We start from the raw sequence: 57,671 nt of genomic DNA, 5'->3' as shown, positions 1-57,671 counted from the left end.
ATCAGTCACATCAAGCGCCAGTGGAATGAAGTTGTCGCCAAGTTCTTGCTCCAGCGCCTGCAGCTTTTCCATACGGCGGGCGCCCCCGATCACGCGGTAGCCCTTGGCAACCAGGGTGGCGCATATGGCCCGGCCAAAGCCTGAGGAGGCGCCGGTTACGAATGCAGTTTTCATCAGGTTTGTCTCCCAGAAGGTAATGTCAGACCAGGTACTTCACGCCAAGGCTGGTGAACAGGCACAACATCGAAAACACCAGCGCCTTGCGCACCACGTCGTTGCCTTTGCGCAGCGCCAGAGCACTGCCCATGTGATTGCCGAGGATGTTGCAAGCCACCAGGGGCAGCGCCAGCAGGTAGACCACCTTGCCGGCCATGATGAATGCGACCAGCGCACCGATGTTGGAGGCGAAGTTGAACGTCTTGGAGTTGGCCGAACTGGAAACCAGGTCCATACGCAGCAGGTAGTGGAAGGCGATGATGAACATGCTGCCAGTGCCTGGGCCGAAGAAGCCGTCGTAGAAGCCGATGGCCAGGCAGGTCAATGGCACGACGGTGTAGAGTATCCGCGTCGACAGCTCCCGCTCCTCTATCGGGCGGTCCTTGGGGGTGAGGAAGATCAGGATGCCGAAAGGGATCAACGCCAGAATGATCTTGCCCACGGTTTCCTGAGAGATCGACACGATCAGGTGCGCCCCCAGGTAGGCGCCGAGCAGTGAGAAAGGCACGCCGACCAGTGCCACCTGCCAGACCATCTTGCTGTTGGCCAGGAAGTTGCGGATCGCAGCCAGCGTGCCCAGCGTACTGACCAGTTTCTCCTGCCCCAGCGCTACCTGAGGCGGCATGCCCACCAGCAGAAACCCTGGTACCAGAAACAACCCGCCGCCCCCGGCAATGCTGTCCACGAAGCCCGCGACAAAGGCAATGGCGCCCAGCAGCAGGATCGCCAGCAGCCAGTGTTCCGCCCAGTAAGCGCCTAACAGTTCCATAGCAGTAATTCCGTCGATGAATGAAGAGAAATCAGGAGAGCACTTCGTACAGGTGGTCGGCCCGGGCGAAGCGCACCCGGTTCAGGTCGTTGACCGCGAACACCCGCAGCAGCCAACGGTCAGCGCCGTCGTTCTGGGGTTCGAAACCATCGCGGGCATGCAGCACACGCTGGTTTTTGAAGATCATGAAATCGCCTGGCAGCAGCAGGTGTGGCTCATCGAAACGCCGGGTCTCCAACAACCCGCGCAGGGTGGCCAGGGCCTGCTCGGCGCGCAGGTTCAGGCCGTGGGTGTTCTCGCTGTCGAAGCGGCTCAACCACTCGCCTGAATGGCCACGCACCAGCACCGGCAGCTCGGCAGTGCAGCGGCGGTTACCGGTGAACGAGTCAGGGCGGCGGATTTCGAATTGCGCGTCGCAAAGTTCGCGCACGGTCGCCAAGGGTAGCGCTGCGATCACGGCATCAAGGTTGACCAAGGTGGTGCTGATACGTGGGTCGCAGCGCATGCCGAAGAACGACAGGTATTCCGGGCAGCAGGACACGGTCCTCAGCGGCTCGGAAGACAATGGCAGGTCGGGATTGTCGACATGGTAGGAAAACCGCAGCCGCGAGCCATGCGAGCTCTTGTGACTGGAGGAGGTACGGGCCGGGATTACATGGCGAAACAGCCGACCGTCATTTTCACCCTCGTAGACAACCGGGTGAATACCCATCAGGTGCTGCATGGTCAGGCTGACCAGGCAGGCAATTGGCGTGCTGCGTGGGCTGAGCACACCGGAGTAAGGGGTAGGCGGTACATCGCGATCGCGTGGGCAGTTGCGCACGATCATGCTGGTCAGTTGCGGATCTTCAACGAAACCCCGTATCTGCTGGCACAGCGCTTTGCCCAATACCTCTTGCGCCTGCTCCTTGAGTTGCGGGTAAAGCTCTTTGCTGGTTTCGAAGTCGAGCGGGGTGTTGTTGAGCAAGGTTTGCCAGGCGCTGGAGACAACCCCGGGCAGGCGGATTTCCAGTGACGTCTGAGGCTCGGCTGCTTGTTGCAGGTGTGCGCTTTCCATTTCGGGTGCTATTCCATTGACCATTCGGTGTCGTGCCAAGCCGGGCAGAGGCGGCAGTCTTTGTTTTTTTTGAATCCGTTCACAGCTGAGCGATGTGAAAGGGCGATACCGCTCCAGGCATCGCCGCATTGCATCGACTCAATCATTGTAATTACAAAAATAGAATCGATTCAATTTAATTCATTGGCCGATTGCCACCATGATTGATTCCATCCAATCAACTCATTGATTTCAAAAGATTTCTTCGTAGCACCCATTGATCACACTCACGCCAGTGCTCAAGCGGGGCCTGGTGGACCGACCGAGACGACCCTCGAAGTCATATCAATAGAGGCAATTTACAGCGTAAAAACCCGATTACTCCGATCCTGACTTTCGTGCTAGGCTTCCGCGCTCTTGCAGATTCTGGTGCCATTTCCATGTGGGTTCCTCACTACAGCGACCTGGCGCAGCCGGTCTACCTGATGATTGCCGATGCGCTTGAGCAGGACATAGGCAACGGCCGGCTGACGCCGGGCGACCGCCTGCCAACACTCAAGGACCTCGCCGAGGCACTGCACGTGACCCCTGGCACCATTGGCCGAGCCTATGACGAAGCGGCCAAGCGGGGCCTGGTGGTGGGTGAGGTTGGTCGCGGGACTTTCGTCCTGCAGCAACGGCCGGCGCCTGCCCCCACCGCCACCTCGCGGCCCGCACCGTTCAAGCAGGAAAACGGCCAGATCGACCTGTCGATCATCAAGCCCAACGATGCGCACATGGCCGACTGGCTGCGCGGAGCAATCACCGAGCTGGCGGCATCCCCCGACCTGGACCAGGTGCTCGACTACGTTACCGACGGTGGCCATGCAACGCACAAGCAGGCTGGCGCCACATGGATCCAGCGCTGGTTGCCCGAAGCTCGCCCGCAACAGGTGGTGCTGACCTCCGGCGCCCAGCACGGCCTGTTGGTGGCCATCAGCAGCCTGTCAAAAAGCGATGATGTGATCCTGTGCGAGTCGCTTTGCTACCCCGGCATCATTTCCCTGGCCCACAGCATGGGCCGCCGCTTGCGCGGGGTAGCCATGGACGAGCACGGCCTGATTCCCGAGGCTTTGCGGGCTGCCTGCCTGGAGCACCGCCCTTCGCTGCTGGTATGTGTGACCACCCACCAGAACCCTACCAACTCGGTGATGCCGCACGCGCGTCGCGAGGCTATCGCCCAGATTGCCCGCGAATTCGACCTGTTCATCGTGGATGACGATATCTACGGTTTCCTCGAACCGGCACCTGACTACAAACCCTTGGCCGCCTATGCACCTGAGCGCTCGGTGTACCTGACCAGCCTGTCCAAGAGCGTGCTGCCGGCCCTGCGTATCGGCTACCTCTACGCGCCGCCACAAACGCTTTCACGGTTGTCGTCGATGGTGCGCAGCAGCGTCTGGATGCCGTCCCCGCTGATGGCCCAGTTGGCCAGCAACCTGATCAACAGCGGTATGGCTGAACAACTGGTGCGAGTGCAGCAGGAAGAAGCCGCCGCACGCCAGTTGATGGCGCTGGAAATCCTCGGCAGGTACAAGGTGCGCAGCCAGCCGAACAGCTTCCATATCTGGCTGGAGCTGCCTGAGCCATGGACCAGCGATGAGTTCGCCAACCTGGCGCGCAACAATGGGGTAACCGTGGTCAGCGGCAGCCAGTTCCAGCCTGAGCGCAGCCCAGCCAGCAGTGGCGTGCGCATCGCCCTGATGACGCCAAGCCGTGCCGAGTTGAGTTTCGCCTTGACCAAACTCGCAAGCTTACTGGACTCCTCCGAACCGCGGCTTTTCTACTAGAGAAACACCAGGCGCGGTTCAGCGGATCAACCGCCCCAGCCCCTCCAGCAAGCGCTGCAAGGCGCCCTGATTGGCCTGCATCACCGCCCTGCCCGCCTCACCCATGCGCTGGGCCTCCTGCGGCAGCTCGATCAACTGCCGCACGACCACCGCCAACCCTTGGGCATCGTCCACCTGCTGCAGCGCCCCGGCATCGCGCAACATCGCGCTGATTTCGAGGAAGTTGAACACATGCGGCCCCATGATCACTGGCAGCGCCAGCGCTGCCGGCTCCAGTGGGTTGTGGCCGCCAGTGGCGACCAGGCTGCCGCCGACGAAAGCGATGTCGGCCAATGCGTAGAGGAACAGCAGCTCACCCATGGTATCGCCAAGCAACACGCGGGTCTGGGCATCGACCGCAGTCGCGGCAGAACGGCGAACGGTAGCGAACTGCGCGCTGCACAAGGCGTGCACTGCATCGAAACGCTCGGGGTGGCGCGGCACCAGGACCAGCAGCGCGTCGCCATGCACCTGCAGCAACTGTTGATGAGCCTGCAGGATCAGTGCGTCCTCACCCTCATGGGTACTGGCCGCAATCCACACCGGCCGCTCCCCCGCGCCCCACTGCTCACGCAGTGCCCTGGCACGCGGCAAAAGCTGATCATCGACCTTCAGGTCGAACTTGATCGAACCTGTGACCTGCACGCACTCAGGGCGGGCACCCAAGTCGCGAAAGCGTTGCGCCTCGGTTTCGGTCTGCACCGCAATCAGGCTCATCTCGGCGAGCATCGGCCGGGTAAGCCTGGCAAACCGCGCATAGCCACGGGCGGAACGCTCGGACAACCGTGCATTGGCCAACGCGACCGGAATGCCTCGCTTGGCACACTGGTGAATATGGTTGGGCCATAGCTCGGTTTCCATGATGATACCCAGCTGCGGGCGCACATGGTCGAGAAAACGCCCCGCCGCCCACGGCAGGTCATAAGGCAGGTAGCAATGCTGGATGCGTGGCTCATCGGCGAAGAGCGCGCGAATGCGCTCGGAGCCGGTGGGGGTCATGCAGGTGAGGGTGACCGGCAGGTCCGGGTAGGCCTTGAGCAACGCGCGCACCATAGGCGCGGCGGCAATGCTTTCACCGACCGAAACGGCATGAACCCAGATGCCACCCTGGCGCATCGCCGGCAGGTTGCGGGCGAAGCGTTCGCCGATACGCTGGCGGTAGGCCGGAGCCTTGCGTGCACGCAGGTAAAGGCGCAGCGCTACCAGCGGCAGGCCCAGGTGGAACAACAGGGTATAGAGAGTTCTGTTCATGGCGGCGAAGTTTACCCGATCGCGCGCAAGTGCACCGCAAAGCGCTCGGCCAGCCACTGCGCGGCGGGCCCCAGGGGTTCGTCACGGCGCCAGGCCAGTTCGACGACCAAGGCCGGTGGCCGCCATTCGCTGGCGAGCTCGACCATATGCGCCTGGTAGGTCGGGTATTGCACCACATGGCGCGGCAGCCACGCCCAGCCCAGCCCGCGCATCAGCAGCTCGGCCATGGCGTAGAAGCTGTCGGCGCGCCATACCTGCGGGCTGATCGCTTCGCCGCCTGGGTAGCCACTTTGCTGTGGGGTGATCAGCAACTGGCGGTAACGTGCCAACTGCTGGCGTGTCACGCGGCTTTCCCGCGCCAATGGATGGTCCACCGCGCACACCGTGACCATCTCCACGCTGCCCAGTGCACGCCGTTCCAATGAGGCGGGCATGCTTTCATGGTGGAAAAACAAACCCAGGTCTGCACGCCGCTCTACCAGCTTGCGCGCCACATCACCTTGGGCACCGCTGGCCAGTTGAACTTCCAGAAAAGGGTAATGGCTGGCCAGTTCGTCGAGGCTGTCGATCACCGGTTGATACGGCATGGCTTCATCCTGCGCCACCCGCAGCAACGCTTCCTGGCCACGCATCAGGGCCAGCGCGCGGCCATCGAGCCGTTCGCACTGGCGCAGCAGTTCGCGAGCATCCTCCAGCAGCGCAGTGCCGTTTTCGGTCAGCCTGGGCTGGCGGCCGCTGCTGCGCTCGAACAACGTGACGCCCAGGTCCGCTTCGAGCATGGCAATGGCAGTGCTGACGGCGGATTGCACTTTGCCCTGCTCGCGGGCAACGGCAGAGAACGAGCGCAGTTCGACGACACGCGCAAAGGTCCGCAGTTGCTCAAGATTCCACTGCTCGGCCATCAACCTATCTCCTGGGGTGATAGGTAATGACTTTACCGCATCCTGGGACACTCTAGAATGCCGGACCAGAACCGGAGGATCGAACCATGAACGCCTACACCTACCTCGCCATCGCTATCGTTGCCGAAGTCATCGCCACAGCCTCCATGAAGGCTGTGAAAGGCCTGAGCACGCCATTGCCACTGCTGCTGATGGTGGTCGGCTACGCAATCGCCTTCTGGATGCTGACCCTGGTGGTGCGCAGCATTCCGGTAGGCATCGCCTATGCGGTCTGGTCGGGGCTGGGGATCGTGCTGATCAGCGTGGCGGCGCTGGTGATCTATGGCCAGAAACTCGATGTGCCGGCGATGCTGGGGATGGCAATGATCGTCGGCGGCGTGGTGGTGATCCAGTTGTTTTCCAAAACGACGGGGCACTGAACATGCGTCAGCCTGATGCCGATAGTGCACTAACGCCTACCGGCAACAGGCCGAAGCCAGTGAGCAGGGTGGGTTGTTACCTGCTTGCTGAGCCGTCGATGCCCTTTTCATTGACCGAAATATTCAACTGCGAAATATAAAGATCGTTACCCGCGCTTTCGGCCACTGCGTTTTCAATAGCAAGAATTACCCCGTCCTCCTCAACGACAAACTCCCCAACGTGGTCGACAAAATCGGCTGTCAACTGACGTTCGGGCACAACAATCTCCGTCCCGTAACGTACGGACAAACGAGGGGGATTGTTATTACTGCTGTAACTTGCCGTCATCAGGAACTTCACTTTGGTGCCAGGCGCATAACCCGAAATGACTTTATACATGATGATGCCCGGGCGCAGGTCCGCCCCCGAGTTGCTGTTATTGTAGAGTACAAATTTATTGTCATCCTGCGGATGCTTCCGAAAGCTCACGCCCGCGTGCTGATTATAAAGACGCCAGCCATTCAAGCGTTCACGCTCTTTCTGTGCACCCGGCAGAAGCGCGAAATCCGTAAAGTGTACAATTTTGCTCATGGTCATACCCCTTCCGTCGTTGACAGTCTCTTCTGTAGCACCGTGGTGACACCTACAACAGCGACCAGCGTATCGACAGAACAGCCACGTCGAAACTGGCAAAAATAACAGTTGCCCTCTCAAATAAAATCCAACAGGCCGGCAAACTTCAGGCAACCCGAATCAACACTAACGCGCTATTCACGCCTGCATGAAATACGTCCAATACTTTAGGGCGATAGCGACTGCTGCTGGGCTGCACAGGGAATGCGCGTGGCTTGTTGTATAATGCCCAGCTGTCCAACCTCGGAGGTAATCCATGCCATCTGCCATTTCCACTGACGTGCTCATCGTCGGCGCCGGGGTCGCAGGCCTGTGGCTCAACGCCCGCCTGCGCAGCCTGGGCTATTCGACAGTGCTGGTGGAGCGCGCCAGCCTTGGCGGCGAACAGACCATCAAATCCCAGGGCATCATCCATGGTGGCACCAAGTACGCCCTGCACGGTGCGTTGACGGGCGCCTCGGAGGCCATCGCCGACATGCCACGGCGCTGGCGCGAGGCCCTGGCCGGCAGCGGCGAACTGGACTTGAGCCGCACCCGCCTGCTTTCCGATGCCCACTACCTGTGGTCGCCGGGTACCCTGGCCGGCAACCTCACCAGCTTCTTCGCCAGCAAGGCCGTGCGCGGCCGGGTTGACCAGGTCAAGGGCGACCAGTTGCCCCCCGCACTGCAGGACCGCGCCTTCAAAGGCAAGGTGTATCGCCTGGCCGAACTGGTGGTCGACGTTCCCAGCCTGCTGGCCAACCTGGCTGAACTGGCAGGCGACTCCTTGCTCGCCGGTGAGCACATCGAACCCCTGCATGAAGGTGAAACACTGGCCGGCTTGCGCGTGGACGGCCGTGAAATCCGCGCCCAGCGCATCGTGCTCAGCGCTGGTGCAGGCACCGAAGGGCTGCTGCACGCCTTGGGCCTTGAGCAACCGGCCATGCAGACACGGCCGCTGCATATGGTCATGGCCAAAGGCCCCAACCTCAAACCACTGTATGCCCACTGCCTGGGCGGCGGGCCCAAGCCGCGCGTCACCATCACCACCCACCCCGCGGCCGATGGCCAGTGGGTCTGGTACCTCGGCGGCGACCTGGCTGAAGCCGATGGCGTAGCACGCGACACGGCGGCACAGATTGCTGCAGCCCAGAAGGAGGTCAGCCAGCTCTTGCCATGGGTAGATCAAAGCCAGGTGCGCTGGGCCACCCTGCGCGTGGACCGCGCAGAACCTGCGCAATCGGGCCTGGTACGGCCTGACAACGCGTTCCTCGCCGACCAGCAACGGCTGATGGTCGGCTGGCCGACCAAGCTCGCCCTGGCCCCCGACTTCAGTGACCGCGTGCTGGCCAGCCTGCAGCGCGACGGCATCCGCCCCAGCGCCCAGGCCGAGCTCGCCGGGCTGCCACGCCCACCACTGGGCATCCCCGCCTGGGAGCGACTGCTGCCATGACCCTGCCAACCCTGCACGACTTCCACCGGCCGCTGGGCAGCACAGGCTTCAAGGTTTCCCCCCTGGGCCTGGGTACGGTCAAGCTTGGCCGCGACCAAAGCGTGAAGTACCCCACCGGGTTCACGATCCCCGGGGATGACGAAGCGCGCCTGTTGCTGGCCCAGGCCCGCGAGCTGGGTATCAACCTGATCGACACGGCTCCGGCCTATGGCCGCAGCGAAGAGCGCCTGGGGCCGCTGCTGCGCGGCCAGCGCGATGAATGGGTGATCGTCAGCAAGGTGGGCGAAGAGTTCGAAGGCGGCCAATCGCGTTTCGACTTCAGCGCAGCCCACACCCGTATGTCAGTAGAGCGCAGCCTGCGCCGGCTGGAGACCGACCGCATCGAACTGGTACTGGTGCACTCCGATGGCAACGACCTGGAGATTCTCGAGCAGCAAGAGGTCTACCAGACCCTCGCAGCCCTCAAGCAGGAAGGCAAGATCCTCGGCTACGGCCTGTCGGGCAAGACCGTCGCCGGCGGGCTGAAGGCCCTCGAACAAGGCGACTGCGCCATGGTCACCTTCAACCTCAACGAGCAGGCAGAACGACCGGTACTGGACTACGCTGCCGAACACGGCAAAGCCATTCTGGTGAAGAAGGCCTTGGCCAGTGGGCATGTCTGCCTTGCACCCGGTGTCGACCCGGTACACGCCAGCTTCGAACTGTTGTTCGCCCACCCTGGCGTCAGCAGTGCTATCGTCGGCACTATCAACCCGTTGCACCTGGCCCACAACGTGGCCACCGTCGCCCGCATCCTGGGCCAGCATTGAGTTGTCCCCACCCCCGGGCCTGGACACTGACCCGACGCAAGGAGGAGCCTCGTGCCGCGTACGCTGATCCGCAAGAACCCGAGCAACTTCAAAACACTGCCACTGCATGTCGAAGCCACCCCCGAGAGCCTGGTTTACCAGAGCATCGGCATGCCGCTGAACTTCGCCCAGACGCAACAACGGCGTCGGGCCATCGAGCTGCCCGATAACCAGCGCTTCGTCGCAGAGCTTGCCAACCTCGGCGTTTCGGTACGCCTGACCCTGCACTGGCAGCACCGTGACTACTGGGTACTGGTGCGCCAGCGCCGCCAGGACCGGGGTGATGTGGTGCTTAAATTGATTTCAGGGTATGTCCCGGCTCAGGAGCTCAATCTGCCGCTGCACACTGCGGTCCAGGAAGTGGCGGAAGAGTGCCTGCTGGAAACCCCGGAAGGCTGGCTGGGTGGTCGCTTCAACGACACCTGGCTACCTGCACCTTACGCTGCCGCGCTGCACTACCGGGAAGCGCTGCCGTTCGTGCTGACGCCCGAATCAGGTGCCGCCCGGTCGGTGTATTGCGGCAACCTGATGCTGCTGGAGCGCCCTCGGGCGTACGTGCACCTGCCTACGGCATCGCTGCAACTGATCTACGACATGCGCCTGCAAGTGCCCAAGGACGCGAAAAAGCTGAGCCTGTTCCATGTCGATGAACGCTTGGAGGGCGATCAGCTGGTCGCGCGACTCAACCGTAAGCGGCCGGACTTGTACCTGATGCCCGTCCAGGATGGTCAGCCACTGGCCGAGCTGTATACCTTGAAGAACGATGAACTGGTACCGGCCAGTACCCGCGGGCTTTACTTGGCGGAGAGCTTTGCCCGGCAGGACGGGTGGGTGGTCGCGGACGAGCGGATACGCTGGAAGGATTGGGTGAAGCAGCAGGGGCTGGTGGAGCGCAAAGCCGCGAAGGCTTCACACCTGCGCCGCTTTGGCGACAAGGCGCGGGCACTGCTGGAGCGCGCGCGCACCTCGCTGAACAAATGAGCATCCGGGGCCGCCGCGCGGCCCCGGGCACGTCAGTTCTTGCGGATTTTTTCGACGATTGCAGTGGTCGAGCTGTTCTCGACCAACCCCAGCACCTTCACTGTGCCGCCGTAGGCCTTGACGATATCGGCACCCACCACCTGGTCGATACCGTAGTCACCGCCCTTGACCAGCACATCCGGTTTCACCTGGCTCAGCAGATTCTCCGGCGTGCCTTCAGGGAAGCTGATGACCCAGTCCACCGCGCCCAGCCCAGCCAGCACGGCCATACGCCGATCGACACTGTTGATCGGGCGGCCAGGGCCCTTCAGACGGCTTACCGAGGCATCGTCGTTGACCGCGACGATAAGACGATCACCCTGGGCACGCGCCTGCTCAAGGTACGTCACATGCCCTGCATGCAGGATGTCGAAGCAACCATTGGTGAACACGATCTTCTCTTTGTGCGCACGCGCGTCGTCGATGGCCAGCAGCAGTTGCTCCAGGCCCAGCACGCCACGCTCGGAACCTTCCTCGCGCTGGATCGCGCGACGCAGCTCAGGTGCACTGATCGCTGCAGTACCCAGTTTGCCGACCACGATGCCGGCCGCCAGGTTGGCCAGGGCGACCGCGTGGGGCAGGTCCTCACCGGCTGCGATGGCTGCAGCCAGGGTGGAAATCACGGTATCGCCAGCGCCGGTCACATCGAACACTTCGCGGGCACGGGCCGGCAGGTGCAGCGCCGGGTGGCCGGTGCGCAGCAGGGTCATGCCGTGCTCGCCACGGGTAACCAGCAACGCCCCCAGGTCGAGGTCCAGCAGCAGCTGCAGGCCTTTGGCGACCAGCTCGGCCTCATCGGCGCAGCGGCCCACGATGGTCTCGAACTCGCTGAGGTTCGGCGTGATCAGACTGGCACCGCGGTAGATCGAGAAGTCCTTGCCCTTGGGGTCGGCCAGTACCGGTATACCCTTGGCACGGGCGGCCTCGATCAGGCTCTGATGATTTTTCAGCGCGCCTTTGCCGTAGTCGGACAACACCAGCACTTTGACACCGTCGAGCAGGCTTTCGACTTCGGCGCCCAGCGACAGCGGGTCAGTGGCGAACGGCTCTTCGAAATCGATGCGCAGCAACTGCTGGTGCCGGCTCATGACCCGCAGCTTGACGATGGTCGGCTGGTGCGCAATGCGCTGGAAAACCGAACGCACACCCGCCGCCTGCAGGCTGTTGGCCAGGCTGTCGGCGGCCTCATCCTGGCCGGTAACGCCGATCAGTGCCGCCGGAGCGCCGAGGGCGGCAATGTTCAAGGCAACGTTGGCCGCGCCGCCGGGTCGATCCTCGATCTGATCGACCTTCACCACCGGCACTGGCGCTTCTGGCGAGATACGTGAAGTACCGCCATGCCAGTAGCGGTCCAGCATGACATCGCCGACCACCAATACCGGGGCTTGATCGAAACGCGGCAGGGACAACTTCATGGGCAACCCATATGGAAATAATGAACAGGGGCAGGATATTAGCACAGGGTAAGCGACGGCTTTATGGCCAGATCGGGCCCTGGAAAATTCCGGTGACAATCGGGGCCATACGGCCCCGATCAACGACAACTCAGGTGATATCGGCCTTCGCCGGCTCGTCCAAGCCCATGGCATGCAAGCGGGCATAATAGCCATTGGCTGCCAGCAGCTCGGCATGGGTGCCGCGCTCCACCAGACGGCCCTGGTCCATGACCAGAATCTGGTCGGCCTTCTCGATGGTCGACAGGCGGTGCGCGATCACCAGCGTGGTGCGCCCCTGCATGACATGGTCCAGCGCAGCCTGGATATGCCGCTCGGACTCGGTGTCCAGTGCCGAAGTCGCTTCGTCGAGGATCAGCAGCGGTGCGTTCTTCAACAGGGCCCGGGCAATCGCCAGGCGCTGGCGCTGGCCACCGGACAGCAGCACGCCGTTTTCACCCACGTCGGTGTCGAAGCCCTTGGGCAGCTTGTCGACGAACTCCTTGGCATAGGCATCGGCAGCCGCCGCTTCGATGTCCGCACGCGGCGCGCCGGCCAGGTCGCCGTAGGCGATGTTGTTGGCCACGGTGTCGTTGAACAGGGTCACATGTTGGGTCACCTGCGACACGTGCCGGCGCAGGTTGCGCAGGCGGTAGTCTTCGATCTCTACGCCATCGAGCAGGATCTGCCCTTGGTCATGGTGATAGAAGCGCGGAATCAGCGCCGCCAGCGTCGACTTGCCGCTACCAGAGCGCCCGACCAACGCGATCATCTGCCCAGGCTCGGCGGTGAAGTTGATGTCGCTCAGCACTTCGCGATCGGTGCCCGGATAGGTGAAGCTCAGGTTGCGTACTTCGAGGCGACCTGCCACGCGCTCCTTCTCGATCGTACCGCGGTCGATCTCGGGCTGCTCGTCCAGTTGCTCGAAGATGCTTTCAGCACCGGCCAGGCCTTTCTGGATGGTCGAGCTGACTTCTGAAAGCTGGCGGATCGGCTTTGGCAGCAGGCCCGCGGCGGTGATGTAGGCCACCAGATCGCCCGCGGTCGAGTCGCCCCGCAGGAACAGCACCAGGAACATCAACGCGGCCATGGCGCTGTAGATCACCAGCTGCAACATGGGCGTGTACAGGGCGCCAGTCTTGGTCATGCGCAACTGTTTGTCGGTGTTGCTCTGGCTGGCACGGCTGAAGCGCTGCTGCTCGTAAGCCTCGCCGCCGAAGCTGCGCACCACACGGTAGCCCTGGATGGTTTCGGAAGCGACGTGGGTCACATCGCCCATGGCCACCTGGATCTTCTTGCTCTGTTTACGGAATTTCTTGCTGGCGACGCTGACCATCACCGCGATCACCGGCAGGATGGCGACCATCACCAGGGTCAAGTGCCAGTTCATCCAAAGCAGGTAGGCAAACAGGAAGACCACCGTCAGGCCTTCACGGATCACGACCTTGATTGCATCGGTGGCGGCCCCCGTCACCATGGTCACGTTGAAGGTGATGCGTGAGATCAGGTGCCCGGAGTTGTGGTTGTCGAAATAGCGGTTGGGCAGTACCAGCAGCTTGTTGAACAACTCCACGCGCAGGTCATGCACCAGGGAGAGGGAAACCTTGGCCAGGAAATAGTTGCCGAGGAACGAACCCAGGCCCTGCCATGCCGCGATCAGGATGATCAGCAGCGGTACCGCCTGCAGCAATTGCAGGTCGCGCAAGTAGGGGACGTTGGGGAACAACACCGCTTCGGGGTTGCTCAGGCCATCGACAAAGTACTTGAGGATCCCGGCCAGCATTGGCTGGGTAGAGGCAAAGATCACGAAACCGATGATACTCAGCAGGAAAATGCCGATATAGGGTTTCACGTAGCTCAGCAACCGGAAGTAGATCTTCAGGCTGGAGGTGTGCTCCGCCGGTAGCGGTGTTTCGGCCATCATCGAGCTCGCTGTTCAGGTTGAACCGGAAATTTTACCACAGGCGTCATTTTCGGCACGCCTGCGGAGCAACAACATGCCGGGCCGACGGCCCACACGACCTGCGCCCGGTTTTTTTCATACGGCTTAAGCCCCCTGGTCGGTCGAAAAAGACCAACATGGTGCTGGAGGATTATTTTCGGCATTATTGCCGGTCATTTTGCTCGCCAGACGACAAGGCTCAACTCATGCAATGCTCTCGGCTCACCCAGGTCGACTTCGATCAGCTGACACTTGGCGCCCAGATACTGGAGGCAGACAGCCATGGCGCCAAAGTCTACCTGCTTGAGGATGGTAACTTCCTCAAGGTTTTTCGGCGCAAGCGTCTGATTTCATCTGCGCTGCTGCGCCCCTACTCCCAGCGCTTTGTGGACAACGCTGCGCGCCTTGCACAGCTGGGCATCCCTACGCTCGAGGTCATCAGCCAGCACAAGCTGGACCTGCCGGGCAGAACCGCAGTGCTGTACAGGCCGTTGCCGGGGCGCACGCTGCTGCAGATGTCGCGGGACGAAGGCTTCAGCTGGGACATCTACCTGCCCCGCCTGATCACCCTGATCCGCCAGTTGCACCGTAACGGCGTGTACTTCCGCTCCCTGCACCTGGGCAATGTGGTGGTCACGCCTGACCAGCACCTGGGCCTGATCGACGTTGCCGACATGCGCTTTTTGCGCCCACCACTGTCTGCCCGTATGGTTCGACGCAACGTGCAACACATGGTGAGTTACATCGCACGCGAGAAACTGGGCGACCGCTTCCCCCTCGCCGATTTCCAAGCGGCCCTGCTGGCACGCTGAACCTCAGCCCCAGCGCCTGGCAGGGCGTTACACACCCCGGCCAGGCGCTGCGCCGAGCGCGGTATCAGTGCACGAAGATGGATATACCCATGCCTGCCAAGGCACCGATCACCAGCGTCAGTGCCAGCTTGATCCGGTCGCGATTACGCCGTTTGGCCTTGCGGTGAACTTCTTCAGGCACGGTGACGTGGCTGCCAAAGCCCGTGTGCAGGACGGCGTCTCCCTCCAGGGTGACCGCTGTCAGGTTCAATTGCGCGTAACGCCGCGACAGCGCCTTCTCGCCCGCATAGCCGGCAAATGGCGCACAGCGCTGATAATCGCTCAGCCGACGCAACCCCGGATTCAGGGAAAAGGCCTGCCACTCGGCTTTCTCGGAGTGCAGTGGATAGCAGGGCACCCCGGCGATGACCTGCCGATCCCCCAGATGGATATAGGGGCTGTGGATCGACAGGTCATGGGCATGGCTGCGCAACCAGACCTGCAGCACCTGGGGGCTGGCCTCAAGGATCGCCCTGGAGTCTTCCACGAAGGCCTGGCGGTAGAAGCGCCAGTCGTCCTCGCAATGAAAGATGTAAGGCGTCTTGACATGGCTGTACGCCAGGTCGATCGAGGCCAACTGCCCAAGCTTGGGGCGGTTGACGAATACCGTGCAGTGGGGCTTCCAGTGCTCGGGTACGGCACCGTGAACAGCGTCGTCACCGGAGTCCTCGGTAATGAAGACCTCGCGAATGGGCGCTGTGTTGTAGCGATCGAAGCTCTCAAGGGTTTCCTTGAGCAGATCGAACCGACCGCAGCTGGTCACGACAAGCGTGACATCACTATCATTTGAAAAGCGCACCGGACTCCCTCCGCGTTGCGACAACAGACTTTACGCAGCCACTCCCTGGTCACGAAAGCTCTTTTAGTTAAATGCCCAGCGTCAACCGCAGCCTCTGCCAGACGGACAAGGGCGGGTGCGGCCTGAGTGCCGGGCGCATATGGTCGACGATGCTACGGCCAACTTCAGCGAAACTGAAGCGGGAAACCGCCAGATGCCGACCATTTTCTGCAATTTGCTGGGCCAGGCCCGGATCGGCGCGCAGGGTACGCAGCTTCGCCTGGAGCGTCGGGATGCTGTCGTACAACACCACGTTGTGCATATCCTGCAGGCCCAAGGCGCTATTTTCTTCAGCCCCCTGGTCGAACGCCAGCAACACGCAGCCGCAGGCCATGGCCTCGAAGTTCTTGATCATGTACTCGCCCATGCCCACATCGGCACTGACAAAGAAGCGGATCCGGTTGAGCGTGTTGCAATAGTCTTCGCCAGATTTGGTGCGGGTCACCACCAGGTTTTCCACCCGCCCCAATTCATCCAGCAACGCCTTGCGCCCGCTGTAGGCAACACTGTTGGTACTGCCGACGAACGCCAGTTCGATATCGCGCTCAAGCCCTTGGTCCGTGAGCAGGCGCTCGTCATAACCCTTGGGCACGAACACCGCATCGAACCCTTCCTGACGCAAGCGCTCGCTGACCATGTAGCCGGAACTGATCACCCGTGCCCACGGCAGCTTGCGGTAATGCGCGCTGAACTTGCCGGTGTACTTGCAGGGGATGTAGTTCTGGTAGGCATCATGCTCGAGGATCACCAGGTTCGGCACGGTACGGATGAACGCGGCCTGACGTATTTCCTGCTTGAAGCGCAGGAAGAACACGATGCGGTCGTAGCGCTCGACCTGCACTTCGCGCTTGAAATAACGGCGCAGGTTGCGCTGGTCATCGCTGGTCAACCAGCGCAGGTCGCACTCACAGTTGGCCGCGACGCCGTCGTACAGGCGATCGAGGATGGCCCGCTGTTCTTTCTGCACCAGAAATAAGACTTTCATTGCTTTCCTTGGGCGCTCTGCGCCTTCGCGGTCAACCATGGGCATTGTCTACAGCTCACGGCGCCAGAACAGTTCATGCCGGCGCACGGCCTTGCGGAAGAACTCATTCTCACCGTAAGGCGATGGCCGGCGCCCGGCCAGCCAGCGCTGCAACAGCCGACGCAAGCGGCGCTTGAACGGCGCGGCAGGCTGCAGGTCATGCATCATGCCCAGGGCCATCGCCTTGTCGCGCTGCGTTGGCAGGTCCAGCACCAGGCTGCACGGTGCCCACGGCTGGCCGGCACTCAGTTGCGGTGGCAAGGCCACGCCATCGCCGCTATCGCCCATGGGCCAGCGGTCGTTGTCGTGCAGATGGTTGGCATAGCACAGCAGCGTCTGCGGCTGCCACGCCAAGCCCTCAAGCGCCTGCATGACGGCCACATGGGCGCAGATGTGATCAGGGTGCGGGTCCAGTTGCGGGTGCGGCAGGACCAGCACTTCAGGCCGGGCCATCTCCAGCAGCGCACGCACGTCAGCCAGCAGGTTGTGCCAGGTGGGCGCGCCATCGCTGTCAGCCGGCAACGACAACGGGTTGAAGCGACGGAACGGGCGGATATCGGCCATCTCGGCTTCACGGGAAACAGCCGGCACATCGGGCGCTGCCTGCATGGCCGGCAGTTGCAGGCAGAAGTAGCCTAATTGCACGCAACGCGCCTCTGGCACCCCGGCCCAGCGCGGCACGGCAATACTGTCCCAGGCGCGCAGGCGGCCCTTGAGCCGTGCTGCCTCGGCCTTGCCCATGCCCATCTGCTGGTAGTGTTCTGCTTCGATTTCGCCAGCGGTCAAGGTCACCACCCAGGCTTCGTCGGCCTGGCTGTAAAGGCCATAGGCCGCCAGCTCGGCATCATCGGCATGGGGTGCGATCACCATCAGGCGACGGCGCTGCATGTCGACGCCGGGGGTTATCCACAGGCGCGGCTGGCCCTGCAGGCGACAGTGACGGCCGCGCACGCGCAGCGTACCCGCCTGCAGCGGTGCAGCCAGCCCGGTCAGGTTCAGGAAGCGAACGCCGTCGACACCACGCTCGAACGTCTGGCGGTCAGCGCGCTCATCGCCCAGCAGCTCGACACAGGGGTCGAGAAAACGCCCCAGCCAGCTGCTTTTGACCCGAACTTCGACGATCAGCGTTTCATTACCCTGCAGCGCCGTATCGACCTGGAGCACGCCGTCACGCAAGGTGACAGGCGCTTCGCGGGTCTGCTCGCCGAAGTCGTAGGCGTAGTCTTCGTTCGGGGCATAGAAAAGATGATCGGCGAACCAGGCTTCGTGGCCCGCCCAGAGCAGTGGCAGCAGCAACACCGGCAGCCACCACCAGGTGAATATGCCCAGGGCAACCAGCACCGCCAGGCCAGCCAGCAGCCCCAGGCGCTTGTTGCGCCGGTGGCGCTTGAGCAACTGCTGTTTGCGGCTCACGCCTGGAACACCGGCACAGGGTTGCACCAACGGTCTTTGTACTCGCGGTCGGCACGGCCGAACGAGAAGCGCAGAGGCTTGTTGCGTGCGCGAGCCTCTTCCCAGGCAGCCTGGGTGTTGAGGAAGCTCAGTACGCTGCCAGGGCTGAAGGCCTTGGTCTCAGGGTCGACGCCGCCATTGACGTACTCGACACTGATCCACTGCGGCGCTTCCACCCGGTAGACCAGCTGGATGGCGATAGGCTTGTCGTCGAGCAACAGCACCGAGCCGATCAGCAGCTCACGCAGGCGCTCGAGCACATCGGCCATACGCTCGGCACCGGTGGCCGGGAACCCCCAGCGGCGCTGGAACAGGTCGCAGTACATGGCGGCGATCTGCTGGGCACTGAAATCGGCAATCGGGCGCACCACACCACCCGCCTCTTCCAGCAGGCGCAACTCGCGGCGCTGGTTGTAGCGGAATTTCTTCGACAGGTCTTCATGGGCGCGGGCCATCGCCAGCTGCTCTTTCTGAGCCTTCAGGCCGCTGAAGCGCCCCTGGTTCAGCTCGGACAGGTAGCGCGCGGTATGGCGCAAGGGTGCGGCGGCGTCGCCTGCGGCTGGCAGAATGATCTCGGCATTGCCCAGGTCGAACAGGCCTTTCTTGCCGGCACGCTTGAGCACGTCCTTGGACAGCGCCAAATGACGCCCCCAAGTGGCAATGCCAGCCTTCAGCTCGCCTGCCTGATGCCAACCCAGGTAACGCACGGGGATCTGCGCCAGGTCCGCCAATCGTTCGATCACCAGCGGGTGCGTGGCAACGCTACCACCGAACCGCTCCCACGCCTCGGCGTAGGCGGCGGCGTCGATGACCTGCCAACCACGCTCACGCACAGCCTGAATATGATTGAGCATCACTTGCGCACCGCCAGCGCACTGACTTGCGGCAGCTGCCAGAAGGTTTCACGCACGGCCTGATCGGAGAAACGCTCGTGCAGGCGCTGCAGCATGTGCGAGGCGCATGTTTCGCGCTGCTGCTCATCCAGCAACGCCATGTGCTTCAAGCCCTGGGCCAGCTGCGAGGCATCGCCGAGGGGGAACAACACACCCACGCCTTCGACCACTTCACGAGCCCCACCGCAGGCCGTTGCCAGCACCGGTACGCCGGCCACCATGGCTTCGAGCAGGACCATCCCGAACGGCTCATGATCGGAGCTCAGCGCGAACACGTCGAACGCCTGGAAGTAGCGGCGCGCATCCGCGACCTGGCCGAGGAAGTCGACCTGCCCGGCAATGCCCAGCTCGCCAGCCAACGCCTTGAGCTTGCCTTCCAGCCGCCCCGTGCCGAGGATCGCCAGACGAGCGCCGGCCGGCAGCCCTGGCAGGGCTTGGGCAAAACCGCGCAGCAAGGTCGCCTGGTCCTTGTCCGGGTGCAGGCGCCCGACATTGCCGACGACCCACGCCTGGGCATCCAGGCCAAGGGCCTGACGCGCTTGCGCGCGCGGCACCAGCGAGGCCTGCAGGGCCTCGATGTCGATACGGTTGTACAGCGTCTGGATCCGCTCGGCCGGCCACCCAGGCAGGCAGCGGCGCATGTCGTCGCGCACCGCGTCCGACACGCCAAGCAGGCTCAGCCGCTTGCTGAACAGGTTGGCGAACAGGCGCCGCCCCTTGCGTTCATAGTCGCCGAACGCATGGTGCACCCCGATCACCGGCAGGCCGGTCGCCAACAAAGCCACGTAGATCGGCTTGAAGCGGTGGGCGATGCAGAAGCTGAAATTGCGCTCGGCCGCGATACGGCGCAGGGCGCGTATGGCGCCGAGCTTCAGGCCGCGAACGGCCTTGGAGCTGAATTGCAGGAACAGCACTTCGTCCGACGCGCAGCCAGCCGCAACCTGCGGGTCGGCGGCGCCGGTGAGAAAGACCGTGGTGACCTTGTAGCCACTGCCTTGGAACAGGCTGGCGTACTGACGGGCACAGTCCAGGAACGGCCCGTCATAACCATGGCAGAACTGCAGGATGCGCGGCTCAGAGCGGCTGGTCATACGCGGCGGCGCCGTCCTTCACAACGAGGATGTCTTCCATGATCAGGTACTGCAGGTCCGAGCCGAAGAACATGTTCAGCGCATCGGTCGGCGAGCAGATCATCGGCTCGCCGCGGCGGTTGAGCGACGTGTTCAGCGACACGCCATTGCCGGTCAGGTCTTCCAGCGCCTTCATCATGTCGTAGTAACGCGGGTTGTACTCACGCTTGAGCACCTGGGCGCGCGAAGTGCCGTCCTCGTGCACCACTTCCGGCACGCGAGTCTTCCACTCTTCAGCCACTTCGAAGGTGAAGGTCATGAACGGCGCCGGGTGATCGATCTTGATCATTTGCGGGGCGACGGTGTCGAGCATCGACGGGCAGAAAGGCCTCCACCGCTCGCGGAACTTGATCTGGTGGTTGATACGGTCAGCCACCCCTTCGACGCTCGGGCAGCCGATGATCGAACGGCCACCCAACGCGCGCGGGCCGAATTCCATGCGGCCCTGGAACCAGGCCACCGGGTTGCCGTCGACCATGATCCTGGCGATCTGCTGAGGCATGTCGTCGAGCTTGCGCCATTTCGGCTGGTTCGGGTGACGGGCACAGGCGGCGATCACGTCTTCGTTGGAGTACGAAGGGCCGAGGTAGACGTGCTCCATCTTCTCGACCGGTACGCCACGGGCGTGGGACACATAGGCGGCAGCACCGACCGCAGTACCGGCGTCACCGGAAGCCGGCTGGACGAACAGCTCTTTGACGTCCGGGCGGGCGATGATCTTCTGGTTGAGCTTGACGTTCAGCGCGCAGCCGCCGGCAAAGGCCAGCTTGCCGGTTTCACGCAGGGTGTCGCCCAGGTAATGGTCGATCATCTGCAGGGCCAGCTTCTCGAACAACGCCTGCATGCTCGCTGCGTAATGGATATAGGGCTCGTCGGCAATGTCGCCTTCGCGCTTGGGGCCCAGCCATTCGATCAGTTTCGGCGAGAAGTAGAAGCCCTTGCCCTTCTCTTTATAACGGCGCAGGCCGATGACGTTGGCGTACTCGGTGTTGATCACCAGTTCGCCATTCTCGAAGCTGGCCAGGCGGGAGAAGTCGTATTTGCTCGCATCGCCATAGGGCGCCATGCCCATGACCTTGAACTCGCCATCGAGCATTTCGAAGCCGAGGAACTCGGTGATCGCACCGTAGAGGCCGCCCAGCGAATCCGGGTCGAAGAACTCTTTGATCTTGTGGATCTTGCCGTTTTCGCCATAGCCGAAGAACGTGGTGGCGTACTCACCCTTGCCGTCGATACCGAGGATCGCTGTCTTTTCCTTGAAGCCCGAGCAGTGATAGGCACTGGAGGCATGCGCCAGGTGGTGCTCGACCGGCTCGATCTTGACTTTTTTCGGGTCGAAGCCCAGTTGCTCCAGGCACCAGACGATCTTCTTGCGGTAGCGCTTGTAGCGACGGTTGCCCATCAGAATCGCGTCCAGGGCCCGGTCCGGTGCGTACCAGTAGCGCTTGGCATAGTGCCAGCGAGCCTTGCCGAACAGGCTGATCGGGGCGAACGGGATAGCGACCACGTCGACATCGGACGGCTTGATGCCAGCCTGTTCCAGACAGAACTTCGCCGACTCGTAAGGCATGCGGTTCTTCGCATGCTTGTCACGCACGAAGCGCTCTTCTTCGGCGGCGGCAATCAGTTTGCCGTCGATGTACAGGGCCGCGGAAGGGTCATGGCTAAGGGCGCCGGACAGGCCAAGAATCGTCAATGCCAAGGGATCAGCCTCTTCATTCGGTAGAGATGCGCCAGCGGCCTCAGGGGCGGGTGACGGCTAAAAGGCGGGATTATAACGCAAACACTTGCAACTGGCCCTATCGCCGGCAAGGCGGCTCCGACAGGCGCGGCGCGGCATAACGCGCGTGCCGCGCCGGCGACAGGGGCAGACTCGGCAACCGCTCTATTCAGCGATCAACCAGTCCATGCGGTAGCTGCCGGCAGTCTGCGCCAGCTCTCTGGCCAGCCAGGGCAGCAGCGCCTTGAGTTCGTCTTCCAGCCCCCATGGCGGGTTGGCAATGGCCAGGCCCGAACCATTGAGGCCCTGTGGGCTGTCCTGGTGGTGAACATACAGCTCGACCCGCAGCAGCTTGGGCGCGCCAGTGCTGGTCAGGTCCTGATAGAACCGTGTGAGCGAGCGCTGGTCCTTGATCGGGTACCAGATGGCCGCGACGGTCTGGCGCATGCGGCCGATCGCTTCTTTCAGCGACGTGGTGCAGCGCTTGAGCTCATCGGCTTGCTCGAACGGCGGATCGATCAGCATGATCGCGCGTTTTTCCGCCACTGGCAGCAATGCACGCGGCACGTGCCAGCCCTCGCCCAGGTGCACCACCACGCGCGGGTCTTTCTTCATGTTCTCTTTGAGCAGCGGCCCGTCTTCAGGGTGCTTTTCGTTGAGCAGGGCGCGGTCCTGCTGGCGCATCAGCCGGCGGGCAAGCTCCGGCGAACCGGGGTAGTAGCGCAGCTCGCCATCGCTGTTCAGGCGCTTGATGACGCGAAGGTAATCGGCGGTCATGGCCGGCAGATCATCGCGATTCCACAAGCGCGCGACCCCTTCCAGGTACTCCCCGGTACGGGTGGCCTGGTCGCCTTGCAGGTCATAAAGACCCAGGCCGGCGTGGGTATCGATATAGGCGAACGGCTGTTCTTTGCGCGACATCAGGGCGATGAGGCGGGTCAGCACGATGTGCTTGAGGACGTCGGCATGGTTGCCGGCGTGGAAGGCGTGACGATAGTTCATGGCAACTCCTGCGCGGGCAGCAAGTTTACCTTGCCTTGCCGGCGGAGTCAGGCCTGGCTGCCGCTCGACAGCGCCCCGACCGCCAGTTACCGGCGATCAGGGCACCTCGACCCGACAGGTGTCAGGTATTACTTTTCAGCGTGATACGCAGCATCAGCGGTTTCAAAGCGCGAAACCATGCTGTTGGTCGGGCTGCCGAGCTTGCTCACCATGACGATGGCGATGCTGGCGAACAGGAAGCCTGGGATGATTTCGTACAACCCGATAGTGTCGAACTGCTTCCACAGGATTACGGTCAGCGCACCGACCACGATACCGGCCAGCGCACCGTTACGGGTCATGCCTTTCCACAGTACCGAGATCAGCACGACCGGACCGAAGGCGGCACCGAAGCCGGCCCAGGCATAGGCCACCAGACCCAGCACGCGGTTTTCCGGGTTGGCAGCCATGGCGATGGCGATCAGCGCCACGGCCAGCACCATCAGGCGCCCCACCCAGACCAGCTCACGCTGCGAGGCGTTCTTGCGCAGGAAGGCTTTGTAGAAGTCCTCGGTCAAAGCACTGGAGCACACCAGCAACTGGCAGCTCAAGGTGCTCATGACCGCAGCCAGGATGGCCGACAGCAGCACACCGGCCACCCATGGGTTGAACAGGATCTTCGCCAGCTCGATGAACACACGCTCGTGGTTCTCGGTGACCGGGCCGGCCAGGTCAGGGTTGGCCGAGAAATAGGCGATACCGAAGAAGCCCACGGCGCAGGTACCGGCCAGGCACAGGATCATCCAGGTCATGGAGATGCGGCGCGCCTTGGCGATGGATTTCACCGAATCGGCAGCCATGAAGCGCGCCAGGATATGCGGCTGGCCGAAGTAGCCCAGGCCCCAGCCCATCAGCGAAATGATGCCGATGAAGGTCGCACCCTTGAGCATGTCGAAGTTCGCCGGGTTCTGCGCTTCGATTGCCAGGAAGGTCGTGTCGAATCCGCCCGTGGAGATCAGCACGATGATCGGGGTCAGGATCAGCGCGAAGATCATCAGCGAAGCCTGCACGGTGTCAGTCCAGCTGACCGCCAGGAAGCCACCGATGAAGGTGTAGGCGATGGTCGCCGCAGCGCCGGCCCACAGCGCAGTCTCGTAGGACATGCCGAAAGTGCTTTCGAACAGGCGGGCGCCAGCGACGATACCGGAGGCGCAATAGATGGTGAAGAACACCAGGATGACGATGGCGGAGATGATCCGCAGCAGGCCACTGCTGTCTTCGAAGCGGCTGGAGAAGTAGTCCGGCAGGGTCAGCGCATCACCGTTGTGCTCGGTCTGCACCCGCAGACGGCCAGCGACGAACAACCAGTTGAGGTAGGCACCGACGGTCAGGCCGATGGCGATCCAGGCCTCGGACAGGCCTGAGAAGTAGATGGCGCCCGGCAGGCCCATCAGCAGCCAGCCGCTCATGTCGGAAGCACCAGCGGAAAGCGCGGTGACCACGCTACCCAGGCTGCGACCGCCCAGAATGTAGTCGGAAAGGTTGTTGGTGGAGCGATAGGCGGCGAAGCCGATCAGTACCATTACCGCGATATAGATCACGAAAGTGATCGTTAGTGGATTGCCCATGCTTGTGCCCTGGCGTTTGTTTTTATGTCATGTACAACCGAATCGGGACGGTTGCACCCAGGCGGCGAATCCTATGCAACAACGTTAATGGGGTGCAACCACTTTTCATCTGCCAGTTGCACCTTCTCGTGCATTTTAAGGTAATGCCGCTTTTTTGCTCCTTTCTGGAGCAAAACCTGCTTTTTTCAGAACAAAACGCATCAGAAAGATGCACCTTTAGCGCGTAGGATTATTCATCGGACGAGTTGCACCTGTTCCGCCAAAAAATAGGGTTGCACCTGGTTGCACCCGAAATATCCTACGGCTACTCTTGGCGTCAGCTTAGGCCACAACCGTGGCAATAACGAGGATAAGAAATGGCGACGACCACCCTTGGGGTCAAACTCGATGACCCTACCCGTGAACGACTCAAGGCAGCTGCGCAGTCCATCGACCGCACGCCGCACTGGTTGATCAAGCAAGCGATCTTCAACTACCTGGAGAAGCTCGAGGGTGGCGCCACCTTGACCGAACTCAACGGTCAGGCCAGCAACCCGGCCGATGATGCCGGTGAAGTACAGCCCGACCACGCGCACCAGTGTTTCCTGGAGTTCGCTGAGAGCATCCTGCCACAGTCGGTGCTGCGCTCGGCCATTACAGCCGCCTACCGCCGCCCCGAGCAGGAAGTGGTGCCGATGTTGCTGGAACAGGCGCGCCTGAGCGCGCCACTGGCCGAGGCGACCAACAAGATGGCCGCCGGCATCGCCGAGAAGCTGCGCAACCAGAAGAGCGCTGGCGGCCGCGCCGGCATCGTCCAGGGCCTGCTGCAGGAATTCTCCCTGTCGTCCCAGGAAGGCGTGGCGCTGATGTGCCTGGCCGAAGCCCTGCTGCGCATCCCCGACAAAGGCACCCGTGACGCGCTGATCCGCGACAAGATCAGCAGTGGCAACTGGCATCCGCACCTGGGCAACAGCCCGTCGCTGTTCGTCAACGCGGCCACCTGGGGCTTGCTGCTCACCGGCAAGCTGGTCTCCACCCACAACGAAGCCGGCCTCACTACCTCGCTCACCCGCATCATCGGCAAGAGCGGCGAACCGATGATCCGCAAGGGCGTCGACATGGCCATGCGCCTGATGGGCGAACAGTTCGTCACCGGCGAGACCATCGCCGAGGCGCTGGCCAACGCCAGCCGCTTCGAATCCAAAGGCTTCCGCTACTCCTACGACATGCTCGGCGAAGCCGCGCTGACCGAGCATGACGCGCAGAAATACCTGGCGTCCTACGAGCAGGCTATCCACTCGATCGGCAAGGCCTCCCACGGCCGTGGCATCTATGAAGGCCCTGGCATCTCGATCAAGCTCTCGGCACTGCACCCACGCTACAGCCGCGCTCAATACGAGCGGGTGATGGAAGAGTTGTACCCGCGCCTGCTGTCGCTGACCCTGCTGGCCAAGCAGTATGACATCGGCCTGAACATCGACGCTGAAGAGGCCGACCGCCTGGAGCTGTCGCTCGACCTGCTCGAGCGCCTGTGCTTCGAGCCATCGCTGGCAGGCTGGAACGGCATCGGCTTCGTCATCCAGGCCTATCAGAAGCGCTGCCCGTATGTGATCGACTATGTCATCGATCTGGCCAAACGCAGCCGCCACCGTCTGATGATCCGCCTGGTGAAGGGCGCCTACTGGGACAGCGAAATCAAGCGCGCCCAGGTCGAGGGCCTGGAAGGCTATCCGGTCTACACCCGCAAGGTGTACACCGACGTTTCCTACGTCGCTTGCGCCCGCAAGCTGCTGTCAGTACCGGAAGCCATCTACCCGCAGTTCGCCACCCACAACGCCCATACCTTGTCGGCCATCTACCACATCGCCGGCCAGAACTATTACCCGGGGCAGTACGAGTTCCAATGCCTGCACGGCATGGGCGAACCGCTGTACGAGCAGGTTGTCGGTAAAGTCTCGGAAGGCAAGCTGAACCGTCCGTGCCGCGTTTACGCGCCGGTCGGCACCCACGAAACCCTGCTCGCCTACCTGGTGCGCCGCCTGCTGGAAAACGGCGCGAACACCTCGTTTGTCAACCGCATTGCCGACCACTCGATCTCCATCCAGGAACTGGTCGCCGACCCGGTCGCCAGCATCGAGCGCATGGCCACCCAGGAAGGCAGCATCGGCCTGCCGCACCCGCGCATCCCGTTGCCGCGTGACCTTTATGGCAGTGAGCGGGCCAACTCGGCCGGTATCGACATGGCCAACGAACACCGCCTGGCATCGCTGTCCTGCGCCATGCTGGCCACGGCACACAATGACTGGAAAGCCACCCCATTGCTCGCCTGCGCCGCCAGCGAAGGCGCTGCCACCGCGGTATTGAACCCGGCGGACCATCGCGATGTGGTCGGCCACGTGCAGGAAGCCACCGTTGCCGACGTCGACAACGCCATCCAGTGCGCGCTCAATGCGGCACCGATCTGGCAGGCCACGCCGCCCGCCGAGCGTGCAGCGATTCTGGAGCGCACCGCTGACCTGATGGAAGCCGAGATCCAGCCGCTGATGGGCCTGCTCATCCGCGAGGCCGGCAAGACCTTCGCCAACGCCATCGCCGAAGTGCGCGAGGCCGTCGACTTCCTGCGCTACTACGCCGTGCAGGCGCGCAACGATTTCAGCAACGACGCCCACCGCCCGCTGGGCCCGGTGGTGTGCATCAGCCCATGGAACTTCCCGCTGGCCATCTTCACCGGCCAGGTCGCCGCAGCCTTGGCTGCCGGTAACCCAGTGCTGGCAAAACCAGCGGAGCAGACGCCACTGATCGCGGCCCAGGCGGTGCGCCTGCTGCTCGAAGCCGGCATTCCGGAAGGCGTGCTGCAATTGCTGCCAGGGCGCGGCGAAACCGTGGGTGCCGGCCTGGTCGGCGACGAACGCGTCAAGGGCGTGATGTTCACCGGCTCCACCGAAGTGGCGCGCCTGCTGCAGCGCAACGTGGCCGGCCGCCTGGACAACCAGGGCCGCCCGATCCCGCTGATCGCCGAAACCGGTGGCCAGAACGCGATGATCGTCGACTCCTCGGCATTGACCGAGCAAGTGGTGATCGACGTGGTTTCCTCGGCCTTTGACAGTGCCGGCCAGCGCTGCTCGGCCCTGCGCGTGCTGTGCCTGCAGGAAGACTCGGCTGACCGCGTGATCGAGATGCTCAAAGGTGCCATGGCCGAAAGCCGCCTGGGCAACCCGGACCGCCTGGCGGTAGACATTGGCCCGGTGATCGATGCCGAAGCCAAGGCCGGTATCGAGAAACACATCCAGGGCATGCGCGAAAAAGGCCGCCCGGTTTATCAGGTGGCGATCGCAGAGGCTGCTGAAACCAAGCGTGGCACCTTCGTGATGCCGACCCTGATCGAGCTGGAGAGCTTCGATGAGCTCAAGCGCGAGATCTTCGGCCCAGTACTGCATGTGGTGCGTTACAACCGCCGCAACCTCGATCAGTTGATAGAGCAGATCAACAACTCCGGCTACGGCCTGACCCTCGGCGTGCATACCCGCATCGACGAGACCATCGCCAAGGTGGTGGAGAACGCCAACGCCGGCAACATGTACATCAACCGCAACATCGTGGGTGCGGTGGTGGGCGTGCAGCCGTTCGGTGGTGAAGGCCTGTCCGGTACCGGCCCGAAAGCGGGTGGCCCTCTGTACCTGTACCGCCTGCTGTCGACCCGCCCGACCGACGCCATCGGCCGGCACTTCCAGCAACAGGACGGCGAAGGCAAACCGGACCGCACCCTGCACGAACAGCTGATCAAGCCACTGCACAGCCTCAAAGCCTGGGCCCAGAACAACCAGCAAGCGGAGCTGGCCGCGCTGTGCGACCAGTTCGCCAGCCAGTCGCAGAGCGGCATCGCCCGCCTGTTGCCAGGCCCGACCGGCGAGCGCAACACCTACACCATCCTGCCGCGAGAGCACGTGCTGTGCCTGGCAGACAACGAAGCCGACCTGCTGGCACAGTTCGCTGCAGTCCTGGCGGTGGGCAGCTCGGCGGTATGGGTGGATGGCGAGCCAGGCAAAGCCCTGCGCGGTCGCCTGCCAAAAGAGCTGCAGGCCAAGGTCAAGCTGGTGGCGGACTGGAACAAGGATGAGGTGGCGTTCGACGCGGTGATCCATCACGGCGACTCCGACCAACTGCGTGGCGTGTGCCAGCAAGTGGCCAAGCGCGCCGGTGCGATCGTCGGCGTGCACGGCTTGTCCAGCGGCGACCATCAGATTGCCCTGGAGCGGCTGGTGATCGAGCGGGCGGTGAGCGTGAATACCGCTGCAGCGGGGGGTAATGCCAGCTTGATGACCATTGGTTGAACAGGCTGAGGTAACGAAAAGGAGAGCTTCGGCTCTCCTTTTTTTGCCTGTCTCGAAACAGAGGAATGTGGTGGGAAATTTCTCTCGGCGTATAACGTTGAAATGCTCCACACGCACGCCAAACACGCGTCCCATTCCTCGTTTTGAACCCATATCACCCAAACTTATCAATCTCCCCCCTCGCCAGCCGATTCCCTACACTCGCAGCATCCCGCCTCAGGACCGCCGCCATGCCCGAGACCCTGCTCAGCCCCCGCAACCTCGCCTTCGAACTCTTTGAGGTGCTCGACGCAGAAGCCCTGACCCAGCGCCCGCGCTTCGCCGAGCACAGCCGCGAAACGTTCGACGCCGCGCTGACCACCGCCCGCACCATCGCCGAAAAGTACTTCGCCCCGCACAACCGCAAGGCCGATGAAAACGAGCCGCGCTATGTGGATGGCCGCGCCGAACTGATCCCTGAGGTGAAACCGGCGGTCGATGCCTTCCTCGGAGCAGGCTTCCTCAATGCCAACCGCGACTTCGAAGTCGGCGGCATGCAGCTGCCCAGCCTGGTCTCGCAAGCCTGCTTTGCCCACTTCCAGGCCGCCAACGCCGGCACCACGGCCTACCCGTTCCTGACCATGGGCGCGGCCAACCTGATCGAAAGCTTCGGCAGCGATGAGCAGAAACGTCTGTTCCTGCAGCCGATGATCGAGGGGCGCTACTTCGGCACCATGGCGCTGACCGAACCGCACGCCGGCTCGTCGCTGGCCGATATCCGCACCCGTGCCGAACCTGCCGGCGATGGCAGCTACCGGATCAAAGGCAACAAGATCTTCATTTCCGGCGGCGACCACGAACTGTCGGAAAACATCGTGCACATGGTCCTGGCCAAGCTGCCGGATGCACCAGCCGGGGTGAAAGGCATTTCGCTGTTCATCGTCCCGAAATTCCTGGTCAATCAGGACGGCAGCCGTGGCGAACGCAACGACGTGCTGCTGGCCGGGTTGTTCCACAAGATGGGCTGGCGCGGCACCACGTCCACCGCGCTGAACTTCGGCGATAACGGGCAGTGTGTCGGCTATCTGGTGGGCCAGCCGCACCAGGGCCTGGCCTGCATGTTCCAGATGATGAACGAGGCACGTATCGGTGTCGGCATGGGCGCGGTCATGCTCGGTTACGCCGGCTACCTGTACGCGTTGGAATACGCGCGCCAACGGCCCCAGGGTCGGTTGCCGGATAACAAGGATCCTCGAAGCGCTGCGGTTCCAATCATCAGCCACACCGACGTCAAGCGCATGCTGCTGGCGCAGAAGGCTTACGTGGAAGGTGCCTTCGACCTGGGCCTGTACGCCGCGCGGCTGTTCGACGACACCCACACCGCCAGCGACGAAAACGGCCGCGCTCAAGCCCAGCAACTGCTCGACCTGCTGACCCCGATCGTCAAGTCCTGGCCATCGACCTTCTGCCTCAAGGCCAACGAACTGGCGATTCAGATCCTCGGCGGCCACGGCTACACCCGCGAATACCCGGTGGAGCAGTACTACCGCGACAACCGCCTGAACCCGATCCACGAAGGCACCGAGGGCATCCAGTCGCTAGACCTGCTCGGACGCAAGCTGGCGCTAAACAATGGCGCCGGCCTCAAGCAGCTGATTCGGTTGATCGCCAGCACCGCGGAGCGCGCCAGCCACCACCCCGATCTTGATACCTTGCGCCAACCCCTCGAGCAACTGGTCAGTCGCCTGCAAGCCGTGACCCTTGCCCTGCTGGGTGATCTTGCCCAAGGCCAGATTGCCGACGCGCTTGCCAACTCGGCGCTGTACCTCAAGGCCTTTGGCCATTGCGTGATCGGCTGGCGCTGGCTGGAGCAAGCGATCCATGCCGAACTTGGCCTGCTCAAGGGCAATGCCGCAGACCGCGACTTCTACCTGGGCAAACTGCAGGCAGCCCGTTATTTCCTGACTTGGGAAGTACCAGGCTGCCATAATGAGCTGGCATTGCTCGAGGCGCGCGACAACACTTGCCTCGGCATGCAGGACGAGTGGTTCTAAGGGGGAGCCACCGTGTACACGGAGGCTTGCGCATGTTCGATTCCAGCGCCCTGCTGCGCCAGCGCTTTGCTGCGCTGCGCAGTACGGCCGAGTTGTTTTCCCTACGCCATGTAAAACAGTCGCACCAAGCGCTGTCGGTTCGCCGCAATGTCGCCGAACCGCCATGCTTCAGCCTGGACGAAGGCGCCATGCTCACCGTGCGGGTCAATGGCGTGGAGGCCTATGCGGCGACGGCCGACCTGTCCCAGGCTGGGCTGCAGCGCGCCTTGGAGCAAGCCGAGACGCTGGCCCGGCAGATCGCCCGGCACAGCCTGCTGGACCTGCGCGACCAGCCCGTGGCCAGCGCACGCCACGATCATGTCTCGCCCAACTTCGACCAGCCCGTCCCCAGCCTTGCCGATTGCCTGGGCCTGCTCGCCGCCGAATCGGCCAGCGTACCCAAGGACAGCCGCCTGGTGGACTGGCAGGCCAGCCTGGGCTTGAGCCTGGTCGAGCAAACCTACCTCAACTCCGCCGGCGCCGAACTGCGCCATGCCCAACGTTTTCTGTTCCCAGGCCTTGGCGTAACGGCCAGCGATGGCCAGGACAGCCAAAGCCGCAGCCTTGGCCGTGACAACTTCGGCCAGCAGGGTGGTTTCGAAATCATCGAGCGCTGTGGCCTGGTCGGCGCGGCCAGCCGGGTAGCCGACGAGGCACTGCAATTGCTGCTGGCCCCTAACACCCCCAGCGGCCCGCGCGACCTGCTATTGATGCCCGACCAGATGATGCTGCAGATCCACGAATCCATCGGCCATCCTCTGGAGATGGACCGCATCCTCGGTGACGAACGCAACTACGCCGGCACCAGCTTCGTCAACGCCAGCGACTTCGGCCACCTGCAGTACGGTTCCAGCCTGCTCAACGTGACCTTCGACCCAACCATTGGCGAAGAGCTGGCCAGTTACAGCTTCGATGACGACGGCAGTGCCGCCAGCAAGCAGTTCCTGATCCGCGACGGCCTGCTGCTGCGCCCGCTGGGCGGGGCGCTGTCGCAGTTCCGCTCCGGCCTGGACGGCGTGGCCAACAGCCGCGCCTGCGGCTGGAACCGGGCCCCCATCGACCGCATGGCCAATCTCAACATCGAGCCGGGCGACCAGTCTCTCGAGCAACTGATCGGAGGCATCGAGCACGGCATCCTGATGCGTACCAACCGTTCCTGGTCCATCGACGATGCGCGCAACAAGTTCCAGTTCGGCTGCGAATGGGGCCAACTGATCGAGAACGGCCAGCTCAAGGGCATCGTCAAGAACCCGAATTACCGCGGCATCTCTGCGCAGTTCTGGCGCAACCTGTCGGCAGTCGGCGACCGCAGCACCTTCCAGGTGCTGGGCACGCCCAACTGCGGCAAGGGCGAACCTAACCAGGTGGTGCGCGTAGGGCACGCCTCGCCGGCCTGCGTGTTCCGCCAGATCGACGTATTCGGAGGAGACGCGTGATGAAACAGGCTTTCGAAACCCTGGTCGGGGACGTACGCGCCGGCCTGCACGCGGGCGAGCAGTTCACCCTGAGCTACAGCGCCGAGCAGTCGCAATTCGTGCGTTTCAACCACGCCAAGGTCCGCCAGGCCGGCGAAGTGAGCCAGGCCAGCGCGCAACTGCGGCTGATCCGCGATGGCCGCCAGGCCGAACAGCAAGTGACCTTGAGCGGCGATGCGCAGCTGGATCGCCAACGCTTGGCGGATGCGCTGCAGCAGCTGCGCCAGACACTGCCACTGCTGGCCGTCGCCCCTTACCTGCGCCTGGACGAGAGCGCCTGGCACAGCCACAGCCAACAAGCGCAGGCGCTGCCAGACCTGAGCGAAGTGCTGGCGCTGCTGGAGCATGAAGCCGGTGACCTCGACCTGGTCGGTATATACGCCGCGGGCCCGATCTGCCGAGGCTTCGCCAGCTCGTTCGGCGCCTTCGGCTGGCACCAGGCCAACAGCTTCAACTTCGATTGGAGCCTGTTCCACTCAAACGGCGAGGCGGTGAAGGCCAACTATGCCGGCCAGTCGTGGAGCGCCGACGACTTCAGCGCACGCCTGCGCCAGGCGCGGGAGCAGTTGGGCTTTCTCGGGCGCCCGGCGGTCACCCTCAAGCCGGGTAGCTACCGCGCTTTCCTGGCGCCGGCAGCGATGGACGAGATCGCCGGCATGCTGTGTTGGGGCGGCTTTTCCGCGCAGGCCCTGGCGACTGGCAACAGTGCCTTGCAGCGCCTGTACAACGGCGATGCGCGGCTTAGCCCGCTGGTGAGCTTCTCCGAGCAAGTCAGCGGTTCGTTGAGCCCGGCGTTTTCCGATGAAGGCTCACCGCGCCTGGATGTGCCGTTGATTCAGCAAGGACAGGCGCAGCAACGGCTGATCAGTGCCCGCAGCGCCGCTGAGTTCGAGTTGCTGGCCAATGGCGCAGACAGCTACGAATCGCCCTGCGCCCTCAGCCTGGCAGCGGGAAATCTTGCCAACGCAGACATCCTGGCGCGGTTGGGTACTGGCCTGTACATCAGCAACCTGTGGTACCTGAACTACTCGGACCTGCCGGCAGCGCGCATGACCGGGCTCACCCGCTTCGCGACCTTCTGGGTGGAAAACGGCCAGATCCAGGGGCCGGTAAGCACCATGCGTTTCGATGACAGCCTGTACAACTTGCTGGGCAGCCAGCTGGAAGACCTGACCTGTGAGCGGGAAATGATCCTGTCGACCAGCACCTATGGACAGCGCAGCACTGGGTCGAGTCATTTGCCCGGGGCACTGGTCAAAGGCCTGACATTGACACTATAGGAGGGCAATACCAACCTCTTCGCAGGCCTGACCAGACTGTGAAGAGGAGTATAATGCAGAGCATGCTACGGATACCCTGTGCTAGGGAACCATGTCAATGCTACCCAGCCCTATTATCGAACCCCTACGTGCTTCGAATACTGTTGGTTTCATTCCACAAGGCCATGACTTCAACAGACTTCCGGACCGGAATGGGCTGATAATTTCTAACGGGCAGTTTAGGTTGGCTAATACGACTCTCGTACGGCTCAAGAGCCGCTTTTAGCCTGACTGCATGCACCTCCGTCATACCCGTATAACTAATGTTGATTTTTGGAGCACCCCGTGCTGACGGAGGTAAAGTCTGTGAGATGTGAATGTGTTGAGAGTCCAACCCTCTCTCGACGGAGTTAATGACATCTCTCACAGCTGTGGCTGATACCTTATCCGTCATTGGAAGATAGCTCTTCATATACTTGGCAAAACCCTTCGGGTCGTAAGCAGCAGTATCCTGCACCATTCGATTTATTCCAATCCCATCGTCCAGCCCAGCCATCGACTGCGGCGCTAGAACCTCTGCCGCCCGGCTGTAGCTAATTATTCCATTATGCGCGAGCGTCTCCCTACTAAAGAAGTCTACAAGGGACCTGCGCCCCACTTCCCGACCTGCCAAAAATTGAAGAGTAGGAATGCCAGCACGCCCGCTCGGGTCGATAAAGTTGACGGGATCTCCTCGACAATAGGCATAATCATTAATACCCGCCGATGTAAAGGGGCCAGACTTATCAGGAGAGCAGAAGCGCCGGAGTCTGGGACTGTAAAAACGCTCGCCATTGCCCAGCGCATACACCGTCTGCCGCGGAAGGTAAAGTTCACCATTGAAACCCAAACTAAGTTTGGCCCTTCCAGGCACACCGTCGCAGCCGTACGCGTCGTAACAAAGCGCGTGATCGCCTGTGCTGCCAGTGATCGCCCTGAGCACCGATGAAGAGACGTCAGTCGCTATCAATCGCCTACAATCAGCCTGGCCCAGGACCAGCGGTAGCCGACCAGACCGCATCAGGCGTTCAGCCCCTGCGGCATCCATCAGCATGGCCAAACATCCTTTTTCGTAGAAAAACAGCATTTCCTGCTTCCTCGCCCAGGTAAGGCCCACCTCGACCCACAGCAATCGTGAGGCGAGAAACCTGCATGCCGTCACGCCTCCCTCTACAATCACCCTGTATCGTCGAATGCTCAACTGGTAAAAGTGATAGGACCGTCAAATATCTGGCTCTGCATCAAGCGGTTGAATCCGCAGGAACTCGGCAGGTCTCTGAGATAACGCACCGGCTTTCCCCCTCCACATGAAACTGCCCGTGCCTGTCCAGCCCATGATTTGAGGATAAAATGCCCGAACGCACCCCGTTGGACCCCACCACCGCCCGCTGGATCCCTTGGGTGGTGGCCATCGCTTTCTTCATGCAGTCCTTGGACGGCACCATCCTCAACACCGCGCTCCCAGCCATGGCCCGCTCGCTGGCCGAAGACCCGCTGCGCATGCAGGGTGTGATCATCGCCTACATGCTCACCGTGGCCCTGCTGATCCCCGCCTCGGGCTGGATCGCCGACCGCTTCGGCACCAAGCGCATCTTCTTCAGTGCCATCCTGCTGTTCAGCTTCGGCTCGCTGCTGTGTGCCGCCGCTAATAGCCTCGGTTTCCTGATCTTTGCCCGTGTGGTGCAGGGCCTGGGCGGCGCCCTGATGCTGCCGGTCGGGCGGCTGGTGGTGCTGCGCGCCTACCCGCGCACCGAGTTGGTGCGCATCATGAGTTTCATCACCATCCCCGGCCTGCTGGGGCCGCTGCTGGGCCCGACGGTTGGCGGCTGGCTGGTGGAAATTCTCAGCTGGCACTGGATCTTCCTGCTCAACCTGCCGGTCGGCCTGATCGGCTGCTACGCCGTGTGGAAGTTCATCCCCGACCTGCGCGGCGCCGAACGGACCCGTTTCGACACGCCGGGCTTCCTGCTGTTCGGCGCCGCGATGGTGCTGATCACCATCGCCATGGAAGGCCTGGGCGAACTGCACCTTCCGCACCTGCGGGTGATGCTGCTGTTGTTCGCCGGCATGGCATGCCTGGCGGCTTACTGGCTGCGCGCCGGGCGCGATCCCGAACCGCTGTTCTCGCCCAGCCTGTTCCGGGTGCGCACCTTCGCCATCGGTATTCTGGGCAACCTGTTCGCCCGCCTGGGCAGCGGCGCCCTGCCGTTCCTGGTGCCGTTACTGTTGCAGGTGGCGCTGGGCTATTCGCCAGCGCAGGCCGGCATGAGCATGATCCCGCTGGCGGCGGCCGCGATGGTCGCCAAGTCCGTTGCCCGGCCGCTGATCGAGCGGCTCGGCTACCGGATCGTCCTCACCGGCAACACCGTGCTGCTCGGCCTGCTGCTGGCCAGCCTGGGGCTGGTCGACGGGCAAACCCCGTATGCCGTACTGCTGGTGCAACTGGCCCTGCTGGGCGCGGTGAACTCCATGCAGTTCACCGCCATGAACACGGTAACCCTGATCGACCTCGACGATGCCAGCGCCAGCAGCGGCAACAGCCTGCTATCGGTGGTCGCGCAGCTGTCGCTGAGCCTGGGCGTAGCCTGCGCAGGCGCACTGCTTGGCGGTTTCACCGCAGCTGGCAATGCCGATGGCGTGGACACCACCTTGGGCGCCTTCCAGCTGACCTTCGTGACCATCGGTATCATGGCCATGCTGGCGGCGGCGATCTTTCTGCAGCTGTCGCCGACGGACGGAAGGCGTGCCCGTCGTCCGGAACAGCACATGGAGTCTTAGGGCGAATGGCCATGAGGCTGGTAGACTGCGTGGCATTTTTCGCTTCGCAACGCAGGCCCGCCTCGTGACCACCGAAACCACCGCTTTTGCCACCTTGCCGCTGTCCGCCGCCATGCTGGCCAACCTGGACGCCCTCGGCTATGCCGCGATGACACCGATCCAGGCCCAGAGCCTGCCCGTCATCCTCAGAGGCCAGGACCTGATTGCCCAGGCCAAGACCGGCAGCGGCAAGACCGCTGCCTTCGGCATCGGCCTGCTCAACCCGATCAACCCGCGTTACTTCGGTTGCCAGGCACTGGTTCTGTGCCCCACCCGCGAGCTTGCCGATCAGGTTGCCAAAGAGCTGCGCCGCCTGGCCCGCGCTGAAGACAACATCAAGATCCTCACCCTGTGCGGTGGGGTGTCGCTGGGCCCGCAGATCGCTTCGCTGGAGCATGGCGCGCACATCATCGTCGGCACCCCAGGGCGCATCCAGCAGCACCTGGACAAGGGTACCCTGGTGCTCGACGGGCTCAATACCCTGGTGCTGGACGAAGCCGACCGTATGCTCGACATGGGCTTTTTCGACGCCATCGCCAGCATCATCGGCAAGACCCCGTCGCGCCGCCAGACCCTGCTGTTCTCCGCCACTTACCCGGCCGGTATCGAGCAATTGGCCGCCGACTTCATGCGCAAGCCGCAGCAGGTCAAGGTCGAGAGCCTGCACACCGACAACCAGATCGAACAGCGCTTCATCGAGATCGACCCGCAACAGCGTCTGGAGGCCGTCACCCGTGTGCTCGGCCACTACCGCCCGCAGTCTTGCGTGGCATTCTGCTTCACCAAGCAGCAGTGCGAAGACGTGGTCGCCCACCTCACCGCCAAAGGCATCGTGGCCCAGGCCCTGCACGGCGACCTCGAGCAGCGCGACCGTGACCAAGTGCTGACGATGTTCGCCAACCGCAGCACTTCGGTGCTGGTAGCCACCGATGTGGCTGCACGCGGTCTGGATATCGATGGCCTGGACATGGTCATCAACGTGGAGCTGGCGCGCGATGCCGAAATCCACGTGCACCGCGTCGGCCGTACCGGTCGCGCGGGCGAGAAAGGCATTGCCGTGAGCCTGGTGGCACCGGCCGAAGGCCATCGCGCCCAGGCCATCGAGGCACTGCAAAAGAGCCCGCTGCGCTGGGACCAGCTGGACAGCTTGAAGAACAAAGGTGGCGAACCGCTGTTGCCGGTCATGACCACGTTGTGTATCGCCGCAGGCCGCAAGGACAAGCTGCGCCCGGGTGACATCCTGGGTGCGCTGACCGGTGATGCCGGCATCCCGGGCAAGCAGGTGGGCAAGATCGCCATCTTTGACTTCCAGGCCTTCGTGGCCGTGGAGCGGGCCTTGGCCAAGCAGGCGATGCAGCGGCTGAACAGCGGCAAGATCAAGGGCCGCGCCCTGAAAGTCCGCATTCTCTGACATCTTTTGGGGCTGCTTTGCAGCCCATCGCCGGCAAGCCAGTTCCCACAGGACCACCACAGGCCTCAGGCATTGTGCAATATCCGTGGCTGCTGGCTTGCCTGCAATGGCCGCGCAGCGGCCCCGAACCAGCAATGAGGTAACACCGTGCACACCACCGACGTGATCATCCTCGGCGCCGGCGCCGCCGGCCTGATGTGCGCCCAGCTCAGCGCCCGCCGTGGCCGCCGGGTGCTGCTGCTCGACCATGCCAACAAGCCCGGCAAGAAGATCCTCATGTCGGGTGGCGGGCGTTGCAACTTCACCAATATGTACACCGAGCCGGCCAACTTCCTTTCGCAGAACGCACATTTCTGCAAGTCGGCCCTGGCCCGCTACACCCAATGGGACTTCATCGAGCTGGTGGCCAAGCATGGCGTGCCCTACCACGAGAAGAAGCTCGGCCAGCTGTTCTGTGACAACAAGGCCAGCGACATCCTCGACATGTTGCTGGCCGAATGCGACGAAGCCGGTGCCGAGCTGCGCATGAACACCAGCATCGAGCAGATCGAGAAGACCGAAAGCGGCTATCTCCTGCAAACCAGCGCCGGCCAGTTCGCCTGCCAATCGCTGGTGATCGCCACCGGCGGCCTGTCGATTCCAACGCTGGGCGCGACCGGCTTCGGCTATCAGGTAGCCCGCCAGTTCGGCCATACCTTGCTGCCGACCCGCGCAGGCCTGGTGCCGTTCACCATCACCGAGCCTCAACTCAAGGCATTGTGCACCGAACTGTCGGGCACCTCGCTCGATTGCACAGCCAGCTGCAACGGCACCCGCTTCCGCGAGAACCTGTTGTTCACCCACCGCGGCCTCAGCGGCCCGGCGATCCTGCAGATTTCCTCGTTCTGGAAGGCCGGCGACACCGTTGAAATCAACCTGCTGCCCGACCGTGATGCGCTCATCTGGCTGCAACAGCAGCAGGCCGAGCGCGCCAACGCGGAACTCAAGACCGTCTTGGGCGAGGTGTTCACCCGCAAGCTGGCGAACCTACTGGCCGAACAGTGGTTCGAATCAAAACCCATGAAGCAGTACACCCCGGCGGAGCTGGCGCAGATCGCCGACAAACTGGCCGCCTGGCAGCTGGTACCGGCAGGCACCGAAGGCTATCGCACCGCCGAAGTCACCTTGGGCGGCGTCGATACCCGCGAGGTGTCGTCGAAAACCATGGAATCGCTGAAATCCCCCAACCTCTATTTCATTGGCGAGGTGCTGGATGTCACCGGCCATCTGGGCGGTTTCAATTTCCAATGGGCATGGGCATCAGCCAACGCTGCAGCACAGTTCGTGTAGAGTAGAATCCATTCAGCAGCACGGAACGCTTCTTGCTGGTCCGTGCCGTAATGCATTCATTCGATCACTGCCAGCAGGCCATCATGTCATCGAGTTCATTCCGTCAGTCATTGCGTCGCCTGTGGGGTCAAGACAAATTCAGCTACGCCATCCGGGTGACCATCGCCCTCACCGGCAGCATGGCCTGGTGCTGGTACCAGAACGAGATGAGCCTGCTCATCCCGTTGTTCCTCGGCATCATCGCCAGCGCGCTGGCCGAGACCGACGATAGCTGGCAAGGCCGCCTCAGCGCGTTGCTCGTCACCCTGGTGTGTTTCGCCATCGCTGCAATTTCGGTGGAACTGCTGTTCCCCTACCCCTGGATCTTCGCCATCTCCATGGCGTTGGCCGCCTTCTCCCTGACCATGCTTGGCGCACTGGGTGAACGCTACGGAGCGATTGCGTCGGCAACGCTGATTCTATCGGTGTACACCATGATCGGCGTGGACCAGCGCGGCGGCGAAGTCAGCGACTTCTGGCATGAACCGATGCTGCTGGTGGCCGGTGCCGCCTGGTATGGCTTGCTCTCGGTACTGTGGCAGGCACTGTTCTCCAACCAACCGGTACAGCAGAGCCTGGCCAAACTGTTCTTCGAACTGGGCACCTACCTCAAGCTCAAGGCCAGCTTGTTCGAGCCGATTCGCACACTCGATGTCGAAGCCCAGCGCCTGGCATTGGCCCGGCAAAACGGCAAGGTGGTCGCCGCGCTGAACGCCGCCAAGGAGATCATTCTGCACCGGGTCGGCAACAGCCAACCCAACTCCAAGGTCAGCCGCTACCTGAAGCTGTACTTCCTGGCCCAGGACATCCACGAACGGGTGAGCGCCTCGCACTACCCTTACAACGCCCTGACCGAGGCGTTCTTCCACAGCGACGTGATGTTCCGCTGCCAGCGCCTGCTGCGCAAACAAGGGGCGTCCTGCCAGGAACTGGCACGCTCGATCCGGCTGCGCCAGCCGTTCGTTCTGGCCACCGGCTTCGCCGAGGCCCTCGATGACCTCAACGCCTCGCTGGAGCACCTGCGCAACCAGAACAATCCCGCCTGGCGCGGGCTGTTGCGCTCACTACGCGCCCTGGCGGCAAACCTGGCCACGCTGGACCGCCTGCTTGGCGCCGCCAGCAACCCGGACAGCCTGGCCGACGCCAGCGACAGCAGCCTGCTCGACCGTTCGCCACGCAACCTCAAGGATGTGTGGAAGCGATTGCGCACCCAGCTCACACCGACCTCACTGCTGTTCCGCCATGCCCTGCGCCTGTCGTTGGCGCTGTCGGTGGGCTACGGCATGGTGCACTTGATCCACCCGACCCAAGGCTACTGGATCATCCTCACCACCCTGTTCGTCTGCCAGCCCAACTATGGCGCGACCCGGCGCAAGCTCGTGCAGCGGATCTTCGGCACAGCCATCGGCCTGACCGTTGGCTGGGCGCTGTTCGACCTGTTCCCGAATCAGCTGATCCAATCGGCGTTCGCAGTGGTGGCCGGGGTGGTGTTCTTCGTCAACCGGACCACCCGCTACACCCTGGCCACGGCGGCGATCACGCTGATGATCCTGTTCTGCTTCAACCAGATCGGCGATGGCTACGGCCTGTTCCTGCCACGGCTGTTCGATACCTTGGTCGGTAGCCTGATCGCCATCGTCGCGGTGTTCCTGTTCCTCCCCGACTGGCAGGGCCGGCGCCTGAACAAGGCGCTGGCCAACACCCTGGCCTGCGCCAGTGTGTACCTGCGTCAAATCATGCAGCAGTATGCCCACGGCAAGCGCGATGACCTGGCCTACCGTCTGGCCCGGCGCAACGCACACAACGCCGACGCAGCGCTGTCCACCACACTGGCCAACATGCTCATGGAGCCGGGGCACTTCCGTAAGGAGGCCGATGTGGGCTTCCGCTTCCTGGTGCTGTCGCACACCTTGCTCAGCTACCTCTCAGGGCTGGGGGCGCACCGTGATACGGCGCTACCGGCAGAAGTCCATGAGCAGCTGATCGAGGGCGCGGGGCAGGCATTGGCCGCCAGCCTCGACGAAATCGCCAACGGCCTGGCGGCGCGGTTACCCGTGGCGATCCACAGCGATGCAGAGGAAGCCTTGGCCAATACGCTGGAGCAGATGCCCGAAGAACTGGATGAACATCAACGATTGGTGCAAACCCAATTGGCGCTGATCTGCCGGCAGTTGGGGCCGTTGCGCACCTTGGCAGCGCACTTGATCAAAGAGAGCTCACCGGCCTGATCGTTCTTGCCTGCGCCGCAGATCAAAAGCCATGCTGGCGCAGAAGCCGTGCATAGCTGCCGTCTGCCTTCATCGCTTCGATGCTGCGCTCGAATCGCTCGACGATCTGCCGATGCTCCGGGTGCTTGAGGCTGACCAGGATATGCAGGGTGTTCTCGCCCAGCGCGGGTTCGACCAACACCACCACATTGCGCACCGACTCCGGTTCGCGCTGCAGGTTGTAGCGCGCCACGAACTCATCTTCCACCGCCAGGTTTACCCGCCCAGCAGCCAGCATGCGCACGGCGGAGGAAAAGTTGCGTACCGGCACCTTGTGCAAGCGGGTGTCGCTATCGAATGCCGGTGAGTAGGCATAATCACGCACCACGGCAATGCTGTAGGGGTACAGATCGGCCAGGCGGCTGTAACGGAAGCTGTCACCCTTGCGCTTGAGCAAACGGATGCGGTTGGTCAGGTAGGCCTTGGAAAACTGGCCGATGCGGGTGCGCGAATCGTTGTACCAGGCATTGATCAGTACGTCGTAGCGGCCTTCGCTCACCCCGAGCAGCGCCCGCGCCCACGGTACTTCCTCGTACTCGCTGGGGTAACCTGCACGCGCCAGCGCCGTGGTGACGATACTGGTGGCAAGGCCACCACCGGGCATACCGGCATCGGTGAACGGCGGCCAGGTATCGGCCACCAGCCGCAGTTTGGCCTGGCCCAGGGCTGGCGCCGCCAGCATTACGGCCAACACTCCCAGAACGCAAAACAGTGGCCGCATGCTCAAGTCCTTTTGCAATAGGGGGCACAGGCTGTTGATGGCGGTCTTCGATAACGCTGGTAGAGAGACTACACAAAGCCGCCGTACAGGGCAGCGGCCAATAGTGTCAATTAGCCTCTAATTTGGCCGAGGCACATAGACTCACAGACTTACGGGTAGCCGAGCACTTCCCTGATCTGGCGTAGGTGGCGGATGATCCACTGCTTGTCGATCGCTCCCCAGTCACGGATACGATAATGCCCGGCGTGGTTGCGCGCCCCGTCCTGCTGCTCGAACTCGCAGACAATGTCCAGGTCGGCCAGCGCAGCGATGGTGTCCTGCGCGGTGCGGCGCGGCATGCCGGTGGCTTCCATCAAGGCGGGCACGCTGGTAGCGGTCTGGCTGTCGATCAGCCAGGCCACGTACAGGCGGCGATAGAAACTGCTCTTGGTCTTGCTCACATCCATGCTGCGTGATCCTTACAGGTTACCCGGCAGCTCCCGATAGGTCAGGTAGACGCGCAGGTCGAATTCCAGTTGGTGGTAGTCCGGCTCCATATGCTGACAAAGCTGATAGAAGGCTTTGCTGTGGTCACGCTCGCGCAGGTGCGCCAGCTCGTGTACCACGATCATGCGCAGGAACTGCGGCGCGGCCTCCTTGAACAGCGAGGCGATGCGGATTTCCTTCTTCGCCTTGAGCTTGCCCCCCTGCACCCGCGATACCGCAGTATTGAGCCCGAGCGCACGGTGGGTGAGGTCCAGACGGTTGTCGAACAATACCTTGTCCAGGCTGGGCGCACTGCGCAGGTACTGCTGGCGCAATGCCTGGGCGTAGCCGTACAGCGCCTTGTCGCTCTGCACGTCATGGCGACCGGGATAGCGGCGCTGCAGGTAGTCACCCAGGCGGTCGCTGTCGATCATCAGCTGCACCTGCTCCTGCAGGTGCGGCGGGTAAGCTTGCAAATAGCGTAAGACGGTCATGGCATGGCATTCGGCGTAACGAATGACGATTCTAGCCAATCAGGACCCCGGCCAGGGAAAAATTGCCGGGAAGCCGCTGGCATCGGCGGCGGTCATCGGGCGAGCGACAAGAAAGCCCTGCACGTAGGCGCAACCGTTTGCCTTGAGCCAAGTGGCCTGGGCCGCTGTTTCCACGCCCTCGGCGATGACCGTGACGTTGTAATCGGCGCACAGGCCGATGACGCTGCGCACCAGGGCGGCATCCGCCGCCGAATCGGGCAGGCGCGCCACCAGGTGGCGGTCCAACTTCAAGGTGTCGATAGGCAGGTCGCGCAGCATGCGCAGGGAGCAGTCGCCAGCACCAAAGTCGTCCAGCGCCACGCGCACGCCCAACTCGCGCAGGCGGTGGATCTGCTTGATCGCCGCGTCGATGTTGTACATCAGTGAGGTCTCGGCGACTTCCACTTCCAGCTGCGCCGGGTTGAGCTGGTAATCCTCTATCACCCGCTGCAACTCATCGACCAACCCAGGCATGGCGAACTGAGCGCGGCTCAGGCTGATACCCAGCACCAGGTCCGGCGCAAAACGCTCACACCAAGCCTGGCGCTGCGCCGCGCCCTGGCGGTAGATCCAGCTGGCCAGGCGCGTTATCAGTCGCGCCTCCTCCAGCAAGGGGATGAACAAGCCCGGCGGTACATCGCCAACACTGGGGTGCTGCCAGCGCAGCAGGGCTTCGAAACCGCGCAGATGCCCGTCGGCGAAAGCGACCTGGGGTTGGTACACCATGTTGAAACCTTGCGACTCGACCGCGTCGCGCACGCTGTCCTCGAGCATCAACCGTGAACGCGCCCGGCCATTGAGCTCCTGGTCGTAGAAACGGTACTGCCCGCGCCCAGCTTGCTTGGCCGCATACATCGCCGCATCGGCGGCACGCAACAGGCCTTCGACCGTGGCACCGCAGTCCGGGTAGGTGGCAATACCGATGCTGACACCCAGGGATACATCCAGGCCGGCCACCTGCCGCTGAACGGACACACGCTCAAGCAGTTGCTCGGCAAAGCGGCCGGCTTGTTCCGGATACGGCAGGCCATCGAACAGCGCAGTGAACTCGTCTCCGCCCATGCGTGCCAGCAGCGCCTCACTGCCCAGGCAGTCCTTGAGCTGCTCGGCAACCCAACCCAGTACCCGGTCCCCGGCATCGTGGCCGAGCGAATCATTGATCCGTTTGAAGCCATCCAGGTCCATGTACATCAAAGCCTGCGTCTTGTCCGAGCGTTCGTTGCGCAGCAGCACACTTTCAGCTGCCTGATAGAACCCACGGCGGTTGAGCAGGCCGGTGAGCGGGTCGGTGACCGCCTGGTATTCGAGCTGCTGGTGCAAATTACGCACTACCGACATGTCCAGCACCGTCACCACCATCGCCTGCTGATCGGCCGGCAGCGGCGCGCAGGACAAGGCTACCGGCACCAGGTGGCCGCCTGACGTGCGCAGGTGAGCATCGTGTACACGGAAAATCTGCCGCGACTGGTAGGCGTGATGAAAATCCGATTCGCTCCATAAGGTGGCATTGGGCAGTTGCAGCAAGCCAAGCAACTGCGCGCCCTGCAATTGCTCGAAAGGGGCATCGAGCAGGCGCGAGATCGCCGGGTTGGCAAAGCTGATGCTGCCGTGAGCGTCGACCACCAGAATACCTTCGGCGGCATTTTCCAGGATGGACGCATTGAACGCCCTGGCTGCCTCCAGTTCGCGCGTCAAGCGTTGCAGCATGCGCCGGTTGCGCTGCTGGTCCAGCTGCGCCTGCACCTTGGGCTTGAGGATCTGCGGGTCGAACGGCTTGAACAGGTAGTCCACCGCACCGCTGGCATAGCCCTTGAGCACGGCGGCATCGGACTGCTCGTTGGCGGTGAGGAAAATGATCGGAGTCAGCTTGGTCCGGTGGCTGCCACGCATCAGCCGGGCAACCTCGAAACCGTCCATTTCCGGCATCTGCACGTCGAGCAGCACAAGGTCTACTTCGTGCTCCAGCAAGGCGCTCAAGGCTTCCATCCCTGAACCTGCGGTCAGCACCTGCCAATCTGTGCGGGCCAGCAAGGCGCGCATGCTTATGAGGTTCTCAGGGTAATCGTCCACCACCAGGAGAACCGAGTTGCCATCCGGTGGTTGAGGGTAAGCGCCATCCATGCTGCTTTCTCTTGTATGACCGACTTCGACGTGCAATTTGGATCCGATTAATCACTCTAGACGCGAGTGCGTAACGCGCAATGCAATCAGAACGCTATCAACGACTAAATGTAAGGGTAGTCGACTAACGGTTGTTTGCTGGCCATTGGCCCATAAAAAAACCCGCATTTCTGCGGGTTTTTTCGTGGCGGCCTGTGATCAGTTGACCTTGGCGGCCAACTCACCTTTCAGGTAACGCTGGAACATGCCTTCCAGGGAGATCGGCTTGATCTTCGAGGCATTGCCGGCGGTGCCGAAGGCTTCGTAACGAGCGATACAGACATCGCGCATGGCTTTGACGGTTTCGCCGAAGAACTTGCGCGGGTCGAACTCGCTTGGGTTCTGCGCCATCAGGCGGCGCATGGCACCGGTGGAAGCCAGACGCAGGTCGGTATCGATGTTGACCTTGCGCACGCCGTGCTTGATGCCTTCAACGATTTCTTCGACCGGTACGCCGTAGGTTTCTTTGATGTCGCCGCCGTACTGGTTGATGATCGCCAGCCACTCCTGCGGTACCGAGGAAGAACCGTGCATCACCAGGTGAGTGTTGGGGATGCGCTTGTGGATTTCCTTGATGCGGTCGATCGCCAGCACGTCACCGGTCGGCGGCTTGGTGAACTTGTAGGCGCCGTGGCTGGTGCCGATGGCGATGGCCAGGGCATCCACCTGGGTTTTCTTGACGAAATCCGCGGCTTCTTCCGGGTCGGTGAGCATTTGGCTGTGGTCCAGCACGCCTTCGGCGCCGATGCCGTCTTCTTCACCGGCCATGCCGGTTTCCAGCGAACCCAGGCAGCCCAGCTCGCCTTCGACCGAAACACCGCAGGCGTGCGCCATGGCGACAGTCTGCTGCGTGACACGGACGTTGTACTCGTAGTCGGTCGGGGTCTTGCCGTCTTCACCCAGCGAGCCGTCCATCATGACCGAGCTGAAGCCCAGCTGGATCGAACGCTGGCACACGTCAGGGCTGGTGCCGTGGTCCTGGTGCATGCACACAGGGATGTGCGGGAATTCTTCGATGGCGGCCAGGATCAGGTGACGCAGGAATGGCGCGCCAGCGTATTTGCGGGCACCGGCAGAAGCCTGGACGATCACTGGCGAGTCGGTCTTGTCGGCCGCTTCCATGATGGCGCGCATCTGCTCGAGGTTGTTGACGTTGAAAGCTGGAACGCCGTAACCGAACTCGGCGGCGTGGTCCAGCATCTGGCGCATGCTAATGAGTGCCATTGTGTATCTCTCTCCCGACAAGCGTCGTTTTGTTTCGTGCAAGCCTGCCGCAGGGGCGGTTGCTGTTCAAGTAGTGTGGGCCACCCGTGCGGCCCGGCCAGTCACGGTGCCTTGCAGCCCCGCCCAATCAGATCATTGGTTGCCACCCAGTACACCAGGCCTTCCTCGCCCTTGGTATGGAAGGCCAGCACACCATCGCTGTACATCGCACCCGAGGCACTGGGCTCGGCCTTGAGCCGGTAGACCTGGTCGCCGCCGCCGAGGCGCACGTCGACCGAATCCTGTTGTGCATCGGCGAAGCGCCATAGCACTTCGTTCTGGCTGTCACAGACCCAGCGGGTCCAGGTGGCTGCCGGGGCGGGTTGCGCCGGCTGCAGCAGCGAGCATCCTGCCAGTGTCGCCAGGGCCATCAAGGCCATCAGCGCTTTCATTGCATATCCTCTAGATGACCACACAACGGTCACTTGGTTGCCTGCACCGACGAAGCGCATCGGTTCATGGGCAGCCAGGCGCCTTGCGCTGGTGGTCTTCGTCATACTTTTCCAGGCCTTCCGGGCCCACGCGCTTGCTGATTACCGGCACGGTCTCGGCCTGCCACTCAGACTGGTAGCACCCGCCTTTGGGCGGCTGCGCCGGATCGTTGTCCGAGGGCGGGCTGCTGGAGCATGCGCTCAGCAAACCCGCCAGCAAGATCACAGGCAATTGCTTGACCATCAGGTCGCTCCCTTTGCCAGGCGCCGCCATTGTCAGGCTTTTGCCCGCTCTTCCAGAATCGCCACCGCCGGCAGTACCTTGCCTTCGACGAATTCGAGGAATGCACCGCCACCGGTAGAAATGTAGGAGATCTCGGCGCCGACGCCATATTTGTCGATGGCAGCCAGGGTATCGCCACCACCAGCGATGGAGAATGCGGCGCTTTCGGCGATGGCCTTGGCCAGTACCTGGGTGCCGTTGCCGAACTGGTCGAACTCGAACACACCGACCGGGCCGTTCCACAGGATGGTTTTCGACGATTTCAGCAGTTCGGCGAAGTTGGCCGCAGTCTGCGGCCCGATGTCCAGGATCATGTCGTCAGCAGCCACGTCAGCGATGGCCTTGACGGTGGCCTCGGCGCTCTCGGCAAACGCCTTGGCCACCACCACGTCGACTGGCAGCGGTACGCTGACCTTGGCGGCGATGGCCTTGGCGGTTTCCACCAGGTCAGGCTCATACAGCGACTTGCCCACCGGGTGGCCGGCGGCGGCCAGGAAGGTGTTGGCGATGCCGCCACCCACGATCAACTGGTCGCAAACCGAGCTCAGGCTGTTCAGAACGTCCAGTTTGGTGGACACCTTGGAGCCGGCAACGATGGCGGCCATGGGTTTGGCCGGTGCCTTCAGGGCCTTGCCCAGGGCGTCCAGCTCGGCGGCCAGCAGCGGGCCAGCCGCAGCGACCTTGGCGAACTTGGCCACGCCATGGGTGGAGCCTTCGGCACGGTGAGCGGTACCGAAGGCGTCCATGACGAAAACGTCGCACAGGGCCGCGTACTTCTGCGCCAGCTCGTCGGCGTTCTTCTTCTCACCCTTGTTGAAGCGAACGTTCTCGAACAGCACCAGGTCACCAGCCTTGACCTCGATGCCATCGAGGTAGTCGGCGACCAGCGCAACGTCGCGGCCCAGGGCCTTGCTCAGGTAGTCGGCAACTGGTTTGAGGCTGTTTTCGGCCGAGAACTCACCTTCGGTAGGGCGGCCCAGGTGCGAGCAGACCATCACCGCCGCGCCCTTCTCCAAGGCCAGCTTGATGGTCGGCAGCGCAGCCAGGATACGCGCGTCGCTGGTTACCACACCGTCCTTCACAGGCACGTTGAGGTCTTCGCGGATCAGTACGCGTTTACCTTGCAGGTCGAGGTCGGTCATCTTCAACACGGTCATGAATGCAGTCCTTCAGGGCTGTTTGGTGCGGGTTGGGTGGACGACGTGCAGATAATGTTCGGCAACGTCGAGCATACGGTTGGCAAAACCCCATTCGTTGTCGAACCAGGCCAGCAGGTTCACCAGGCGGGGGCCCGAGACGCGTGTCTGGCTGGCATCGACGATCGCCGAATGCGGGTCATGGTTGAAATCACAGCTGGCGTGGGGCAATTCGGTGTAAGCCAGCAAGCCTTTGAGCGGGCCATCCAGCGCCGCCTCGCGCAGCACCCGGTTGACTTCAGCAGCAGTGGTGTCACGGCCGGTCTGCAGGGTAATGTCAAGGCACGACACGTTGACGGTCGGCACGCGTACCGCTTTGGCCTGTATTCGCCCGGCAAGTTCCGGCAGCAAGCGCTCGATACCACGCGCCAGACCGGTGGACACCGGGATCACCGACTGGAAAGCCGAGCGCGTGCGGCGCAGATCCTCATGATGGTAGGCGTCGATCACCGGCTGGTCGTTCATCGCCGAGTGAATGGTGGTGATCTGCACGTACTCGATGCCGAACGCCTGGTCCAGCACCCGCAGCAGCGGCACGCCACAGTTGGTGGTACAGGAGGCGTTGGACACAAGCCGCTCGGCGCCGGTCAGGCAAGCCTGGTTGATGCCGTAGACCACCGTTGCATCCACATCGGCCTCGCTGGCCATGGGCTGCGAAAACAGCACCCGCGGCGCGCCGGCATCGAGAAAGCGCTGACCATCGGCACGGGTGTGATAGGCGCCGGAACACTCCAGCACCAGGTCGATGTCCAGGGCGGCCCAGTCGACGCCCTCGGGGGTGGCGCTGCGCAGGACCTTCACGCAGTCGCCATTGATATGCAGACAGTCGCCGTCGACCTTCACATCGCCGGGGAATCGGCCGTGAGTGGAGTCGAAGCGTGTCAGGTATTCCACGCTGGCCTGGTCGGCCAGGTCGTTCAAAGCAACGATGTCGAAGCCCGCCTTTGCCCCACGCTCAAACAGTGCGCGCAGGACACAGCGGCCGATGCGGCCGTAACCGTTGAGTGCAACTTTGAAGGGACGCGGGTGAGGCATGGGTGGGCTCGCTAACGCAGGGTGGCTGTTGGGGCGGCGTTGCGGCCCATCGCGGCACAAGGCCGCTTCTGCAGTTACCTCGCCAGCATCGAGTCTGCGCGGTAACTGTAGAAGCGGCCTTGCATCGCGATGGAGGGCAAGGCCCTCCCCTACACGACCTGGAGGGCGTCACCGCCCTCCTTGGTTACATCAGTCTTCCAGCAGCTCTTCGGCAGTACCCAGGATATTTTCCAGGGTGAAGCCGAACTCTTCGAACAGTGCGCTGGCCGGAGCCGACTCGCCGTAAGTGGTCATGCCGATGACACGGCCTTCGAGGCCGACGTACTTGTACCAGAAGTCGGCGTGAGCCGCTTCGATGGCGATACGTGCACCCACTTCCAGCGGCAGTACCGACTGCTTGTAGGCCGCATCCTGGGCGTCGAACACGCTGGTGCTCGGCATCGACACGACACGCACCTTGCGGCCCTGCTCGCTCAGCTTGTCGAACGCCTGAACAGCCAGGCCCACTTCCGAGCCAGTGGCGATCAGGATCAGCTCAGGCTCGCCGGCGCAGTCCTTGAGCACGTAACCGCCGCGGGCGATATCGGCGATCTGCTGGGCGTCGCGCGCCTGATGCTGCAGGTTCTGGCGCGAGAAGATCAGCGCCGAAGGGCCGTCCTTGCGCTCCAGGGCGTGCTTCCAGGACACAGCCGACTCGACTGCGTCGGCCGGGCGCCAGGTGTCCAGGTTCGGCGTGCTGCGCAGGCTGGTCAGTTGCTCGATCGGTTGGTGGGTCGGGCCGTCTTCGCCCAGGCCGATGGAGTCGTGGGTGTACACATGGATGACGCGCTGTTTCATCAGGGCGGACATGCGCACAGCGTTACGGGCGTACTCCATGAACATCAGGAACGTCGCGCCGTAAGGCACCAGGCCGCCGTGCAGGGCGACGCCGTTCATGATCGCGGTCATGCCGAATTCGCGCACGCCGTAGAACACGTAGTTGCCGCTGGCGTCGTTGGCGTCCACACCCTTGCAACCCTTCCACAGGGTCAGGTTGGAGCCGGCGAGGTCGGCCGAGCCGCCAAGGAATTCCGGCAGCAGTGGGCCGAAGGCGTTCAGGGTGTTCTGGCTGGCCTTGCGGCTGGCGATGGTCTCGCCCTTGGCAGCGACTTCAGCGATGTAGGCAGCGGCCTTTTCGGAGAAGTCGGCCGGCAGGTCACCGCTCAGACGGCGCTTGAGTTCGCTGGCCAGCTCCGGGAAGGCGGCGGCATAGGCATCGAAACGCTTGTTCCACTCGGCTTCAGCCTTGGCGCCTGCTTCTTTGGCGTCCCATTCGGCGTAGATGTCGGCAGGAACTTCGAACGGCGCGTGGTTCCAGTTCAGTTCCTTGCGGGCCAGGGCGATTTCGTCGTTGCCCAGCGGAGCACCGTGGCAGTCTTCCTTGCCCTGTTTGTTGGGCGAGCCGAAACCGATGATGGTCTTGCAGCAGATCAGGGTCGGACGGTCGCTCTTGCGCGCAGTCTCGATAGCTGTGCGGATCTCGTCGGCGTCGTGGCCGTTGACGTTGCGGATCACCAGCCAGTTGTAGGCCTCGAAGCGCTTGGGCGTGTCGTCGGTGAACCAGCCTTCCACTTCACCGTCGATGGAGATGCCGTTGTCGTCATAGAAGGCGACCAGCTTGTTCAGGCCCAGGGTGCCGGCCAGCGAGGCGACTTCGTGGGAGATGCCTTCCATCATGCAGCCGTCGCCGAGGAACACATAGGTGTTGTGGTCGACGATGTTGTGGCCTTCACGGTTGAACTGGGCACCCAGCACTTTCTCAGCCAAGGCAAAGCCCACGGCATTGGCCAAACCCTGGCCCAGCGGGCCGGTGGTGGTTTCCACACCCGGGGTGTAGCCGAACTCGGGGTGGCCCGGGGTACGGCTATGCAGCTGACGGAACGACTTGAGGTCGTCAATGGTGACGTCGTAGCCGGTCAGGTGCAGCAACGAATAGATCAGCATCGAGCCGTGGCCGTTGGACAGCACGAAGCGGTCACGGTCGGCGAAGCTCGGGTTGCTCGGGTTGTGCTTCAGATAGTCGCGCCAAAGCACTTCGGCGATATCCGCCATGCCCATGGGGGCACCTGGGTGGCCGCTGTTGGCCTTTTGCACGGCATCCATGCTGAGGGCACGAATGGCGTTGGCACGTTCACGACGGCTGGGCATCGCTTATCTCCTGGGGCTTGAATAGGTGGTGTAACGAAAAAGGCGGCCATTTTCCCCCACTGGGGGGCTGGGGGCAAACATTTAAGCGGCCAGCGGCACGCTTTAATCAGCAAGAGAAAGCGGACCCGAGCGCGCAAGGCTCTATTTCCTGCAGCTCATCGCCAATATCAAAACTTTTTGATATTGGCCTTGCTAGGGCAACGATGCCTGTCTAGACTGCCGCGTCATGAACCTGCGTACGCGACCGATCCCTCAGCGAAGCGACACATTGGCAGCCCTGTGCAAAGCTAGTGGCGACGAACTGCGCCTGAATGTCCTGCGCGCCCTGGCCAGCGATTCGTTCGGCGTCCTGGAGCTGGCACAGATCTTCGACATCGGGCAGTCGGGCATGAGCCACCACCTCAAGGTTCTGGCCCAGGCCGAGCTGGTGGCTACACGCCGCGAAGGCAATGCGATTTTCTACCGCAGGGCCCTGCCCGACAGCCAACGGCTGGGCGGCCGCCTGCATACCGCGCTGCTCGAAGAGGTCGACGACCTGACACTGCCGCTGGACGTGCAGGCGCGCATCGCCCAGGTGCAGCAACGCCGCGCCGCCACCAGCCAGGACTTTTTCCTGCGCGTGGAAGAAAAGTTCCGCGCCCAGCAGGACCTGATCGCCGGCCTGCCGCAGTACCGCGAAAGCCTGCTGGCGCTGCTCGACACACTGAATTTCCAGCCGACGGCCAGCGCGCTGGAAGTCGGCCCCGGCGACGGCGGTTTCCTGCCCGACCTGGCCCGGCGCTTTGCCTGCGTCACAGCCATGGACAACAGCCCGACCATGCTCGAGCTGGCGCGCCAGGTCTGCGAACGCGAACGTCTGGATAATGTAAACCTGCAGTTGGCCGATGCACTGGGTGCAACGGATGTGGAAGCCGACTGCGTTGTGCTGAACATGGTCCTGCACCATTTCAGCGACCCGGCCCTGGCCCTGCGCCTTTTGGCCAAACGAGTGAAGGCAGGCGGCAGCCTGCTGGTCACCGAACTGTGCAGCCATGATCAGGGTTGGGCGCGGGAAGCCTGCGGCGATCTCTGGCTTGGTTTTGAACAGGACGACCTGGCCCGTTGGGCCAACGCTGCCGGGCTGGCCCCGGGGGACAGCCTCTATGTGGGCTTGCGTAACGGTTTCCAGATACAGGTCCGCCATTTTCAGCGGACGGCTGGCGACACACACCATCGGTAAATTTTAGGAACCCGTCGAGATGAGCGAATACTCCCTTTTCACCTCCGAGTCCGTGTCCGAAGGGCATCCGGACAAGATCGCCGACCAGATTTCGGATGCGGTCCTGGATGCCATCATCACCCAGGACAAATACGCCCGCGTGGCGTGTGAAACCCTGGTCAAGACCGGTGTCGCCATCATCGCCGGCGAAGTCACCACGTCGGCCTGGGTCGACCTGGAAGAGCTGGTGCGCAAAGTCATCATCGATATCGGCTACAACAGCTCCGACGTCGGCTTCGATGGCGCTACCTGCGCCGTGATGAACATCATCGGCAAACAGTCGGTGGACATCGCCCAGGGCGTGGACCGCTCCAAGCCGGAAGACCAGGGCGCCGGTGACCAGGGCCTGATGTTCGGCTACGCCAGCAACGAAACCGACGTGCTGATGCCGGCACCGATCTGCTTCTCGCACCGCCTGGTCGAGCGCCAGGCCGAAGCGCGCAAATCCGGGCTGCTGCCTTGGCTGCGCCCGGACGCCAAGTCCCAGGTCACCTGCCGCTATGAAAACGGTAAGGTAGTGGGCATCGACGCGGTGGTGCTGTCGACCCAGCACAACCCTGAGGTTTCGCAAAAAGACCTGCAGGAAGCCGTGATGGAGCTGATCGTCAAGCACACCCTGCCTGCCGAACTGCTGCACAAGGACACCCAGTACCACATCAACCCGACCGGTAACTTCATCATCGGTGGCCCGGTAGGTGACTGTGGCCTGACCGGCCGCAAGATCATCGTTGACTCCTATGGCGGCATGGCCCGCCACGGTGGTGGCGCGTTCTCCGGCAAGGACCCGTCCAAGGTCGACCGTTCTGCTGCCTACGCCGGTCGTTACGTGGCCAAGAACATCGTCGCCGCCGGCCTGGCCGAACGTTGCGAGATCCAGGTGTCCTACGCCATCGGCGTAGCCCAGCCGACCTCCATCTCGATCAACACCTTCGGTACCGGCAAGGTCTCGGACGACAAGATCATCCAGCTGGTGCGTGAGTGCTTCGACCTGCGCCCGTATGCCATCACCAAGATGCTCGACCTGCTGCATCCGATGTACCAGGAAACCGCTGCCTACGGCCACTTCGGCCGTACCCCGCAGCAGAAGACTGTCGGCGACGACACCTTCACCACCTTCACCTGGGAACGCACCGACCGCGCCCAGTCGCTGCGTGACGCTGCCGGCCTGTAATCAGCCTGCCGCGGTGAATCGAAGCCCTTGCCGAGTGATCGGCAGGGGCTTTTTTGTACCCCATGCCATCACCCCCGCGACACATCACCTGACAACTGAACCCGCCGACCTGCGCCCCGCTTGCCTAGCCTGAACACTCCACTCCGCCACGCAAGGATGCTGGCCATGTCACTGTTCCCGCGCCTCGCAGCCCTGTTGCTGCTGCACACGTCCATCGCTCAAGCCGGCCACTGTCCGGACTGGAGTGCCCAGCAAGCCAGAACCGAAATGGCACAACTTCGCGCAACCCTGGCCAACTGGGACGACAACTACCACCGCCAGGGTAAAGCGCTGGTGGCCGATGAGCTCTACGACCAGGCCCGGCACCACCTGCTGCACCTGCAACAGTGCTTTGGCCAGCCATCCACAGGCCCAAGCCCGCTGGCCAGCGCACGCGGCCCCATTGCCCACCCCGTGGCCCACACCGGCGTCGAAAAGCTCCCCGACGCAGCTGCCGTTGCACGCTGGATGGCCGGCAAGAAGGGCGTGTGGGTGCAGCCGAAGGTCGATGGCGTGGCGGTTACACTGGTCTATCGCCAAGGCCGGCTGGTACAGCTGCTCAGCCGTGGTGATGGCCTGCAAGGGCATGACTGGAGCCGCCACATCAAGGACCTGGGCAATATCACTGGGCAATTGCCTGAGCCACGGGACGTCGTACTGCAAGGCGAGTTGTACCTGCGCCTGCAAGCGCACGTGCAAGCTCAAGCAGGCAGCAGCAACGCGCGTGGGACCGTGGCCGGGATGCTGGCGCGCAAGCAGCTTGGCCCTGAACGGGGTGCGAGCGTCGGCCTGTTCGTCTGGGACTGGCCGCACGGGCCGGACAACCAGGGCGAGCGCCTCACTCAGCTTGCGGCCTGGGGGTTCACCGACAGTCAGCATTTCAGCACCGCTATCGCCACCCCCGAGGAGGCTGGCCACTGGCGCCTGCACTGGTATCGCTCACCGCTGCCCTTCGCCACCGACGGCGTGATTCTGCGGCAGGACTCCCGCCCCCCGGCCGAGCGCTGGCAGGCCAACGCCCCCTATTGGATCGCCGCCTGGAAATACCCCTTCGCCCAAGCGCTGGCAGAGGTACGAGAGGTGCGCTTTCTGATCGGCCGCACGGGCAAAGTCACGCCCTTGCTCAGGCTCAAACCGGTCACATTGGATGATCGCCGGATCAGCCAGGTCAGCCTTGGGTCCCTTGCTCGCTGGCAGGCACTCGACATTCGCCCAGGCGATCAGGTTGCGATCAGCCTCGCCGGCCTGACCATTCCACGCTTCGAGCAAGTGGTCCACCGCGCCGTCGAGCGCCAGGCATTGCCTGTACCTGAAGCGCAGCAGTACGGCCCACACAGTTGCTGGCAAGCCAGCGATGGCTGCCACGAGCAGTTCATCGCCCGCCTCGTCTGGCTCACTGGCAAGCAGGGGCTGGCCATGCCAGGCACCGGCAAGGGCACCTGGACGCGGCTGGTGCAGGCAGGGCTGGTGACATCGCTGACGGACTGGTTGACGCTCGATGCCCAGCAACTGCTCTCGGTGCCGGGCATCAGCGGGAAAACCGCCATGCAGCTTCAACGCAGTTTCGACAGCGGTCGCGACAGGCCTTTCGCTCAGTGGCGCAAAGGGTTGGGCGTACCGGCGCCAGGCCAGGTGCCACAGGACGAGAACTGGCAAACGCTGGCCAGCCGGTCTGCCCGCGATTGGCAAGCCCTGCCGGGCATTGGCGCAACACGGGCCAAACAGCTCGCGAACTTTTTCAATCACGAACAGGTACAACGGATAGCCGCTGTACTGGGGGCACGTAGGATCGATGGTTTTGACGGGGCAGCGGACCTTGTTTCGCAATAGTTCATGGGCAAGGCGTACGGGTAATGTTCGCCAATCCCAGCCTGAAAAACCACCAAGGGTTTAAAAATCGGCAAAACCAAGGCAGGATTTCCCCACTTTTTGCTGCCCCGCCCCGTTCAGGAGGCTTTTTGATGAAGCGTATTTCTACCCTTTTCCTGCTGGTGACGTTCGCCCTGTCGGCTCACGCCGCGCAGCCCACCGAAGAACAAACAGGCCTGACCGGCTGCGCCGCCAAGCGTAAGGCAATCAGCGAACAGATCGAGCAGGCCAAGGCTGACAACAACAGCGAGCAGCAAGCCGGCCTGGAAAAAGCCCTGAGCGAAGTTGACGCGAACTGCACCGAGGCCGGCTTGCGTAAAGAGCGCGAACAGAAAGTGCTCGAGGCCCGGCACGAGGTCAACCAGCGCACCAAGGACCTGGACAAGGCCATGAAAAAGGGCGACCCGGAGCGCATCAACAAGCGCAAGGACAAACTTGCCGAGGCGAAAAAAGAGTTGCAAGAGGCCGTCGACGATTTGGAGCGTTGACAGCTAGTTTCCAGTCAACTTGGCTTGTAGGACTTTTCTGAAGTTACCCACCGAAGGGTTCACTAGGTATTGGGGAATGGGCACCATTGCAGCGCTTACTGCCATATGCCCCTACAAGGAGGCTCCCATGAAAGTCGTTTCTTCCGTAGTCATGCTGGCTGTTCTGGGCTTGAGCGCAGCCGCCGCCCAAGCAGCACAGCCGACGCCTGGCCTGACCGGATGCGCCGCCAAGCGCAGCGCTATCGAAAACCAGCTGCAATATGCCCGGGCGCACAATAACTCGGGTGAGATTCGCGGCCTGGAAAAGGCCCTGCAGGAGAACACCGAGCACTGCACCGATGCTGGCTTGAAAGAAGAGCGTGAACAGAAAGTGCGCAAAGCCGAAGCAGAAGTCCAGGAGCGCGAAGCAGACCTGAAGCAGGCACAGGCGAAAGGCGATCCCAGCAAAATCGCCAAGCGTGAGCAGAAACTGGCCGAATCCAAAGCAGAACTCGAAGACGCCAAAGCCGAATTGGCCAAGTGATCTGAGGCTTCAGTTTCGTGCGTCAGCCAGCAGCCTGCGGCCCCCTGGCTGGCGCATCAATGATTACGGAACTCTGTATGGCAGGCCTTGCAGGCTGCCTCGACCTTGTCCATAGGTGCCTTGAGCATCGCCGCATCCAGCGGCTGCTTGCGTGTCACCGCCAGCAACTCGCCCGTCACCCCTTCCAACGCTTGCGCCAAGTCATGAAAGCGCGCCTGGCGCTCCCAGACCTCGGGCCGCGCACTGCTGTCGCCACCATCCTTCACCTGCGGAAAATGCTGCCATGGCGCATGGGCCAGGCTATCGAGCTTCACCGCACCCGCTGAAAATTTCTCGCCATCGAACGGCAACCGTCCGCGCAGCATGCCCCCCATGTCCTCGCTGGTCTGGAGCATCTGCTTGAAGATCGCCTTGCGCTGCCCCAGGGGTGAGTTAGGATCGACACGGTCGCAGGCTACCAGGGACAGGCTGACCAGCAGGATGGCGGTGAAACATTTGAACATCACGGTCACATTGGCAGAGGAAAGGGCCAACAGTATCCTCGCCTGCCGTGCAAAGACCAATACCCTTACGAACACTATGGGCAGCAACCACCTGTTGCCCTCCAAGGATGCAACCATGAAATCTGCTCTGCGCCATCTCGCCTGGGCGCTGCCGGCCCTGGCCTTGCTGGCCGGCTGCAATGGCGGCGAAACCGCCAAGCCCGAACCCCACGCCGTCGCTACCTACACCCCTGCGGCCTGGGATGACCTGCCCAGCGTCAGC

Annotated in this window: 48 protein-coding genes (2 of these 48 running past the window's edge); 20 read left to right on the top strand and 28 right to left on the bottom strand. The window is 62.8% G+C overall.

The features are described 5' to 3' along the window. The 3 genes in view from ABRP30_RS02600 to ABRP30_RS02590 are tightly spaced (at most 31 nt apart) and all read right to left on the bottom strand, a layout consistent with a single transcriptional unit that may run on beyond the window. Window positions 1–174, bottom strand: the 5' end (the start) of a protein-coding gene (locus ABRP30_RS02600) for an SDR family NAD(P)-dependent oxidoreductase (protein ID WP_349975214.1). The gene continues 588 nt to the left of window position 1, outside the view; 174 of the gene's 762 nt are visible here — the first part of the coding sequence; the start codon lies at window positions 172–174; its stop codon lies off the left edge, out of view. 25 nt (window positions 175–199) lie between these two features. Beyond that, window positions 200–985, bottom strand: coding sequence for a TSUP family transporter (locus ABRP30_RS02595; RefSeq protein ID WP_349975213.1), 786 nt, complete (start codon window positions 983–985; stop codon window positions 200–202). A gap of 31 nt (window positions 986–1,016) precedes the next feature. Continuing rightward, complete coding sequence (locus ABRP30_RS02590) at window positions 1,017–2,042, bottom strand: TauD/TfdA family dioxygenase (protein WP_349975212.1); 1,026 nt, start codon at window positions 2,040–2,042, stop codon at window positions 1,017–1,019. 419 nt (window positions 2,043–2,461) lie between these two features. On the opposite strand from ABRP30_RS02590, the gene ABRP30_RS02585 reads away from it, so the two are divergent. After that, window positions 2,462–3,850, top strand: coding sequence for a PLP-dependent aminotransferase family protein (locus ABRP30_RS02585; protein ID WP_349975211.1), 1,389 nt, complete (start codon window positions 2,462–2,464; stop codon window positions 3,848–3,850). Window positions 3,851–3,868: 18 nt separating this feature from the next. Here the strand turns inward: ABRP30_RS02585 and waaA are convergent, their stop codons facing one another. Next, window positions 3,869–5,140, bottom strand: a complete 1,272-nt coding sequence (gene waaA, locus ABRP30_RS02580) for a lipid IV(A) 3-deoxy-D-manno-octulosonic acid transferase (protein WP_349975210.1) — start codon at window positions 5,138–5,140, stop codon at window positions 3,869–3,871. An 11-nt stretch (window positions 5,141–5,151) separates the two neighbouring features. Further along, entirely contained in the window at window positions 5,152–6,042 is an 891-nt protein-coding gene (locus ABRP30_RS02575) for a LysR family transcriptional regulator (RefSeq protein WP_349975209.1), read from the bottom strand. 86 nt (window positions 6,043–6,128) lie between these two features. On the opposite strand from ABRP30_RS02575, the gene ABRP30_RS02570 reads away from it, so the two are divergent. Then, the gene (locus ABRP30_RS02570) at window positions 6,129–6,461 is read left to right on the top strand and encodes a multidrug efflux SMR transporter (protein WP_267820596.1); all 333 of its coding nucleotides are present in this window, start codon (window positions 6,129–6,131) and stop codon (window positions 6,459–6,461) included. 76 nt (window positions 6,462–6,537) lie between these two features. Here the strand turns inward: ABRP30_RS02570 and ABRP30_RS02565 are convergent, their stop codons facing one another. Then, a complete protein-coding gene (locus ABRP30_RS02565) occupies window positions 6,538–7,032 on the bottom strand; it encodes a hypothetical protein (RefSeq protein WP_349975208.1) in 495 nt (164 codons plus the stop codon). 298 nt (window positions 7,033–7,330) lie between these two features. Between ABRP30_RS02565 and ABRP30_RS02560 the strand changes: the two genes are divergently transcribed. Genes ABRP30_RS02560 through ABRP30_RS02550 form a run of 3 tightly spaced genes read left to right on the top strand, consistent with a single transcriptional unit; the run spans window position 7,331 to window position 10,335 of the window. Then, entirely contained in the window at window positions 7,331–8,506 is a 1,176-nt protein-coding gene (locus ABRP30_RS02560) for an FAD-binding oxidoreductase (protein ID WP_267820592.1), read from the top strand. Beyond that, window positions 8,503–9,315: an aldo/keto reductase gene (locus ABRP30_RS02555; protein ID WP_349975207.1), complete on the top strand. Its 813-nt coding sequence runs from the start codon at window positions 8,503–8,505 to the stop codon at window positions 9,313–9,315. The genes ABRP30_RS02560 and ABRP30_RS02555 overlap by 4 nt, the downstream gene beginning before the upstream one ends. A gap of 51 nt (window positions 9,316–9,366) precedes the next feature. Then, the gene (locus ABRP30_RS02550) at window positions 9,367–10,335 is read left to right on the top strand and encodes a metal ABC transporter ATPase (RefSeq protein WP_267820588.1); all 969 of its coding nucleotides are present in this window, start codon (window positions 9,367–9,369) and stop codon (window positions 10,333–10,335) included. Window positions 10,336–10,367: 32 nt separating this feature from the next. On the opposite strand, the gene hldE is transcribed toward ABRP30_RS02550, so the two are convergent. After that, window positions 10,368–11,789, bottom strand: a complete 1,422-nt coding sequence (gene hldE, locus ABRP30_RS02545) for a bifunctional D-glycero-beta-D-manno-heptose-7-phosphate kinase/D-glycero-beta-D-manno-heptose 1-phosphate adenylyltransferase HldE (RefSeq protein WP_241804017.1) — start codon at window positions 11,787–11,789, stop codon at window positions 10,368–10,370. A gap of 130 nt (window positions 11,790–11,919) precedes the next feature. Further along, on the bottom strand, window positions 11,920–13,728 hold the full coding sequence (gene msbA, locus ABRP30_RS02540) for a lipid A export permease/ATP-binding protein MsbA (RefSeq protein ID WP_267820586.1): 1,809 nt from the start codon (window positions 13,726–13,728) through the stop codon (window positions 11,920–11,922). Window positions 13,729–13,955: 227 nt separating this feature from the next. Between msbA and ABRP30_RS02535 the strand changes: the two genes are divergently transcribed. Then, window positions 13,956–14,561 (top strand): toluene tolerance protein, encoded by a 606-nt coding sequence (locus tag ABRP30_RS02535; protein ID WP_241804019.1) that lies wholly within the window; start codon window positions 13,956–13,958, stop codon window positions 14,559–14,561. A 64-nt stretch (window positions 14,562–14,625) separates the two neighbouring features. On the opposite strand, the gene ABRP30_RS02530 is transcribed toward ABRP30_RS02535, so the two are convergent. The 8 genes from ABRP30_RS02530 to putP all read right to left on the bottom strand — a co-directional run bounded on the left by ABRP30_RS02530 (window position 14,626) and on the right by putP (window position 24,266). Then, window positions 14,626–15,399: a glycosyltransferase family 2 protein gene (locus ABRP30_RS02530; protein ID WP_241804020.1), complete on the bottom strand. Its 774-nt coding sequence runs from the start codon at window positions 15,397–15,399 to the stop codon at window positions 14,626–14,628. 67 nt (window positions 15,400–15,466) lie between these two features. Continuing rightward, entirely contained in the window at window positions 15,467–16,423 is a 957-nt protein-coding gene (locus ABRP30_RS02525; RefSeq protein WP_267820582.1) for a glycosyltransferase, read from the bottom strand. A 48-nt stretch (window positions 16,424–16,471) separates the two neighbouring features. Further along, entirely contained in the window at window positions 16,472–17,875 is a 1,404-nt protein-coding gene (locus ABRP30_RS02520; protein ID WP_349975206.1) for a PIG-L family deacetylase, read from the bottom strand. Next, window positions 17,872–18,768: an antimicrobial resistance protein Mig-14 gene (locus tag ABRP30_RS02515; protein ID WP_241804023.1), complete on the bottom strand. Its 897-nt coding sequence runs from the start codon at window positions 18,766–18,768 to the stop codon at window positions 17,872–17,874. The genes ABRP30_RS02520 and ABRP30_RS02515 overlap by 4 nt, the downstream gene beginning before the upstream one ends. Next, window positions 18,768–19,898 carry a glycosyltransferase gene (locus ABRP30_RS02510; RefSeq protein WP_267820578.1) on the bottom strand — a complete coding sequence of 377 codons (1,131 nt, stop codon included), beginning with the start codon at window positions 19,896–19,898 and terminating at the stop codon, window positions 18,768–18,770. Before ABRP30_RS02510 ends, ABRP30_RS02515 begins: the two co-directional genes overlap by 1 nt. Continuing rightward, window positions 19,882–21,639, bottom strand: coding sequence for a carbamoyltransferase (locus ABRP30_RS02505; RefSeq protein ID WP_115273446.1), 1,758 nt, complete (start codon window positions 21,637–21,639; stop codon window positions 19,882–19,884). The genes ABRP30_RS02510 and ABRP30_RS02505 overlap by 17 nt, the downstream gene beginning before the upstream one ends. Before the next feature lie 183 nt (window positions 21,640–21,822). Further along, window positions 21,823–22,659: a 23S rRNA (adenine(2030)-N(6))-methyltransferase RlmJ gene (locus tag ABRP30_RS02500; RefSeq protein ID WP_349975205.1), complete on the bottom strand. Its 837-nt coding sequence runs from the start codon at window positions 22,657–22,659 to the stop codon at window positions 21,823–21,825. Between the two features lie 128 nt (window positions 22,660–22,787). Continuing rightward, the gene (gene putP, locus ABRP30_RS02495) at window positions 22,788–24,266 is read right to left on the bottom strand and encodes a sodium/proline symporter PutP (protein WP_349975204.1); all 1,479 of its coding nucleotides are present in this window, start codon (window positions 24,264–24,266) and stop codon (window positions 22,788–22,790) included. Between the two features lie 356 nt (window positions 24,267–24,622). Between putP and putA the strand changes: the two genes are divergently transcribed. The 4 genes from putA to ABRP30_RS02475 all read left to right on the top strand — a co-directional run bounded on the left by putA (window position 24,623) and on the right by ABRP30_RS02475 (window position 33,403). Next, entirely contained in the window at window positions 24,623–28,576 is a 3,954-nt protein-coding gene (gene putA, locus ABRP30_RS02490; RefSeq protein ID WP_349975203.1) for a trifunctional transcriptional regulator/proline dehydrogenase/L-glutamate gamma-semialdehyde dehydrogenase, read from the top strand. Window positions 28,577–28,806: 230 nt separating this feature from the next. Continuing rightward, window positions 28,807–30,609: an acyl-CoA dehydrogenase gene (locus ABRP30_RS02485; RefSeq protein WP_349975202.1), complete on the top strand. Its 1,803-nt coding sequence runs from the start codon at window positions 28,807–28,809 to the stop codon at window positions 30,607–30,609. A 32-nt stretch (window positions 30,610–30,641) separates the two neighbouring features. Beyond that, on the top strand, window positions 30,642–32,084 hold the full coding sequence (locus ABRP30_RS02480; RefSeq protein WP_349975201.1) for a TldD/PmbA family protein: 1,443 nt from the start codon (window positions 30,642–30,644) through the stop codon (window positions 32,082–32,084). Continuing rightward, complete coding sequence (locus ABRP30_RS02475) at window positions 32,084–33,403, top strand: TldD/PmbA family protein (RefSeq protein WP_349975200.1); 1,320 nt, start codon at window positions 32,084–32,086, stop codon at window positions 33,401–33,403. Before ABRP30_RS02480 ends, ABRP30_RS02475 begins: the two co-directional genes overlap by 1 nt. A 124-nt stretch (window positions 33,404–33,527) precedes the next feature. Here the strand turns inward: ABRP30_RS02475 and ABRP30_RS02470 are convergent, their stop codons facing one another. Then, window positions 33,528–34,508, bottom strand: coding sequence for an RHS repeat-associated core domain-containing protein (locus ABRP30_RS02470; RefSeq protein WP_349975199.1), 981 nt, complete (start codon window positions 34,506–34,508; stop codon window positions 33,528–33,530). Window positions 34,509–34,771: 263 nt separating this feature from the next. Between ABRP30_RS02470 and mdtD the strand changes: the two genes are divergently transcribed. The 4 genes from mdtD (at window position 34,772) to yccS (ending at window position 41,245) form a co-directional block, all read left to right on the top strand. Next, window positions 34,772–36,199 (top strand): multidrug transporter subunit MdtD, encoded by a 1,428-nt coding sequence (gene mdtD / locus ABRP30_RS02465; protein ID WP_241804032.1) that lies wholly within the window; start codon window positions 34,772–34,774, stop codon window positions 36,197–36,199. Between the two features lie 112 nt (window positions 36,200–36,311). Then, window positions 36,312–37,649: an ATP-dependent RNA helicase DbpA gene (gene dbpA, locus ABRP30_RS02460; RefSeq protein ID WP_267823863.1), complete on the top strand. Its 1,338-nt coding sequence runs from the start codon at window positions 36,312–36,314 to the stop codon at window positions 37,647–37,649. A gap of 147 nt (window positions 37,650–37,796) precedes the next feature. Then, the gene (locus ABRP30_RS02455) at window positions 37,797–38,978 is read left to right on the top strand and encodes an NAD(P)/FAD-dependent oxidoreductase (protein WP_267820563.1); all 1,182 of its coding nucleotides are present in this window, start codon (window positions 37,797–37,799) and stop codon (window positions 38,976–38,978) included. Window positions 38,979–39,061: 83 nt separating this feature from the next. Then, complete coding sequence (gene yccS, locus ABRP30_RS02450) at window positions 39,062–41,245, top strand: YccS family putative transporter (RefSeq protein WP_267820561.1); 2,184 nt, start codon at window positions 39,062–39,064, stop codon at window positions 41,243–41,245. 22 nt (window positions 41,246–41,267) lie between these two features. Here yccS and ABRP30_RS02445 read toward each other — a convergent pair whose 3' ends face one another. The 10 genes from ABRP30_RS02445 to tkt form a co-directional block, all read right to left on the bottom strand. Continuing rightward, complete coding sequence (locus ABRP30_RS02445; protein ID WP_267820559.1) at window positions 41,268–42,005, bottom strand: ABC transporter substrate-binding protein; 738 nt, start codon at window positions 42,003–42,005, stop codon at window positions 41,268–41,270. Between the two features lie 149 nt (window positions 42,006–42,154). Beyond that, a complete protein-coding gene (locus tag ABRP30_RS02440; protein ID WP_241804035.1) occupies window positions 42,155–42,451 on the bottom strand; it encodes a helix-turn-helix domain-containing protein in 297 nt (98 codons plus the stop codon). Between the two features lie 12 nt (window positions 42,452–42,463). After that, window positions 42,464–42,964, bottom strand: coding sequence for a M48 family metallopeptidase (locus ABRP30_RS02435; RefSeq protein WP_267823861.1), 501 nt, complete (start codon window positions 42,962–42,964; stop codon window positions 42,464–42,466). A 39-nt stretch (window positions 42,965–43,003) separates the two neighbouring features. After that, window positions 43,004–45,124, bottom strand: a complete 2,121-nt coding sequence (locus ABRP30_RS02430; protein WP_349975198.1) for an EAL domain-containing protein — start codon at window positions 45,122–45,124, stop codon at window positions 43,004–43,006. A gap of 198 nt (window positions 45,125–45,322) precedes the next feature. Next, window positions 45,323–46,387 carry a class II fructose-bisphosphate aldolase gene (gene fba, locus ABRP30_RS02425; protein ID WP_008093958.1) on the bottom strand — a complete coding sequence of 355 codons (1,065 nt, stop codon included), beginning with the start codon at window positions 46,385–46,387 and terminating at the stop codon, window positions 45,323–45,325. A 101-nt stretch (window positions 46,388–46,488) separates the two neighbouring features. Then, complete coding sequence (locus ABRP30_RS02420) at window positions 46,489–46,818, bottom strand: MliC family protein (protein ID WP_241804038.1); 330 nt, start codon at window positions 46,816–46,818, stop codon at window positions 46,489–46,491. A gap of 64 nt (window positions 46,819–46,882) precedes the next feature. Further along, window positions 46,883–47,101 carry a hypothetical protein gene (locus ABRP30_RS02415; protein ID WP_241804039.1) on the bottom strand — a complete coding sequence of 73 codons (219 nt, stop codon included), beginning with the start codon at window positions 47,099–47,101 and terminating at the stop codon, window positions 46,883–46,885. A gap of 32 nt (window positions 47,102–47,133) precedes the next feature. Then, window positions 47,134–48,297, bottom strand: coding sequence for a phosphoglycerate kinase (locus ABRP30_RS02410; protein WP_267820552.1), 1,164 nt, complete (start codon window positions 48,295–48,297; stop codon window positions 47,134–47,136). 12 nt (window positions 48,298–48,309) lie between these two features. Next, window positions 48,310–49,371 carry an erythrose-4-phosphate dehydrogenase gene (gene epd / locus ABRP30_RS02405; protein ID WP_241804041.1) on the bottom strand — a complete coding sequence of 354 codons (1,062 nt, stop codon included), beginning with the start codon at window positions 49,369–49,371 and terminating at the stop codon, window positions 48,310–48,312. A gap of 189 nt (window positions 49,372–49,560) precedes the next feature. Continuing rightward, the gene (gene tkt / locus ABRP30_RS02400) at window positions 49,561–51,558 is read right to left on the bottom strand and encodes a transketolase (RefSeq protein WP_267820551.1); all 1,998 of its coding nucleotides are present in this window, start codon (window positions 51,556–51,558) and stop codon (window positions 49,561–49,563) included. Between the two features lie 226 nt (window positions 51,559–51,784). On the opposite strand from tkt, the gene ABRP30_RS02395 reads away from it, so the two are divergent. The 5 genes from ABRP30_RS02395 (at window position 51,785) to ABRP30_RS02375 (ending at window position 56,906) form a co-directional block, all read left to right on the top strand. Further along, the gene (locus tag ABRP30_RS02395; RefSeq protein ID WP_241804043.1) at window positions 51,785–52,777 is read left to right on the top strand and encodes a metalloregulator ArsR/SmtB family transcription factor; all 993 of its coding nucleotides are present in this window, start codon (window positions 51,785–51,787) and stop codon (window positions 52,775–52,777) included. 19 nt (window positions 52,778–52,796) lie between these two features. After that, a complete protein-coding gene (gene metK / locus ABRP30_RS02390; protein ID WP_012312441.1) occupies window positions 52,797–53,987 on the top strand; it encodes a methionine adenosyltransferase in 1,191 nt (396 codons plus the stop codon). Window positions 53,988–54,152: 165 nt separating this feature from the next. Continuing rightward, window positions 54,153–55,856, top strand: a complete 1,704-nt coding sequence (gene ligB / locus ABRP30_RS02385) for an NAD-dependent DNA ligase LigB (protein WP_267820546.1) — start codon at window positions 54,153–54,155, stop codon at window positions 55,854–55,856. Window positions 55,857–55,987: 131 nt separating this feature from the next. Next, the gene (locus tag ABRP30_RS02380) at window positions 55,988–56,383 is read left to right on the top strand and encodes a DUF1090 domain-containing protein (RefSeq protein ID WP_241804045.1); all 396 of its coding nucleotides are present in this window, start codon (window positions 55,988–55,990) and stop codon (window positions 56,381–56,383) included. Window positions 56,384–56,510: 127 nt separating this feature from the next. Next, window positions 56,511–56,906 (top strand): DUF1090 domain-containing protein, encoded by a 396-nt coding sequence (locus tag ABRP30_RS02375; protein WP_241804046.1) that lies wholly within the window; start codon window positions 56,511–56,513, stop codon window positions 56,904–56,906. Between the two features lie 56 nt (window positions 56,907–56,962). Here the strand turns inward: ABRP30_RS02375 and ABRP30_RS02370 are convergent, their stop codons facing one another. After that, complete coding sequence (locus ABRP30_RS02370; RefSeq protein ID WP_267820544.1) at window positions 56,963–57,409, bottom strand: cytochrome c; 447 nt, start codon at window positions 57,407–57,409, stop codon at window positions 56,963–56,965. A 115-nt stretch (window positions 57,410–57,524) separates the two neighbouring features. Between ABRP30_RS02370 and ABRP30_RS02365 the strand changes: the two genes are divergently transcribed. After that, window positions 57,525–57,671, top strand: partial view of a murein transglycosylase A gene (locus tag ABRP30_RS02365; RefSeq protein WP_267820542.1) — the beginning only. Its footprint extends 1,005 nt past the window's final position; only the first 147 of its 1,152 coding nucleotides appear in the window; its start codon is at window positions 57,525–57,527; the stop codon falls past the right edge of the window.

The sequence above is a fragment of the Pseudomonas sp. WHRI 8519 genome, assembly GCF_040224055.2.
Classification (GTDB): domain Bacteria; phylum Pseudomonadota; class Gammaproteobacteria; order Pseudomonadales; family Pseudomonadaceae; genus Aquipseudomonas; species Aquipseudomonas putida_X.
This window is presented reverse-complemented; position numbering and strand designations above follow the sequence as displayed.

Bases quoted from the DNA above. Each gene is read 5' to 3' on its own strand.
- ABRP30_RS02535 (WP_241804019.1), top strand. From the start codon at position 13,956: ATGCAATGCTCTCGGCTCACCCAGGTCGACTTCGATCAGCTGACACTT.
- ABRP30_RS02575 (WP_349975209.1), bottom strand. From the start codon at position 6,042: ATGGCCGAGCAGTGGAATCTTGAGCAACTGCGGACCTTTGCGCGTGTC.
- ABRP30_RS02560 (WP_267820592.1), top strand. From the start codon at position 7,331: ATGCCATCTGCCATTTCCACTGACGTGCTCATCGTCGGCGCCGGGGTC.
- ABRP30_RS02480 (WP_349975201.1), top strand. From the start codon at position 30,642: ATGTTCGATTCCAGCGCCCTGCTGCGCCAGCGCTTTGCTGCGCTGCGC.
- putA (WP_349975203.1), top strand. From the start codon at position 24,623: ATGGCGACGACCACCCTTGGGGTCAAACTCGATGACCCTACCCGTGAA.
- ABRP30_RS02515 (WP_241804023.1), bottom strand. From the start codon at position 18,768: ATGCTCAATCATATTCAGGCTGTGCGTGAGCGTGGTTGGCAGGTCATC.
- ABRP30_RS02380 (WP_241804045.1), top strand. From the start codon at position 55,988: ATGAAGCGTATTTCTACCCTTTTCCTGCTGGTGACGTTCGCCCTGTCG.
- ABRP30_RS02470 (WP_349975199.1), bottom strand. From the start codon at position 34,508: ATGCTGTTTTTCTACGAAAAAGGATGTTTGGCCATGCTGATGGATGCC.
- tkt (WP_267820551.1), bottom strand. From the start codon at position 51,558: ATGCCCAGCCGTCGTGAACGTGCCAACGCCATTCGTGCCCTCAGCATG.
- fba (WP_008093958.1), bottom strand. From the start codon at position 46,387: ATGGCACTCATTAGCATGCGCCAGATGCTGGACCACGCCGCCGAGTTC.
- msbA (WP_267820586.1), bottom strand. From the start codon at position 13,728: ATGGCCGAAACACCGCTACCGGCGGAGCACACCTCCAGCCTGAAGATC.
- ABRP30_RS02440 (WP_241804035.1), bottom strand. From the start codon at position 42,451: ATGGATGTGAGCAAGACCAAGAGCAGTTTCTATCGCCGCCTGTACGTG.
- ABRP30_RS02395 (WP_241804043.1), top strand. From the start codon at position 51,785: ATGAACCTGCGTACGCGACCGATCCCTCAGCGAAGCGACACATTGGCA.
- ABRP30_RS02510 (WP_267820578.1), bottom strand. From the start codon at position 19,898: ATGACCAGCCGCTCTGAGCCGCGCATCCTGCAGTTCTGCCATGGTTAT.
- ABRP30_RS02500 (WP_349975205.1), bottom strand. From the start codon at position 22,659: ATGAACTATCGTCACGCCTTCCACGCCGGCAACCATGCCGACGTCCTC.
- ABRP30_RS02590 (WP_349975212.1), bottom strand. From the start codon at position 2,042: ATGGAAAGCGCACACCTGCAACAAGCAGCCGAGCCTCAGACGTCACTG.
- dbpA (WP_267823863.1), top strand. From the start codon at position 36,312: ATGCTGGCCAACCTGGACGCCCTCGGCTATGCCGCGATGACACCGATC.
- mdtD (WP_241804032.1), top strand. From the start codon at position 34,772: ATGCCCGAACGCACCCCGTTGGACCCCACCACCGCCCGCTGGATCCCT.
- ABRP30_RS02420 (WP_241804038.1), bottom strand. From the start codon at position 46,818: ATGAAAGCGCTGATGGCCTTGATGGCCCTGGCGACACTGGCAGGATGC.
- ligB (WP_267820546.1), top strand. From the start codon at position 54,153: ATGTCACTGTTCCCGCGCCTCGCAGCCCTGTTGCTGCTGCACACGTCC.
- ABRP30_RS02370 (WP_267820544.1), bottom strand. From the start codon at position 57,409: ATGTTCAAATGTTTCACCGCCATCCTGCTGGTCAGCCTGTCCCTGGTA.
- ABRP30_RS02410 (WP_267820552.1), bottom strand. From the start codon at position 48,297: ATGACCGTGTTGAAGATGACCGACCTCGACCTGCAAGGTAAACGCGTA.
- ABRP30_RS02430 (WP_349975198.1), bottom strand. From the start codon at position 45,124: ATGGATGGCGCTTACCCTCAACCACCGGATGGCAACTCGGTTCTCCTG.
- metK (WP_012312441.1), top strand. From the start codon at position 52,797: ATGAGCGAATACTCCCTTTTCACCTCCGAGTCCGTGTCCGAAGGGCAT.
- ABRP30_RS02565 (WP_349975208.1), bottom strand. From the start codon at position 7,032: ATGAGCAAAATTGTACACTTTACGGATTTCGCGCTTCTGCCGGGTGCA.
- hldE (WP_241804017.1), bottom strand. From the start codon at position 11,789: ATGAAGTTGTCCCTGCCGCGTTTCGATCAAGCCCCGGTATTGGTGGTC.
- epd (WP_241804041.1), bottom strand. From the start codon at position 49,371: ATGCCTCACCCGCGTCCCTTCAAAGTTGCACTCAACGGTTACGGCCGC.
- yccS (WP_267820561.1), top strand. From the start codon at position 39,062: ATGTCATCGAGTTCATTCCGTCAGTCATTGCGTCGCCTGTGGGGTCAA.
- ABRP30_RS02415 (WP_241804039.1), bottom strand. From the start codon at position 47,101: ATGGTCAAGCAATTGCCTGTGATCTTGCTGGCGGGTTTGCTGAGCGCA.
- ABRP30_RS02435 (WP_267823861.1), bottom strand. From the start codon at position 42,964: ATGACCGTCTTACGCTATTTGCAAGCTTACCCGCCGCACCTGCAGGAG.
- ABRP30_RS02555 (WP_349975207.1), top strand. From the start codon at position 8,503: ATGACCCTGCCAACCCTGCACGACTTCCACCGGCCGCTGGGCAGCACA.
- putP (WP_349975204.1), bottom strand. From the start codon at position 24,266: ATGGGCAATCCACTAACGATCACTTTCGTGATCTATATCGCGGTAATG.
- ABRP30_RS02595 (WP_349975213.1), bottom strand. From the start codon at position 985: ATGGAACTGTTAGGCGCTTACTGGGCGGAACACTGGCTGCTGGCGATC.
- ABRP30_RS02525 (WP_267820582.1), bottom strand. From the start codon at position 16,423: ATGAAAGTCTTATTTCTGGTGCAGAAAGAACAGCGGGCCATCCTCGAT.
- ABRP30_RS02570 (WP_267820596.1), top strand. From the start codon at position 6,129: ATGAACGCCTACACCTACCTCGCCATCGCTATCGTTGCCGAAGTCATC.
- ABRP30_RS02485 (WP_349975202.1), top strand. From the start codon at position 28,807: ATGCCCGAGACCCTGCTCAGCCCCCGCAACCTCGCCTTCGAACTCTTT.
- ABRP30_RS02375 (WP_241804046.1), top strand. From the start codon at position 56,511: ATGAAAGTCGTTTCTTCCGTAGTCATGCTGGCTGTTCTGGGCTTGAGC.
- ABRP30_RS02445 (WP_267820559.1), bottom strand. From the start codon at position 42,005: ATGCGGCCACTGTTTTGCGTTCTGGGAGTGTTGGCCGTAATGCTGGCG.
- waaA (WP_349975210.1), bottom strand. From the start codon at position 5,140: ATGAACAGAACTCTCTATACCCTGTTGTTCCACCTGGGCCTGCCGCTG.
- ABRP30_RS02475 (WP_349975200.1), top strand. From the start codon at position 32,084: ATGAAACAGGCTTTCGAAACCCTGGTCGGGGACGTACGCGCCGGCCTG.
- ABRP30_RS02585 (WP_349975211.1), top strand. From the start codon at position 2,462: ATGTGGGTTCCTCACTACAGCGACCTGGCGCAGCCGGTCTACCTGATG.